Below are 55894 nucleotides of genomic sequence, written 5' to 3'. Positions count from 1 at the left end.
TCCGTCCGCTCGATCGCGATCCGGTACGCGTCCATGTACTGGTCCCAATAGGCGCGGTCGTCGAGATCGGCCTCGCTGAACTTCCAGTGCTTCGTGGGGTCGTCCAGGCGGGCCAGCAGCCGCTCGGCCTGCTCCTCCGGCGAGATCCGCAGCATCACCTTGACGATCCGCGTCCCCGCGGCGCGCACGGCCGCCTCGAACTCGAGGATCGCCCCGTACCGCTCCTCCACCTCGGCCAGCGGGGAGAGCCCGCGCACGCGGTGCACGAGCACGTCCTCGTAGTGCGAGCGGTCGAACACGGAGACCAGGCCGGGCCGCGGCAGGTGCGGTCGGATGCGCCACAGGAAGTCGTGGGCGCGCTCCTCCGGGGTCGGCGCCTTGAACGCGTGCAGGTGGACGCCCTGCGGGTCCATCGCCCCGATCACGTGACGCATGATCCCGCCCTTGCCGGCGGTGTCCATGCCCTGCAGGACCACCAGCAGGGACGGCACCTCCCCCACGGGCGCGTCGCGCACCGACTGGGCGAACAGCAGCTCCTGCAGGTCGGCGAGCGCCCCGCCGCGCGCGGCCAGGTCCTTCTTGCCCTTCGCCTTGTCCCCGCCGTAGCCGGGCGTCGCGGCGGCGTCGACGTCGGCCGGGCCCCGGACCTCGTCCCCGCGGCGGGCGGCGAACAGCTCCCGCGCGGGGGCGTCGAAGACACTGTGGCCGTCGGTGGCGCGGGCGGGTCGGCCCGCCTCGGCGTCCGAGGTGTCACCCATGGCGCTCCCTCCAGTCCTCGAGGAAGTCCTCGAGGCGGTCCAGGGCCACGCTCAGGTCCTCCACGCTGGGCAGCGTGACGAGCCGGAAGTGGTCGGTGTGCGGGTAGTTGAACGCCCCGCCGTGCGAGACGAGGATCTTCTTCGCCCGCAGCAGCTCGATGACGAACGCCTCGTCGTCGTCGATCGCGTAGACCTCCGGGTCCAGCCGCGGGAACAGGTAGAGGGCGCCGTGGGCCGGCTGCACGGACACGCCGGGGATGGCGTTCAGGCGGTCCTGGGCGAGGTTGCGCTGCTCGAGCAGCCGACCGCCGGGCAGGACGAGGTCGTTGATGGACTGGTAGCCGCCCAGTGCCACCTGGATGGCGTGCTGCGCGGGCACGTTGGCGCACATCCGCATGTTGGCCAGCAGGGTCAGGCCCTCGAGGAAGTCGGCGGCCCGGTGCTTCGGCCCGGACACGGCCACCCAGCCGGAGCGGTAGCCCGCCACCCGGTAGGCCTTGGACAGGCCGGAGAACGTCAGGGTGAGCACGTCGTCGGACAGGCCGGCGGCGTTGATGTGGCGGGCGCCGTCGTAGGTGATCTTCTCGTAGATCTCGTCCGCCATGAGGACGAGGTTGTGGCGGCGGGCCACGTCCACGATGCCCTGCAGCACGGCGCGGGAGTAGACCGCGCCGGTGGGGTTGTTCGGGTTGATCAGGACGATGCCCTTGGTGCGCTCCGTGACGAGGGACTCGATGTGCTCGAGGTCGGGCTCCCAGCCCTCCTCCTCGACGCAGCGGTAGTGCACCGCCCGGCCCCCGGCCAGGGTGGTGGCGCCGGTCCACAGCGGGTAGTCGGGCGAGGGGACGAGGATCTCGTCGCCGTCGTCGACCAGGGCCTGCAGGACCATCGTGATCATCTCGGAGACGCCGTTGCCGATGAACACGTCGTCCACGCCGATGTCCCGGATGCCCCGGGACTCGTAGTACTGCGAGACAGCGGTGCGCGCCGAGTAGATGCCCTTGGAGTCCGAGTAGCCCTGCGCGTGCGGCAGGTGCTGGTGAATCGCCGCCAGGACGGCGTCCGGCGCCTCGAAGCCGAACGGGGCCGGGTTGCCGATGTTCAGCTTCATGATCCGGTGGCCCGCGGCCTCCATCCGCTGCGCCTCCTCCAGGATGGGGCCGCGCACGTCGTAGCGGACGTTCAGCAGCTTGGCGGACTGGCGGATCTGGCGGGGATGCGGGGTCGGCATGCCCCCATCATGGCACCCCCCGGGCGGTGTGCGTCACAGTCGCGTTCGTGCGACGCGGGCCGGCACCCCGACCCCGTGCGAGCTCAGAACCAGGGGTCGCGGGGCACGAACCAGTCCTCGGGCGCGTCCTCCAGGCCCTGGTCCACCAGCCAGTACTGCGCGGCCTCGGCGACAGGAAGCGGGTCGGCGCCCGTGGTGAGCCGTTCGAGCTCCCGCAGGCCGTCGCCGTCGAGGGCGGACATCACCTCGGCGATGCGCTGTTCGGCGTCGTCGTCCAGCGTCGCGGCGGAGCCGACGGCGGTCAGGCGCCCCTCCGGGAGCACGCGGCCGTCGTCCTCGAGCGGGACGAGCGTGTTCGCGTCGATCTCCGGATCCGTTCCGGTCAGCAGCGCGACCTGGGCCTCGTCCGCGACGACGGCGGCGGTCGGGTCCTCGGTGTCGGCCAGCCAGGTCTCGGGTCGGCAGCCGGCGAGCCGGTCCAGGCGGGCGCGCAGGGCCGTGGCCGCGTCCGGGTCTGCCGCGGCGGTCAGGGCCGGGGGTGCGACGGCGGTGAGCGACTCGCACCGGCCGTTGAGGTCCGTGATCGACTCGAGCTCGAGCCGGGCCGCGGTGGTCTGGGTGACGGCCGCGGTCAGGCGCAGCACGCCCGCCGACGAGGACAGCGCCGCCGGGGCCTCGGCCTGCGGCGTCCCCGCCGCGGCCGTCTCCTCGGCGAGCAGCGTCTCCAGGACGCGCCCGGCCGCCGGGGCGTCGGCCGCGGGGTCGCCGACGGGCAGCGGGGTGGGGCTCGGGGCGGCGGTCGAGGCGGTGGCCGAGGGGGTGGGCACGGCGTCCGCGGACGTGTCGGCCTCCGTCTCGGCCGGCGTCGACGACGGGGTCGACGTCGGCGTCGGCGGGGACGGCAGCGCCGCTGCGGGGTCGGCGGCGGCGGCCAGGGCCAGGGTGTCCACGACAGCGACCGTGTCCCCGCCGGCGGCGGACCACGCGGGCTGCTCCACGGCGACGCCGTCCTCGTCCGCCACGGCGTGGCCGTGCAGGCGCAGGTGACGGGCCAGGACCGCCGCGACGGCGGCCTCCAGGCCCTCGCCGTCGTACACGACCGTGATCGGGGTGCCTGACGCCGAGGGCGTCGGCGGGGCGTCCGCCTGCGGCGCGCACGCCCCCAGGGCCAGCGACAGCACGAGGGCGGAGGCGGCGAGGGCCGCGGGGCGGCGGTGGGCGGGGCGGCTCACGCGGCCACCCCGGCACGGGCGAGCGCCTCGGTGACCCAGGAGGCGGTGCGCAGCCCGCTGAGCTCCGCGAGGTCGAACCAGCGCGCGTCCGTCGAGGATCCGCCGACCTCGGGGCGCAGGACGCCGCCCGTGATGCGGGCGGTGTAGAGGACCTGCACGGTGAGCAGGGGCAGCGGCTCGCCCCGCAGGCGCTTCTCCACCGGGATCGTCCCGGTCGTGACGCCCAGCAGGCCCGTGAGCTCGGCGGTGTGGCCGGTCTCCTCCCACACCTCGCGCAGGCACGCCTCCTCCGGGCTCTCGCCGAGCTCGATGCCGCCGCCGGGCAGCGTCCACTGCAGGAACTCGGGCCCCTGCCACGAGCTGAGCAGGACGCGGCCGCCGTCCACGATCAGGGCGTAGGCGCCGGCGCGCGTCTGGAACGGGCCGGCGGGGTGTGCTCCGGCGGCGTCCGGGGCGGCGGGGGTGGTGCTCATGGCTGCGGACTCCTGGCGGCAGTGGGACGGCCCGCGGCGGGCGACGCCGGGGCCCGGCCAGTCTACGAGCACCGCCCACCGCGAACAGCGGCACGGTCCACCGACCCGCGCCCTAGGCTGGAGGACCACCCGTCCCACCCCCGGAAGGAGCAGCGCCCGTGGACACCCCGCAGGACCCGCCCCGCCGGGACGACCCCTCCGGCGGCCCCGTGGAGCCGGCCGTCGACGCCGCCCTGGACCGGGTGCACGCCCTGCTCCGGCAGGCCCGCGTCACCGCGGCGCCCGACGCCCCGACGGCCCTGGACGCCCGCGGCTGGTGGGAGCTCTCCCTCGAGGCCGCGCTGCGCGACGAGCCCCGGGAGTCCGCCCGCCTCGCCGACTCCGGCCTGGCCGCGCTCGTGCCCGGCCAGGACGACGTCCGCCTCGCCCTGCTGCGGGCGCTCGCCGTCGCCGCGGGCCAGGTCGGGGACGAGGCCGCCCTGACCCGCTGGGTGGAGGCCCGGGCGGCGCTGCTGCGCCACCTCGGCCGGCCCCGGCAGGCCGGGCTCGAGTCCCAGCTCGGCGCCGCCCTCGTGCGCGATCCGGACACGGTCGAGGCGGCGGTGCTGGCCGGCGTCGTGGAGGACGAGCCGGGCGCTCCCGGCGAGGACCCCGGGGACACCGTCCTGCCCGAGGCCGCCCTGGCGCTGGCCGTGCACCGCGTGCACACCGGGGACCTGGACGCCGCGCTCGAGCTGGCCCGCCGCGTCATCGCCGTCCTGGGCGGGCTGCGCGCGGCCGGTGCCCTGCTGCCCACCGGCTCGTGGTCCAGCGCGCACCTGCTGCTCGCCCGCCTGCACCTGTGGCGGGGCGAGCACGCCGAGGCGGACGCGGCGGCCGCCGTCGTCACCGCGCTGCCCGCCGCCCGCGCCGTCCTGGCCTCCGCCACCACGGTGCGGGCGATCGCCGCCCACGAGCTGGACCGTCCGACGGCGGCCCTCGACCTGGCGCTCGAGGCGGCGGAGCGGATGGCCTCGGTCGGGCTGCGGCGCGGCGCCGCCTCCGCGGCGGCCCTGGCCGGGCGCGTGGCCGGCGACCTCGGCGGGTACGAGGAGGTCGCCGTGGCCGCGTGGGAGCTGGCCTCCGTGCACGCGGAGAAGGCCGAGGCGCCGGAGGCCTCGAGCCTGAGCTACTGGTGGGCGCACCAGCTCGTGCTCGCCGGCCGCGCCGACGAGGCCGAGCCCCTGCTCGCCCGGCTGGTGCGCCGCGAGGCCACCCACGGCCGGGACGTCGAGCAGGCCCGTGCCCTCGTGGACCTCGGCCACGCCCACCACGACCAGGACCGCGCCGAGAACGCGCTGCCCCTGTGGCGGGAGGCGGCCGGCCTGTTCGAGGCCCACGGCCAGTGGGAGGACGCCGCGCGCACGCTCCTGGCCGCCGGCGCCCTCGTGAACCGCGAGCGCGACGAACGCACCCGTCCCGCCGCCCTCGACCTGTTCGAGCGGGCGGTCGCGGCCGCGCGCCAGGCGGTGGACGAGGACCCGGCGGTGCTGCCGGCCGCGCTGCACGCGCACGGGTACCTGCTGTGCGAGTCCGGCCAGGCGGAGGGCCTCGACCTCCTCGAGGAGGCGCTCGCCCTCGTGCGGGGCGCCGGCGCCGACTGGCAGGTGGCCGACTACACGGACACCCGCGCCCGGGCCCTGTGGTCGCTCGAGCGGGGGCCGGAGGCGATCGCCACCGCGCTGCAGGCCGCCGACCTGTTCACGGCCGCCGGGGACCGCGAGGGCGCCGCGCAGGCCGAGCTCTTCGCCGCCTACGTGGTGGCCGAGGACGGCAGCCCCGAGCAGGCCGCGACGCTCTTCCGCCTGGTGTGCGACTCCACCGACTCCACGCTCGTGCGCCTCGGCGCGCTCACGGGCCTGCACCAGTGCCTGTCCGCCCTCGGGGACCACGACGGCGCCGCGCGCGTCCGGGACGAGCTCGACGCGCTCCGGGAGGGGCTCGGCGCGGACTGACCGCCGCTCGAGGCGGCGGCCCGGCGGCCCGGCCCGACGGTGGCGGCAGCCGTCGCGGGTCAGAGGCCGACGCGGGCCAGGGCGGCGTCGGCGGCGGCACGGCGGGCGGCCCGCACGGCGCGGGGTGCGGTCGGCTGCGCCGCGAGGGCGGCGAGGACGATCGCGACGCGGGCCGCCAGCGCCACCTCGTCGACCTCGGTGCGGGCGTGGCGCCGGAACCGTGCGGCCACGGCGTGCAGCGCGGCGCCGCCGGCACCGAGGTCCACGGCGCCCGCCTCGAGATGGGCGATCAGGACGGCCCAGTCGTCCACGCGGTGTCCCATGCCCAGGTCGTCGGCGTCCAGCACGCCGGTGATCCGCTCCCCCGCCGCGTCCACGTGCAGGTTCCCCGGGTGCAGGTCGCCGTGCACGGGCACGCGCGGGCCGGGGTCCCCGGCCGCGAGCGCCGCGCGGATCCGGTCCGCCCGGGCGGCGGCCTCGTCCTGGGCCTCGGGGTCCAGCACGACGGCGGCCCACGTGGCGTGCTCGAGCAGGACGGCGGGTCCGCCGTCGTCCGCGGCCGCCCCGGCCGTGGGGCCCGCCGGGCCGGGGGGCTCCTCGGGCACCGGCGGCAGCCGGTCCAGCAGCGCGGCGACCCGCGCGGGGTCGAGCGCGGCGGCCTCGGGCCCGGCCAGCAGCGCCCGCCAGGGCAGGCCCGGCACGCTGGCGAGCGGGAGCACCCCGTGCTCCGGCGCCGCGCGGACGGCGGGCACCGGCACCCCGGCCGCCCCCGCCGCGGCCATGCGCCGGGCGACCCGTGCGGCCCGCGCGGGCGGGAGCACCTTCAGGAACGTGCGGGCCACGACGCCGTCGTCGCCGGTCGCCTCGACGGCCAGGACCGCGCGGTCCCGCGGCCGGTAGCCGCGCCACGTGAGGCGGGCCCGGCCCGGCGCCGTGCCGATCAGGGCCGCGAGCGCGTCCGGATCGGCGGTCAGCGTGAGGCCCGGCAGGACGGGGTCGGCGGGGGCCCACCACCACAGGGTGCCGTCCTCCAGGATCCCGCGCTCGCCCGGGACGGGCGGGCACGCCGCGCCGGGGGCGGCGGGGTGTCGGGGGTCGCGGGCGAGGACGAGGGTGCGGGAGCGGACGCGGGCGTCGCCCGCGCGTCCGGTCATCACGTCCAGGTCCAGGACGCGCGCGAGCCGACGTCCCCGCTGCAGGTGCAGGGCGTCGGCTCGGGTGCGCAGCCAGCGCTCGCCCGACGCGCGGACGGCCTGGCGCGCGGCGGCTCGGTCGATGCTCACGGGCGCGCCCGCCCGGCGGGGCTCAGCAGGCCCGGCGCCGCGCCAGGACGTTGTCCAGGTCCAGGGCGGCGATGTCCTGCTCGGCGGCGGCGCTGATCTGATCGTCCGCCGTGCGCGCGGCGTCCTGGGGCCGGGTGTCCGCGCCGGTGGGGGCGGGGGTCTCGAGCGGCGCCGGCAGGGGGCGGGCCATCTCCGGGGCGTCCAGGTAGGTGGGGCGCGGCACCGCGGGGATGGTCACCGCACGGTCCGCTGCGGGGGCGGCGGCGGAGGCGGTCACCACCACGGGCTCGGCCCGGGACGCGGCGGGCGCGGCGGCCGGACGCGGCGCCTCGGTCTCGAAGGCCAGCACGGTCTCCAGCACGCGGCGGTCCCGCTCGGGGTCCGCGGGCGGGGCCTGCCGCTCCTCGGCCGCCGGGGCGGTGGGGCGCTCCGGGACGACGACGGCGGCGGGCCGGGCGCGACGGGTGCGGTCGCGGACCGCGAGGGCCCGCAGGCCGGCCAGCCCGGCCACGGCGAACAGGAGCGACCAGCCTGCCAGGGCGAGCGTGCCCGCGCCGAACGCCGCGGCGAGCCCGGCCACGAGGAACACGAGCAGGGCCACGAGGACGGCGAGGAACAGCGCCGTGCGCCCCCACCGGATGTGCAGGCCGGTCCGGCCGCGGGCGGCGCGCGCCGCGTCGGCGGCGGCGCTCAGGCGGCCCGAGAACCGGGCGGTCAGGGCACGGACGGCGGGCGAGCTCTGCAGGCGGTGCATGAAGGACCTCGGCATCGACGGGCGGGCGGGGGCGGACGCGAGACGATGGCGGCGCAGCACGAGCCGCCAGGCCAGGAAGGCCACGAGGGCCACGATGACCAGCGACGCGCTCACCCGGGCGTCGGCCAGCGCGTCGAGCGCGGCCTGCACGGCCCTCGTCGGCGCGGTGGTCTCGTCCATGCCGTCAGCCTAGCGCCGGAGGCGGACCGGCCCGGCCATCGCGGCGTGTCCGCACGCGGCGTGTCCCGCCGGACCGCTCAGGGGCGCGGCCGGGTGGCCAGCCACCGGGCCAGCAGGCCGTCGGGGACCTCCTCGGCGGTCACCGCGAACGTCCGGTGGTCCCGCCAGGCGCCGTCCACGTGCAGGTACGCGCGCCGCAGGCCCTCGTCGCGCAGGCCGAGCTTCGCCACGACCCGCAGGCTGGCCGCGTTCTCCGGGCGGATGTTGACCTCGACCCGGTGCAGACCGGCGCTGCGGAACGCCCAGTCCGTCGCCATGGCCACGGCCGTCGGCGTCAGCCCCCGGCCGGCCTCGCGACGGTCGATCCAGTAGCCGATCGAGCCGGAGAGCACCGAGCCGTACTGGATCCCGCCCAGGGACAGCAGCCCCACCAGACGGTCCCGGTCCGGGCGGTCGTCGTCGAGGACCATGCCCCACGTGTAGGCGCTGCCGTCCCGGCCCTGGCGGCCGTGCCAGCGGACCATCTGCCCGAACGACGCCGGGCCCGCGCCCGGCACGGGGCTCGTGGCATCCCACGGCGTCAGCCACTCCCGGTTGTGCGCCCGCTGCTCCTCCCACGCCTCCCGGTCCCGCCGCCGCAGCGGCCGCAGGGCGAGGGTGCTGTGCCGCAGGGTCACGGGCCAGGGGGAACGCTGCCAGGACATGGCGTCGATCCTATGCGCGGCCGGGCGCGGCACCGGTGCGGCGGGCATCATGGGGACATGCGCACTCCCCCTCCCGTGCCCGAGCCCGCCGCCACGGGCCCCGTCGCCGGCGTCGACGACGTCGTGGACGCCAAGGCCGCCCTGCGTGCGCGCCTGCGCACCGCCCGCCGCGACCGCTCCCCCGCGCGCCGCGCCGCCGAGTCCGCGGCCGCCGTCGAGCACCTGTGGGCGTGGCTGGGTCCGCGCGTGGCCGCGGCGACCGCGGACGGGACCGCCCCGGTGGTGGCCACCGTGCTGCCGATGGCCACCGAGCCGGACACCGGTGGGCTGCGCACCCGCCTGCTGGCCGCGGGGGCGCGGGTGCTCGTCCCCGTGATCGAGCCGGAACGCCGCCTGAGCTGGGCTCCGTGGCACCCGGAGGCCGCGACGGCGCGCGCGGCGAACGCCCCCGTGGACGAGCCCGTGGGCGAACGGCTCGGGTCCGACGCGCTGGCGGCGGCGACCGCGGTGGTCATGCCGGCGCTCGCGGTGGCCGAGGACGGGATGCGCCTGGGCCAGGGCGGGGGCTACTACGACCGCTTCCTCGCCGAGCTGCCGCGGAGCGTGCCGACCGTGGCCCTCGTGTTCGAGGACGAGCTGCTGCCGGCGGGCGCCATCCCTGCCGAGCCCACGGACCGGCCCGTGGACGGCGTCGTCACCGCGGCCGGGCTGCGCTGGGTCTGAGCCCGGCCCGCGGCGCGGAGTAGCATCGGGGGTCGGATCCCCCCAGAACCGCGCGCCCCGGCGCGCCCCGAGCGAGCTGGAGCTGAGCATGCCCACCTACGCCTACCGCTGCAAGGACTGCGGCCACGCCTTCGACGTCGTCCAGGCCTTCACCGACGACGCCCTCACCGAGTGCCCCGCGTGCGGCGGCGTCCTGCGCAAGCAGTACGGCTCGGTCGGCGTGAGCTTCAAGGGCTCCGGGTTCTACCGGACCGACTCGCGCTCCGGCACCGGGGGCACCGGCTCGGCCGGCGGATCGACCTCGGACTCGGCCGCCGGGTCCTCGACGTCCTCGACGTCGTCCTCGTCCTCCGCCGCCGCGGACTGACCCGGCCGGATCGGGCCGGCTCAGCCCCAGTGGGGCGGGCGCTGCTCGCGCAGCCAGCGGTCGCGCTCGGCCTCGGCCGGGCCGGACTCGACCCCGGCCCCGGTCGGCGCGGTCGCCGGCGACGTCCCGGCCTGCCCGATCAGCCGGGGCACCCCGGGCAGGCGCGGCTCGCGACCGTCGGCGGTGGCCGGGCCGGTGCCCGGGGCGTCCGCCCGGCGCGGGCCGCGGCGGCGCGGCGCGCCGTCAGCGGGCATCGTCGTCGGTCTCGTCCGTCTCGTCCGCCGGCTCCACGCCCAGCCGGTCGGCCAGCTCGCGGGCCACGGACTCCGGGTCCGCGAACACGTCGATCGACCACAGGGTCCGGGGCTCCCAGCCGCGGGCCTCGAGCCCCTCGGGCAGGATCCGCGAGCGCTGCCGCACCGTGAGGGCGCGGTACACCTCGCCACCGTCGCCGGCCAGGGCCAGCGGACGGGGCGCCTCGTCCTGGTCCGCGCGCGGATCGAGCACGGCCAGGTCCATGACGCCGGCGTAGCGGGGCAGGACCCGGGCGCCGTGCTCCTCGAGCCGGTCGCGCAGATCGGCCAGCAGCGGATCGCCCACCATGCACACGGGGTCCGCGGCGTCCTCGCCGAGGTAGGCCTCGAGCAGCCGCAGGAACCAGAGGGCGCCGCCGTCGAGCCGGTCCTCGTCCAGGTCCGCGGCGCGCAGCGCGGAGACGAGGTGCAGGCGCCGGCGGGCGCGGGTGAGCGCGACCGTGACCATGCGCTCGCCGTCCGGGTCGGAGAAGGCGCCGAAGTGGTGCACCACGCGGCCGTGCGGGGTGCGGCCGTAGCCGGGGGTGAGGATCACGGCGTCGCGCACCACGGAGGCGGCGCGCACGACCGGCACGATCACGAACGGCTCGGCCTCGGCGGCGTCCTCGCCGCGGCCGCGGGCGAGGAACTCGTGGGCCCACGGCGCCTGCGCGGCCGTGGCCTGCACGGCGGCGGCCACGCGGCGGGCGTGCTGCTCGGACACCGTGACCACGGCCAGGGACTGCTCGGGCCGGTCGCGGATGTGCTCGAACACGCGCTCCACGGTGCGGGCGACCTCGGCGTTCGTGGACTCGACCACGTCGCCGCCGGTCATCGGGATGCCGGTGCCCTCGGGCAGGTACTCGGCCGTGACGGCACGATCCCGGCCGGTGGCCTCGCCCGCGGTGGGCAGCGCGTCCAGGGCGCCGTCATAGGCGAGCGCGGAGAGCAGGCGCACGAGGCGCCGCTCGAGGGGGCGGTGCACGGTGCGCAGCGGCAGGGTGGGCAGCACCTCGTCCAGCGCGTCGTGGGCCGAGCGCAGCGGGCGCAGGGGCCCGGCGGTCGCCGTCGGGTCCACGGACACCTGGAACGACTGCGGGCGCCCGATGACCGGGTCGCCGAGGGCCACCACCTGGGGGGCGCGGGTGAGCGCGCCCATCGCGGTGGCCAGGGCGGTCGCGTCGGCCTCCAGCAGCACGACGACGTCGGCGCGCCACTCCGGGGGGAACTCGGACAGGGCCATGGGCGAGGTGGTGACCACCGGCACGAGCGGCTGCAGGAGCTCGGGGGTGATCGTGGCCAGGGACTCGACCGTGGGGCTGCCCTGCTTGAGCAGGGTGCGCAGCACGGCCGCGTCCGCGCGATAGGTGCGCAGCGCCTCCCGCCAGCGCGCGGCCAGCGCGGCGGAGAGCCGGGCGCCGCCGCGCTCGAGATGGGCGCGGTCCAGGTCGCGGAACCCGCGCTCGACCTCCGCCAGGTCCGTGCCGCTCATCATGGCCAGGAAGTCGTCCCCGGAGATCATCGCCTCGAGCGCGGACTGCCACCACGCCAACTCGAGCTCGGCGGTCAGGGCCTCGGTGGGCACCTCGCGGTCGCGCAGGTCCTCGAGCAGCTCCGCCAGGCCGTGGCCGCGCAGGCTGTCCAGCACGAGGGTGCGCTCGGGCAGCGTGGCCAGGGTGTCGCGGTCCGCCACGAGCCCGTCGACGGCGGCCACGAGGTCGTCCACGTCCCGCTCCTCCAAGGGCGCCTCGGCCACGGCCTCCGGGGCGAGGACGCCCTCGAGCCGGCGCAGGCGCTCGCGCACCTGGCCGACCTGGCCCATCACGTGCTCGCCCTGGTCCGGCACCTGCGGGGGCGTGCCCGGCTCGGCGGCGTGGCGGTTCCAGTCCTCCAGGACGGCGGCGGCGTCCACGAGGGCGCCGTGCAGGTCCGTGGGCTGCACGCCCGGGCGGACCGCGTCCTTCGCCGCGCGGCGCAGGCGGGACCGGGTCACCGAGGACATCTCGACCAGGTGGAGGCGCCGCCACGAGCTGGTGGCGGTCGCCGCGACCAGCTGGGGCACGTCGAGGGAGAACACCTCGGGGGTGAACTCGGTGAGGGTGCGGGCCACACGGCGGTAGAGGTCCGCCTGCTCCGCCCAGCCGGCCACCGTGCGCTCAGGGCGCAGGCCGGCCTGGGCGGCGGCGGTGTCCACGGCACGCCGGGTGGTGTGCAGGGCGGCCGCCAGCTCGTCGGCCAGCTCCGAGGCGGCCTCGGTCTCCTGCACGTTGCGCACGCGGGCGCCGAACCAGCGGCTCTCGGTGGCGGCGGCCGAGAACGCGCCGAGCTCCCCGGCGCGCACGAGCTGCTCGCCCACGGCCTGCCGGTTCACGGTGGAGTCCAGCACGGAGCGCTTGAGGCGCACGGTGGTGGCCGGCGGCGTCTCGAGCCCGGTCAGGGCGGCCAGGGCCTGCATCGCCTGGAACGGCGAGCAGCCCCAGCGGGGGCGGACGTGGTGCAGTGAGCCGACGTGCTCCTGCAGCCGGCGCCGTCGTTCGGTCAGGGCGGCCTCGTCCCGGGCGGTGTCGGGGTCCACGGCCCGCTCGGAGCGCAGGACGGCCTGCACGAGCTGGCGGCGGAGCAGCTCGGGGTCCGCGTTGGCGGGCACATCCAGCGCGATCGAGCGCAGGTCCGCCTCCTCGAGGCGGTCGAGCACGTCGGCCAGGGCGGCGGAGCGCTCGGCCACGACCAGCACGCGCCGACCCTCCCAGGCCAGGCGCGCGGCCAGGGCGGCGGCGGTCTGGGTCTGCCCGGTGCCGGGGGCGGCCGCCACCACGAGGGACTCCCCCGCCGCGGCGTGCTCGAGCACGCGTGCCTGGGCGGCGTCGACGTCCAGGACGAGGCGCTCGTCGGCCGGGGCGACGTCGTCCTCCGCGGGCGCGCCCGTGGGCTGCAGCGCCGCCGGGCGCGGCACCATGCCGGTGCCGGCGTCGTACAGGGCCTGCACGACCGGCAGATCCTCGAGGGAGGCGGGCAGCGAGGCGGTCTCGCCGAGGTCAGCGAACGTGGAGACGAGCAGGCAGTCCTCGACGTGCAGGTCCGCGATCGCGGCGGCCTCCTCGCGCAGGCGGGCGAACGCGGGGGCGGGCTCGAGGCGCGCCGTAGCGTAGGCGGCCTGCCGGTACGCCTCGGGGTCCAGGGCGATGCCGTGGTGCCGACGCAGGTTCCGCACGAGCGCCGGGTTCAGGCGGGCCGGCTCGGTGATCTGGACCTCCAGCTCGTCCCGGCCCCGGGCGCCGCGGCGCACCGTCAGGGCCACGCGGGCCAGCAACACGGGCGCGGAGCGGCGCTCCCGCCGGCCGTCCTCCTCGGCCGTCCACGTGGCCACGCCCACGGCGAGCGCACCGACGTCGATGCCGCGTTCCTCCGCCAGCTCGCGGACCTTGGCGCGCAGGCCGAGGGAGACCTCGTGCGCCGCGTCCAGCACCGGGCCGGCCGGCAGCAGGGTGGACAGGCGGGTGCGCCGCCCCAGCAGCAGCTGCGAGACACCGGAGGAGTTCGCCTCCGTGAGGTCGATGCTGTTGGCCGCCGAGGGCGCGAACCGCAGCATCGTGTCGTTCTCGGCGCCCGAGCCCAGGGAGGACACCCAGGCGGCCGGGTCGGGGCGGGTCTGCCCCTCGTCGGGGCGTGCGGCGGCGCGGGCGCGGGCCAGGCGCGGGAACTCCTGCTCGGTCACGTGCGTGCGGTCCTTCCTCCGTCGCCTGGGTCCAGGCGGTCTTCGTGCGGACGGCCGCCCCGTTCAGGGGCGGCCGGATGCGGCGCCGGACGCGCCGCTCACTCCCACTCGATGGTGCCCGGCGGCTTGCTGGTCACGTCGAGCACGACGCGGTTGACGCCGTCGACCTCGTTGGTGATGCGGTTCGAGATGCGGGACAGGACGTCGTCCGGGATCCGCGCCCAGTCCGCCGTCATGGCGTCCTCGCTGGTGACGGGGCGCAGGACGACCGGGTGGCCGTAGGTGCGGCCGTCACCCTGCACGCCCACGGAGCGCACGTCCGCGAGCAGCACCACCGGGCACTGCCAGATCTGGCGGTCCAGCCCGGCCGCGGTGAGCTCGGCGCGCACGATCGCGTCCGCGCGGCGCAGCAGGTCCAGGCGCTCCTGGGTGACCTCGCCGATGATGCGGATGCCCAGACCCGGGCCCGGGAACGGCTGGCGGTGCACGATGCCCTCGGGCAGGCCGAGCTCGGCGCCCACGGCGCGGACCTCGTCCTTGAACAGCTCGCGCAGCGGCTCGCACAGCTCGAACTCGATGTCGTCCGGCAGGCCGCCCACGTTGTGGTGGGACTTGATGTTGGCCGCCCCGTCCCCGCCGCCGGACTCGACGACGTCCGGGTAGAGCGTGCCCTGCACGAGGAAGCGGACCTCGGTAGCGTCCGGGTCGTGCTCGGACTCGAGGACGATGTCCGCCTGCGCCTTCTCGAAGGTGCGGATGAACCGCTCGCCGATGATCTTGCGCTTGGCCTCGGGGTCGGTGACGCCGGCCAGCGCGGACAGGAAGTCCTCGCGCGCGTCCACCATCACGAGGCGGGCGCCGCCGTGGGCCTCGCCGAAGGCCTGCTCGATCTCGGCGGACTCGCCCTCGCGCATGAGGCCGTGGTCCACGTAGACGCAGGTGAGGCGGTCGCCGATGGCGCGCTGCACGAGGGCCGCTGCCACGGCGGAGTCCACGCCGCCGGACAGGCCGCAGATGGCCCGCTTGTCCCCGATCTGCTCGCGGATGCGCTCGACCTGCCCCTCGATCACGCCGCTGGCCGTCCAGTCCGCACCCAGGCCCGCACCCACGTGCAGGAACTGCTCGAGCACCCGCTGGCCGCGGGAGGAGTGGCCCACCTCGGGATGCCACTGCACGCCGTAGATGCGGCGCTCGCGGTCCTCGAACGCGGCGACGGGGGCACCCGCGGTGGAGGCCGTCACGGCGAAGCCCTCGGGCGCCTGCGTCACGGCGTCCCCGTGGGACATCCACACGACCTGCTCGAGGTCCTGGTCCGCGAACAGCACGGAGTCGGCGTCCACCGAGTCCAGGCGGGTGGAGCCGTACTCCCGGGTGCCGGTCTTGGCCACGGTGCCGCCGAGGGCGTGCGCGATCGACTGGAAGCCGTAGCACAGGCCCAGCACGGGCACCCCGGCCTCGAGCAGCGCCGGATCCAGCTGCGGGGCGCCGGGCTCGTACACCGACGACGGCCCGCCCGAGAGGATCAGCGCCGCGGGCTTGCGCTCCAGGATCTGCGCCGCCGGGGTGGAGGCGGGCACGACCTCGGAGTAGACGTTGGCCTCGCGCACACGACGCGCGATGAGCTGCGCGTACTGGGCGCCGAAGTCCAGCACCAGCACCGTGGGCATCACGTCGCTGAGCGGGGCGGGGGTGTCGGGGTGGGGGGCGTTCTGCGTCACCCGTCCAGGATAGTCGAGGCGCTCAGTAGCGCCGCGCGGCGTCCGGGAAGCGGTGCAGCTCGTCCCGGACCACGCGGGTCATGCGCTTCTCCACCACGAAGGACAGGAACGGCACGACGCCGCCGCCGGCCATCGCCAGCAGGCGCAGCGGCTCCCAGCGCATCAGGGACCACAGGCGGAACGAGGCGAGCAGGTACACCACGTACATCCAGCCGTGGGCGATGAGGATGAACAGGGACAGGTTCACTCCCCCGGTCACGCTGTCCGTGGGGTGCAGCCCCAGGCCGTTGGCGTCCCCGTCCAGGGTGGTGCCCCCCGCGTAGAGCTCCACGTGCATGCCGTACTTCAGCACCATCTCCGCCACGAGCAGCAGGAGCATGATGCCGGTGATCCACGCGCACACCACGTAGAGGCGGGTGGCGGAGCGGATCTGCTGCTGGGTGCCGGCGAAACGGCGCTGCTCCCGGCCCGGCCGCGGGGGCGGCTCGGGCAGGTCGGCCTCCGTGATGTCCTCGGGATCCGGCAGGCTGGCCGGGTCCACCGGCTGGGGGCCGGGGTGCTGGGTGCTCATCGGCTCTGCTCCTCTCGGGGCCCACGGGGGCCCGGGTCGCGGGGGTCGGGGCGCGCGGCCCCGTCGTCGTCGTGGTCCTGGCGTGGGTGCGCCGCGGCCTGCGCCGCGAAGGCCCGCTCCTTGGCCTCGCGCGCGGCCGCCCGACGCCGCTCGAGCTCCTCGGCGCGCCACTGTGCGGCCCACTCCTCGTCGAGCCGGCGCTCGTGCTCGTCCCGGACGTGGTCGTCGCGGACGAACCGCCACCACAGGAACAGGGCGAAGCCGGCGAAGAGCATCCACTCCACGGCGTAGAAGACGTTGAGCCAGATGATCTGGGTCTCCTCCGGCTGCGGGGCCACCCACACCGGCTCGAGCCCGCCGGGGCCGGCCGCGCCCGTCTCGGCGCCCGCGGCGTCGACCATCTCGAACGCCGCCACGAACGCCGCGTAGGACGGCTCGTCCCACACGTTCACCAGCTGGGCCGGGGCCAGGCTGCGGTACAGGAGCCGGTCGGCGGTGTCCTCGGCCGCGGCCTCACGCGGCAGCGGCCCGTCCGGGGGCAGCAGGCGCCCGGTGACGGTGACCTGCCCGGCGGGCGCGGGGTCCACGACGTCGGCGTCGGCCGACCAGCCGCGGACCACCGGGACGACCTCGCCGTCCGGGGCGCCGGCCACCCGCAGGGCCGTGACCGTCCAGTAGCCGTCGCGGCCGTTCAGCAGGCGCGGGCCGACCAGGACGTCCGTGCCGGGCACGAACTCCCCCTCGACCGTGACCACCTGGTCGGCCTGCGAGCCCAGCAGGGCCTCGTAGGGACGCACGTGCTCCAGGAACGGCACGGCGTTCTCGGTCTGGGTGCGCGGCGGCGGCGCGTTCGTCTCCGCGGACTCGAACTGCCACTTGGACAGCGCCACGAAGACCGCGGCCGCCACGAGGGCCAGCACCAGGGTGGCCAGCCAGACGGGCTTGAGGGCGGTGCGCAGCACGCCGTATCAACTCTTCCGGTCGGGGTGCCGCCTCGGGGCGGCGGGGATCAGACGGTCTGGGTGGGGGTCACGAGGACCTCCACCTTCTGGAAGTCCTTGAGCTCGGTGTAGCCGCAGGTGGCCATGGCGCGCTTCAGGCCGCCCATCAGGTTGGACGTGCCGTCCGCGTGGCGGCCGGGCCCCCACAGGACCTCCTCGAGCGGAGCCACCTGGCCCACGTGGGTGCGGTGCCCGCGCGGCAGCTCCGGGTGGGCGGCCTCGAGGCCCCAGTGCCAGCCGCCGCCGGGGGCGTCGGTGGCGCGGGCCAGGGCGGCGCCCAGGACGACGGCGTCCGCACCCATGGCGATCGCCTTGACGATCTCCCCCGAGGTGGAGACGCCGCCGTCGGCGATCACGTGCACGTAGCGGCCGCCGGACTCGTCCATGTAGTCGCGGCGCGCCTCGGCGATGTCCGAGATGGCCGTGGCCATCGGCACGCGGATGCCCATGGCGCGGCGCGTGGTGGTGGACGCGCCGCCGCCGAAACCGACGAGCACACCGGCCGCGCCGGTGCGCATCAGGTGCAGGGCCGGCGTGTAGCCGGCCGCCCCGCCCACGATCACGGGCACGTCCAGCTCGTAGATGAACTGCTTGAGGTCCAGCGGCTCCTGGGTGGAGGAGACGTGCTCGGCCGAGACGGTGGTGCCGCGGATGACGAACAGGTCCACGCCCGCCGCCACGACGGTGCGGTAGAACTCCTGCGTGTTCTGCGGGGTCAGCGAGCCCGCGACGACGACGCCGGCCTCGCGGATCTGCTCGAGGCGCTCGGTGATCAGATCGGGGCGGATGGGGGCCGCGTAGGCCTCCTGCAGCTTGCGGGTGGCCTCGGTCCCGGCCGGGCCGGCCTCCAGGGCGGCGATCTCCTCGAGCAGCGGGCGCGGATCCTCGTGGCGGGTCCACAGGCCCTCGAGGTTGAGGACGCCGAGACCGCCCAGCCGCCCCATCGCGATGGCGGTCTCCGGACTCATCACGGAGTCCATGGGCGCACCGATCACGGGCATGTCGAACGTGTAGGCGTCGATGCGCCACGTGAGGCTGACGTCCTGGGGATCCCGGGTGCGCCGCGCGGGCACCACGGACACGTCGTCGAGGGAGAAGGCCCGGCGGCCGCGCTTGCCGCGGCCGATCTCAATCTGGTTCGTCACCGGGCCAGCCTAGCCCAGGCGCCACGGGGCGGCGCCGACCGTGTCGTCGGCACCGCCCCGTCCGGGGGCTCCCCCGGACCCGACGTGCGGGTCAGCGCGAACGGTAGTTCGGGGCCTCGACGGTCATCATGATGTCGTGCGGGTGGGACTCCTTCAGGCCCGCCGCGGTGATGCGCACGAAGCGGCCGTTCTCCTTGAGATCGGCCACCGTGGACGCGCCCGTGTAGAACATCGTCTGGCGCAGGCCGCCCACGAGCTGGTGGACCACCGAGGCGACCGGGCCGCGGAAGGGCACCTGGCCCTCGATGCCCTCGGGGATCAGCTTGTCCTCGTCCGGCACGTCCGCCTGGAAGTAGCGGTCCTTGGAGAAGGAGCGCGTGCCGTTGCGGGTCTGCATGGCGCCCAGGGAGCCCATGCCGCGGTAGGTCTTGAACTGCTTGCCCTGGTAGAACACGAGGTCGCCCGGGGACTCGGCCGTGCCGGCCAGCAGGGAGCCGAGCATCACCGAGTCGGCGCCCGCCACGAGGGCCTTGCCGATGTCACCGGAGTGCTGCAGGCCGCCGTCGGCGATCAGCGGGACGCCCGCGGGGCGCGTGGCCTTGGCCGCCTCGTAGATGGCGGTGATCTGCGGGACGCCGACGCCGGCCACCACACGGGTCGTGCAGATCGAGCCCGGGCCCACGCCCACCTTCACGGCGTCCGCGCCGGCGTCGACGATCGCCTTGGCGCCCGCGTAGGTCGCGGCCTGACCGCCGATGACGTCGACGTGCGCGGCCGCCTTCTCCTTCTTCAGGCGCGCGATCATGTCCAGCACGCCGTGCGTGTGACCGTTCGCGGTGTCCACCACGAGGGCGTCCACACCCGCCTCGACGAGCGCCATGGCGCGCTCCCAGCCGTCGCCGAAGAAGCCGACGGCGCCGCCGACGCGCAGGCGGCCCTCGTCGTCCTTCGCGGCGTCCGGGTACTGCTCCGCCTTGTCGAAGTCCTTGATGGTGATCAGGCCGGTCAGGCGGCCCGCATCGTCCACGAGCGGCAGCTTCTCCACGCGGTTCTGGGAGAACAGGCGGATGGTCTCGGCGCGCGAGATGCCCTCCTGCGCGGTGACCAGCGGCATGCGGGTCATGGCGGTGTCCACCGTGCGGGTGGCCCACTCCTCACGCGGGATGAAGCGGGTGTCGCGGTTGGTGATGATGCCCAGCAGCGTCATGTCCTCGGCCACCACCGGCAGGCCCGAGACGCGGTACTGGGCGCACAGCTCGTCCAGGTCGGCGAGCGTGGCGTCGGGGCCGATGGTCACGGGGTCCTTGATCATCCCCGACTCGGAGCGCTTCACGGTGTCCACGTGGCGGACCTGGTCCTCGATGGACAGATTGCGGTGGATGATGCCCATGCCGCCCTGGCGGGCCATGGCGATGGCCAGCGGGGCCTCGGTCACGGTGTCCATCGCCGCGGAGACGATGGGGATGTTCAAGCGGATGTTGCGGGTCAGCCGGGTGCCCGGGTCCGCGTCCGCGGGGATCACGTCCGTGGCGTTGGGCAGCAGCAGGACGTCGTCATAGGTGAGGCCGAAGAAGCCGAAGGGATCCGAGGAGGAGTGGACGGGCTCGGGGCTGGGACCGGTGCTGGTGTTGGTCACGAAGGCGCCTTTCGGGACGGGTGTTTCCGCGATTCTATGCCCGGGGGTCAAACCGGCGACCCGGGTGAGGGCCACATCACAGGACCCCCGCGCTGGGCCACGCGGGGGCGAGACGGACGTCACCACGACGTCACATGGAGCAATCCGTTTCGGCGTCATGGTATTGGACCGCCTAACCTCCCCGGATGAGCACCGCACAGTCCTCCCCCGCACCGGCGCCCCGACGCCGGCTCCCCGCCTGGACGTCGAACTTCGGCTGGCAGATCGCCGCCGCCCTCGTCCTCGGCCTCGTCCTGGGCCTGATCGCCCGCGCGACGGGGCACACCTCCGAGCACCCGACCTGGCTCGGCGAGACGCTGGCCACCGTCGGCAGCATCTACATCAGCCTGCTGAAGGCCACGGTCGTCCCGCTGGTCTTCTTCGCCGTCGTCGCCTCCATCGCCAACCTGGCCCAGGTGACCAACGCGGCCCGCCTGGCCGCCAAGACCCTGCTGTGGTTCGCCATCACGAGCCTCATCGCGGTGCTCATCGGCCTCGCCGTCGGCGTCGTGCTGCAGCCGGGCGTGGGCACCGGCCAGACCGCGCCGGCGTCGTACCAGGCCAAGGACGTCGGCTGGCTCGACTTCCTGACCTCCCTGGTGCCGGCGAACTTCCTCGGCCTGACCGTCAAGACCACGGCGGGCGAGGACGGCGCGCTCGCCTCCTCCCCCACGTTCAACGTGCTGCAGATCCTCGTGATCGCGATCGTCGTGGGCGTGGCCGCGCTCAAGGTCGGCGAGAAGGCCGCCCCGTTCCTCACGTTCTCCCGCTCGGTGCTCGCCATCATCCAGAAGCTGCTGTGGTGGATCATCCGCCTGGCCCCGATCGGCACCATCGGCCTGCTGGGCAACGCCGTGGCCTCCTACGGCTGGTCCACGATGGGCACGCTGGCCAAGTTCGTGGTGGCGATCTACGTGGGCCTGGCCCTCGTGATGCTCGTGGTGTACCCGGTGCTGGCGCGCCTGCACGGGCTCTCCGCCAAGCAGTTCTTCACCGGCGTGTGGCCGGCGTTCCAGCTCGGCTTCGTCTCCCGCTCCTCCCTCGGCACGCTGCCCGTCACCCAGCGGGTGGCCGAGCGCAACTTCGGCGTCCCCACCGGCTACGCCTCCTTCGCCGTCCCGCTGGGCGCCACCACCAAGATGGACGGCTGCGCCGCGATCTACCCGGCCGTGGCCGCCGTGTTCATCGCCCAGTTCTACGGGATCGACATGAGCCTGAGCCAGTACGCCCTCGTGGCACTCGTGTCCGTGCTGGGCTCCGCCGCGACCGCCGGCACCACCGGCGCCACCGTGATGCTCACGCTCACGCTGTCCACCGCCGGGCTGCCCCTCGAGGGCATGGCCCTGCTCCTGGCCGTCGACCCGATCGTGGACATGGGCCGCACCGCCCTCAACGTGTCCGGCCAGGCCCTCATCCCCGCGCTCGTGGCCTCCCAGGAGGGCATCCTCGACCGGGACCGCTACGACGCCCCACGCGGCGACATCTTCGGCGAGGACGAGGAGGAGATCGTCGAAGCCCGCGCCCACGCGACCGCCGACTCCCGCGCCCAGCTCGTCGGCACCCCGGAGCCGCGCGCCTGAGTCAGCGGCCGGACGGGCCTGCTCCGGCGGGCCCGTCCGCGCCGTCCCCGTCCCCCTCGTCCAGGTACTCGCCCAGCACGTAGTCGTAGTCCACGGGGTTCCCGTCCTCGTCCGTGCGGCGGTACCAGTCGGTGATCTCCGCGGCGGTGGAGTCGAACCCCTCGCCGGCCGCGTACCAGCTGCCCGGCGGGGTGCGCTCCACCGTGAACGCGAAGTCGTCCCCGTACTCCACCAGGCCCCGCACCGTCGCCTTCTCGACGGCGGCCCGCTGGTACCGGTCACGGATCGCGAAGGGGTCGTTGGCCAGTTCGCGCTGGAGCGCGACCGCCATGAGGACGAGCACCACGGTGAACGGCAGCGCCGTGATGGTGATGAGGTTCTGCAGGCCGGTGAGCGCGGTGTCGCCGCCGGTCAGCAGCATCACGACCGCGATGCCCGCCATGCACAGCGCCCAGAACACCGTGATCGTGCGGCGCGGGGCCGGGGCGCCGCGCTGCGAGAGCTGCGAGTTCACGATCGAGGCGGAGTCCGCCGTCGTGATGAAGAAGACCGCCAGCATGACGATCACGACCGGGGCCACCAGCCCGCCGCCGGGCAGCTGGTCCAGGACCACCCAGAAGATCTCCGCCGGCGCGGGCAGCGAGGCGGCCGTGCCGTCCAGCGCCACGGAGCCCTGCGTCCGCTGCAGCCAGATGGTGGTGCCGCCGATGATCGTGAACGCGCCGACGATCACCGCGGCCGGGATGAACAGGGCGCCGAGGACGTACTGGCGGATGGTCCGGCCCTTCGAGATCTTCGCCATGAACACGCCCACGAACGGGGCCCAGCTGACCCACCACGCCCAGTAGAAGATCGTCCAGCTGGAGAGGAACTCCTGCATGTCCTCCCCCTCGGCCATCGAGGCGCCGAGGGCGTCCGGGGCGGAGGAGACGTAGTCCATCAGGACGCCGGGCACGATGTTCAGCAGGAACGCCGTCGGGCCGACGACGAAGAAGAACAGCGCCAGCCCGAGGGCGAGCAGCATGTTGATGTTGGACAGCCACCGGATGCCGCGGGCCACACCGGACACCGCCGAGAAGATGGTGCCGATCGTGAGCACCACGATGATCCCCAGCGCCACCGTGTTCCCCGGCGCCGACCACCCCGAGACGATCTCCACGCCGCGGCCGATCTGCAGGGCGCCGATGCCCAGCGAGGCCGCCGTGCCGAACAATGTGGCGATGATCGCGAGCCCGTCGATCAGGCGCGCGCCGACCGAGTCGCTGCGCTGGGAGTCGCCGAACAGCGGCGCGATGATCGAGCTCATCAGCGGCACCCGGCCCCGGCGGTAGGACACGTAGCCGACCGACAGGCCGACGATCGCGTAGATCGCCCACGCGTTCACGCCCCAGTGCAGCGCGGCCTGGGCCAGCGCGCCCGTCACCGCCTCCTCGCTCCCCGCCTCGTACGCCCCCGGGCGCGGGGCCAGGTAGTAGGTCAGCGGCTCGTACGGGCCGAAGAAGATGATGCCGATGCCGATGCCGGCCGCGAAGAGCATGGCCGACCAGCTCGCCGTGGAGTACTCGGGCTTCTCCCCGTCCAGGCCCAGCGGGATCTCGCCGTACCGGGAGAACGCCAGGACCAGCAGGAACACCACCATCCCGATGGCCAGCAGGACGAACAGCCAGCCGGCGTGGACCATCACCCAGTCGAGGGCCGCGCTCGAGACGGCCAGCACGGCGTCCGGCTGCAGCACACCCCACACCACGAAGCCGACCACCAGCAGGCCGACGACGGCGAGGATCACCCGGTCCACGCCGTAGCGCACCCGGCGGTCCTCCACGGACACGCCCGGCACGAGGGCCGGGTGGATGCCGTGCGGATAGGAGAACTCGCGGACGAAGCGGCGCAGCCGGGGCCGGGCCGGGGTCCGGGTCGTGTGGGACCCGGTGGGACGGGGCGGCGTGGGTGTGTCCATGGGCACACCCTAGAGGGCACCCCGGACGGCCGGCGTCTCCCGCCCGGACGACGACGGCCCCTCACCCGGGCGGGTGAGGGGCCGTCGTCGACAGCCGGCCGCGTCAGGGCCGACTCAGGGGTCAGTGCTGGTGGTCGGCCTCGTCCTCCTCGGCGGGCTTGTCCGCCACGAGGGTCTCGGTGGTCAGCACGAGGGCCGCGATGGAGGCGGCGTTGGCCAGCGCGGAGCGCGTCACCTTGACCGGGTCGATCACGCCGTCGGCGATCAGGTCGCCGTAGACGCCGGTCTTCGCGTTGAAGCCGTGGTTCGGCTCCAGCTCGGCGACCTTGGAGACCACCACGTAGCCGTCCTCGCCCGCGTTCTGGGCGATCCAGCGCAGCGGCTGCTTCAGGGCCTTGCGGACGATGTCCACGCCCACGGCGGCGTCGCCGGTCAGGGCCTGGACGTCGGCGTCGGTGTCGAGCGCGGTCAGCGCGTTGATGAGCGCGGTGCCGCCGCCGGCCACGATGCCCTCCTCGAGGGCGGCGCGGGTCGAGGACACGGCGTCCTCGATGCGGTGCTTGCGCTCCTTAAGCTCCACCTCGGTGGCGGCGCCCACGCGGATCACGCCGATGCCGCCGGAGAGCTTGGCGAGGCGCTCCTGGAGCTTCTCGCGGTCCCAGTCGGAGTCGGTCGCGGCGGACTCGGCCTTGATCTGGGCGACCCGGGCCTCGACGTCCTCGGCCGCACCGCCGCCGTCGACGATGGTGGTCTCGTCCTTGGTGACGGTGATGCGGCGGGCGGAGCCGAGCACGTCCAGGTCGGCCTGCTCGAGCTTCATGCCGAGGTCCGGGGAGACGACCTGGGCGCCGGTGAGGATCGCGATGTCCTGCATCATGGCCTTGCGGCGGTCGCCGAAGCCCGGGGCCTTGACGGCCACGACGTTCAGGGTGCCGCGGATCTTGTTCACCACGAGGGTGGACAGGGCCTCGCCCTCGACGTCCTCGGCGATCACGAACAGCGGCTTGTTGGCCTGCAGGACCTTCTCCAGCAGGGGCAGCAGCTCCTGCACGTTGGAGATCTTGCCCGAGTTGATCAGGACGTAGGCGTCCTCGAGCACGGCCTCCTGACGCTCGGCGTCGGTGACCATGTACGGGGACAGGAAGCCCTTGTCGAACTGCATGCCCTCGGTGACGTCCAGCTCGGTGGAGGTCGTGGAGGACTCCTCGATGGTGATGACGCCGTCGGTGCCGACCGTGTCGAACGCGCGGGCCAGCAGCTCGCCGACCTCGTCGTTCTGGGCCGAGATGGCGGCCACGTGGGCCACCTCCTGGCCCTCGACCGGGCGGGCGTTCTCCTGCAGGCGCTGCTCGACGGCGGCCACGGCCACCTCGATGCCCTTCTTGACCTCGCCCGGCGCGGCGCCGGCGGCGACCTGGCGCATGCCCTCGTTCACGAGCGCCTGGGCCAGCACGGTGGCGGTGGTGGTGCCGTCGCCCGCGATGTCGTTGGTCTTGGTGGCGACCTCCTTGGCGAGCTGGGCGCCCATGTTCTCGTACGGGTCCTCCAGCTCCACCTCACGGGCGATCGTGACGCCGTCGTTGGTGATGGTGGGGGCGCCCCACGCCTTGTCGAGCACCACGTTGCGGCCCTTGGGGCCGAGGGTGACCTTGACGGTGTCGGCGAGCTTGTCGATGCCGGCCTGGAGGGCGCGGCGTGCGTCGTCGTTGAAAGCCAGCTGCTTGGCCATGACGGACGCTCCTTTCGTTCAGGGAGTCAGGGGGTGCGGGGACGCGAGGGGCCCGGGGCGCGCGCACCGGTGCGGTGCGCGCCGCTCACCGGGCCCGTCGCGGCGGGGTCACTTGGCGACGACGGCCAGCACGTCGCGGGCGGAGAGCACCAGGTACTCCTCGCCGCCGACCTTGACCTCGGTGCCGCCGTACTTGGAGTACAGCACCACGTCACCCTCGGCGACGTCGACGGGCACGCGGTTGCCGTTCTCGGCGACCCGGCCCGGGCCCACGGCCACGACCTGGCCCTCCTGCGGCTTCTCCTTGGCGGTGTCCGGGATCACGAGGCCCGACGCGGTGGTCTGCTCGGCCTCCAGGGGGCGGACAACGATGCGATCCTCGAGGGGCTTGATGGAGACAGACATGCTGCACACTCCTTCTTCGTCGACGTGCGGCTCCGGCGGGCTCGCCGGTCCGCTGATGCTGTGGTCTGCGGGTGCGCCACGGGCGTCAGACCCTCCGTCGTCGCGGTGCCGGACGGTCCACCTCGGGCATTGGCACCCGGTACCCCCGAGTGCCAGCCCTGACTCTACTCCGGGTTCTGGCACTCCTTCAACATGAGTGCCAGCCGTGTCCCCGCCGTCCGCCGTGGGCGGAGGCGTGGGGCGCGGTGCGGTGGGATGCCGTGGGGCGGCGGGCGGGGCGGGTTCCGAGCCCAAGAGCACGCGGAGTGGTCACGACGGCGGCCCGCAACCTGTCCCTCCCCCACTCCCCACCCTCCCCCCTCCCCCCTCCCCCCTCCGTGGGCAGAAACCGCACCCCCGCCCATCGCGTGGGCAGCATCCGCAGGTTTTCGGTCTCCGTGGGCAGAAGCGCCCTCTCTTCTGCCCACGGATGTTGCGTGGGCGGAACTCCTCGCAGTTCTGCCCACCGAGCCATGACGACGTCGTCCCGGCGGGACAACCGGCCGCCGCCGAGTCCTGCACAGCCGGCCCACCCCGCGCCGGTGTGCACAGACACGCGGCCCGCCCGGCCGTCGTCAGGCCGACCGCGTCAAGGTCGACCCATGTCCTTCGCCCCCGATCTCCCCCTCGTCCCCGTCTTCACCACCCGCGACGTGCTCGAACGCGGTCTGCCGCCCAGCCGGGTGCGGCGGTCCGACGTCCTCCGCCTCGCCCGCGGCATCCACCGTCGCCGTGACATGCCGCTGCGCACCTGGGAGTCGGCCGGGCTCCCGCCGCCGCACCACGGGGTCGGCCTCGACCTGCTGACCGCCCTCCTGCGGTCCCGTCCCGACGCCGTTCTCTCCCACGAGACGGCGGCGCACCTCCACGGCCTCCCGCTTCCCCCGGGCGGGGCCACGCGACGCGCCGCCGTCGAGATCACGTTGCACCGCGGCACCGCACGGGCGCGGATCCCCGGCATCATGGAGCACCGCAGACCCCTGCCCGCCGGCCACGTCACCTCCGTGCTCGGGCTACGGGTGACGACGCCGGAACGGACCTGGCTCGATCTGTGCTCGATCGGCCACCCCTGGGACGAGGCATCCCTCGTGTCGGCGGGTGACCACCTGGTCCGTCACCCCTGGTCCCCGCGCGGCCGGCGGCCTCCCATCACCACGGTCACCGCGCTGCACGAGGCGATGCGGCCGCTCGGGCGGTTCGTCGGAAGACCGCGGGCGACGGCGGCGCTCGAGCGCGTACGGGTGGGTGCCGACTCACCGCAGGAGACCCGGTTGAGGCTGGCGCTCGTCGAGGCGGGGCTGGGCGAGCCGACGCTGCAGCACGTGTTCGACCCCGGGCGGCGGGACGCCCCCGAGGCCGATCTGTGGTTCGAGGACTGCCGGCTCGTCCTCCAGTACGACGGCGAGGTGCACCGGAGTGCCGAGCAACACGCCCGGGACGCCCGGCGAGACCAGTACTACGCGGAGCGTGGGCAGATGACCCTGCACGTCACGGGCCGGGACGTCGGCGAGGGATATGCGCGGGTGATCGAGGCCGTCCTCAGACGACGGGCACAGGTCTCGAACGGCTGGGATGCCTGACGTCGTCGTCGCGTATGGCCCTGCCGTCCATGCGCAGGGGTTCCGTGGGCAGAAGCGAGGGTGCTTCTGCCCACGGAACCTGGAAACACGCGGGTCCTGCCCCCGGAAGGCGAGACCCGGCGGGTTCTGCCCACGGAACGCTCGCGTCGGCCGGGCACCCGACCCCCGCCCGGACCGACCCGGGCCGGCCTCACCGTCGCCCGGCTCAGTAGTACACGGCCAGCGGCCCGTGCGGTCCGTCCACCACGCTGCAGGGGGTCTTGAAGATCCGCTCCAGCACCTCAGGGCGCAGGATCTCGGCCGGGGTGCCGGTCTCCACCACCTGGCCGTCGCCCATCGCCACGATCCGGTCGGCGTAGTGGGCGGCGAAGTTGATGTCGTGCAGCACGATCACCACGGTCCGGCCCAGCTCGTCGGCGGCCCGGCGCAGCTGCTGCATCATCTGCACCGAGTGCTGCATGTCCAGGTTGTTCAGCGGCTCGTCCAGCAGCACGTACTCGGTGTTCTGCGCCAGCACCATCGCCACGTACGCCCGCTGCCGCTGGCCGCCCGAGAGCTGGTCGAGGTACCGGTTCTCGAACGGGCCGAGGTTGAGGAAGTCGATCGCGTCGGACACGTGCCGCTCGTCCTCCAGGGTCAGCCGGCCGCGCGTGTACGGGTAGCGCCCGAACCCCACGAGCTGCCGCACGGTCAGCCGCGTCACGAAGTGGTTCTCCTGCCGCAGGATGGACAGGGTCTGCGCGATCTTCCGGGACGGCGTCGTGGTGATGTCGTGCCCGCCCACGGCGATCGTCCCGGCGTCGGCGTCCTGCAGCCGGCCGATCATCGTCAGCAGCGTGGACTTGCCCGCCCCGTTGGGCCCCACGAGCGCGGTCACTCCCCCGGCCTGGATGTCCAGGTCCACAGGTCCGATGCACACCTCGTCGCTGTGGCGCTTCACCACGCCGCGCAGCTCGATCACAGACGTCCCTTTCTCATCACGACGACCAGGAAGGTGATGCCGCCGATCAGCTCGATGACCACCGTGACCGCACCCCCCGCGTAGAACACGTGCCGCAGCACGAAGTAGGCGCTCGTGAGCACCGCGTACCCGGCCAGCGCGGCCACCGGGAGGATGAACCGGTGGTCGTGGGTGTCGACGAGGCTGTACGCCAGCGTCGCCACGAGGAAGCCGAGGAACGTCATCGGGCCCACGAGCGCGGTGGTCATGGCCATCAGCACGGAGACCAGCAGCAGCGTCACCATGAGCTCGCGCCGGTGGTGCAGGCCCAGGTTGGTCGCGGCGTCGGCGCCGAGCGCCACCGTGTTCAGGCGGCGGGAGCGCAGCCACAGCAGCGCGCACACGACGACGGCGATGGGCGCGGCGATCGCCACGTACTCGGTCCGGGCGTTGGAGATGTTGCCGAAGAGCCGCGCGCTCAGCAGGTCGAACGAGTTCGGGTCCAGCAGTCGGTGCATGAACGTGCTCAGCGCGGCCAGCCCGCCGCCCAGCACCACGCCCACGAGCAGCATCAGATGGACGCTGCCGTAGGGCCGGGAGAGCAGCCACGAGTACAGGGCCGTCGCCAGCGCCACCATGAGCGCGGCCTGGGCGAGGAACGGCCCCACCCCGGTCAGCACCGCGACGCCGGCGGCTCCCAGCACGTACACGGCGACGGTCGACACGGCGGTGTAGAGCGCCTCGAACCCCATGATCGAGGGCGTGATGATGCGGTTGCCCGTCACCGTGTGGAAGGTGACGGTCGCGAAGGAGTGGCACAGCGCCACGATGCCGATCACGCCCAGGGATTCCACGCGCATCCGCGCGATCATCCAGAACGCGCGCGAACCGGGTTCGGCCTCGTTGCCCCACAGCAGGATCCCGGCGGTGGAGAGCACGGCGACGGCGGCCAGCACGGCGACGACGACCGCATACCTCCGGCGGTCGGCGGCGGTGACGAACGCGCCGGACCGGCGCGGGGCGTCGGCGTCGACGGGCCCGGCCGCGGTGGCGCCACCGGGCGGGGCGGGGAGGCGACCCGGGGCGGTCGCGAGCGGCTCAGCCATGCTTGGCCTGCCTCAGCAGCAGGGCGAGGAACACGATCGCGCCCACGAGGCCCAGGATCAGCGAGATGGGCACCTCGAACGGGGCGATCACGGTGCGCCCGATCAGGTCGCAGACGATCACGATCCACACGCCGACCATGACCACCCAGGGCAGGTTCGTCCGCAGGTTGTCGCCGCGCACCATGGACACGAGGTTGGGGACCACGAGCCCCAGGAACGGGAGGGCCCCGATCACCACGGTGACCACGCCGGTGGCCACGGCCACCATGGCCACGCCGGTGAGGATCACGGCGTCGTAGTTGAGGCCGACGTTCGTGGCGACGTCCTTGCCGAGGCCGGCCACGGTGAAGCGGTCCGCGATGACGAAGACCGCCACGCACACGATCAGCACGAGGAAGAGCAGCTCATACCGGCCGCGGACCACGGAGGTGAACGAGCCCGCGAACCACGCGCCCACCTGCTGCAGCATGTCCGTCTGGAGGGCGAGGAACGTCGACGCGGCGCCCACGACGGCGCCGAGCATGATGCCCACGATCGGCACGATGAGGGAGGACTGCAGGCGCACCCGCCGCAGGAAGAGGAAGAAGACGAGGGTGCCGACGAAGGCGAAGAGGATGGCCCCGACCATCCGGGTCACCAGGCCCGCACCCGGCACGAGCACCATGGTCACCAGCAGGCCGAGGCCGGCCCACTCGGTGGTGCCCGTGGTGCTGGGCTCCACGAAGCGGTTCTGCGTCATGAGCTGCATGATCAGCCCGCACACCGCCATCGAGGCGCCGGCCAGCACGAGGGCGACCGTGCGCGGCACGCGCGTGATGGCGAACATCTCGCGTCCGCCCTCCGCGCCGACGTCGTACACGCCCACGAACAGCGAGACCACGATGAGGGCCGCGGTCACCACGACGCCGACCAGCAGCGGCCAGGTGCGCTGCCAGCGGGTGCGCTCGGGCCGCAGGACGGCGGGCGGGACCCAGCACACGCGGTCGCCCCGCCCCGGCTCCTCGAGCCGGGGCGGGGCGTCGGCGACGTGGTGACGCACGTCGAGAGTCACTGCGCGCCTTCGAAGGCCTTCGCGAGGTCCTCCATGACGGTGGTGTGGTTCTGGATGTCCTCGGCGACGTAGAAGTCGGCGGGCAGGTAGACGATGTTGCCCTCCTTCACCGCGGTCACGTCCTGGAGGGCCTCGGAGCGCTCGATCAGCTCGGCGGCGGTGGCGTTCTCCTCGCCGATGGCGGCGTCGCGGTCCATGACGATCAGCCAGTCCGGGTTCGACTTCGCGATGGCCTCGACGGAGATGTCGTCGCCCTGGTGGTTGTCGGTGCCCGACTGCTCGAGGGCCGGGGTCAGCTCCAGCATGTCGAAGAACGGGCCGATGGCGCGACCGGTGCTGGGCGCGACGTACGACAGTTCGCCGCCCGAGGCGATGAGGCCCATGACGGTCTGCTCGGGGTCGTAGGCGTCCTTGGCGCGCTGGGTGGCGGCGTCGAAGTCGGCGATGAGCTTCTCGGCATCGGCCTCGTGGCCGGTGGCCTCGCCCAGCAGGGTGGTCAGCTCCTTCAGGCCCTCGTCCATGGGGGTCTGCGTGACGTCGAAGTCCGTGTCCACGACGGCGGCGTCGCCGGTCAGCTCGTCGATCTCGGCCTTGCGCTCGTTGAACCGCTGGCCGTTGAACACGACGTCCGGCTCGGCGGTGACGAACAGCTCCATGTCCGGCTCCCGGTGGTTGCCGATGTCGGCGACCGAGTCGTCCTGGAGGTAGGAGGGCCCGCCCTCGCCCTTGTACATGATCTGCTTCGGCGCGGCCGACAGCTCGACGCCCCAGTCGTCCAGCGTGCGGAAGGTGCGGTTGTCCGTGGCGATGACGGAGTCGACCTCCTCCGGCAGGGTGACCTCGGCGCCGGACATGTCGGTGACGGTGACCCCGGCCGCGATGCCGCCCGAGGCGGCCGAGGAGCCGCCGGCGGCGCTCGCGGAGGCCGAGGACTCGCCGGAGGCGCTCGCGGAGGACGAGCCCGTGGCCGCGCCGCCGGCGGAGCAGCCGACGAGGGCGAGGGCCGCCACCGAGGTCAGGGCGAGACGGGCGAGGCGGGGGGCGCTGACGGAACGCGGCATGGTTCTCCTTCTGGGCGGCGGGGCTGCCCCGGGATGAGCAGTCGGGGTGGTGGGCGCGCTCCCGTGGAGGTGAGCCTTGCCTCAGTCGAATACCGTACACGAGGGTGCCGTAATCCCCCAACGGGGGTTCGACGGCTCCCGCCGCCCGGGGCCCGCGGCCTCGAGCCCCGTCAGTCCAACGGCGTCACCTCGAGGGCGAACCGCGACCGACCCACGCGCGCCAGCACGAGGGTGGCGTGCCGTCCGGCCCCGCCACGCCGGCCCGGCTTCGTCCCGCCGAGGACGGCGCGACGGACCTCCTCGGGCGTCTCGCGGATGCCCCGCTTCTTCACGTCCAGCCGGCCCACCCCGGTCTCCTTCGCCCAGCGCCGCAGGGAGGCCAGGTGGAAGCCGTGCACCGCCTCGATCCGATGGGCGCGGGCCAGGCCGTCGTGCACGGGCTCGGGCGCGACGAGGTAGGCCAGGTGGGGGTCCAGCTGCCGCGTCGGCACGGGCCAGGACACGGCCAGGTCCGTCACGAGTCCGGCCCGGATGACCGCGCCGTCCGGCTCGTGCAGGACCGCGCCGACGAGCCCCGCCATGCCCTCCTCCCCCACGGCCTCGACCTCGGGCGAGTCGCCGAAGTCCGCGCCGGAGACGAGCTGCGCCGTCGTCGTCTCCCCACCCCGGACGGTCATGACGCGCGCCGCCCGCCGCACCCCGGGGCGGGCCGCCGCGTTGAACCACAGGGCGGCCTCCACGACGTCGCCGTCGACGCTCACCCACTCGGCCTCGGCGCCCGCCGGCACGGCCTCGTGCGGAAGCCCCGGGCCGAGCTTGACACCCACCGGCACGCCCGTCGCGGCGATGTCCGTCACGACGCTCAGGGGCGGGGAGAACGCCTCGGGGTCGAACACGCGCGCGGACCCGCCCCCGCCGACCTGACGGCGGGCGGGGTCCAGCCACACCGCGTCCGCCTCGGCGGGCACGTGGGCGCGGGCCCAGGCCACGGCGTCGCCGTGCACCACACGCGCACCGCGGTGGCCGGCGAGGTTCACCTCGGCGGCCGCGGCGACGACGGCGTCCCGCTCCACCGCCACGACGTCCAGGCCCCGGTCGGCGAAGGCGCGCGCGTCCAGGCCGAGACCGCAGCCGAGGTCGGCGACGCGCCGGGCCCCCGCGGCCGCCAGCCGGTCCGCGTGCAGGCCCGCGACCAGCGGGCGGGTGGCCTGCTCCAGGCCGTCGCGGGTGAACAGCATCCGGCGCGCCTGCCGCCCGAGGCGGGCCTCCGCCCGGGACCGCAGCGCGGCCTGGGTCAGCGCGGCGGCCACGCGCTCGGGCGGATGCCCGGCCGCACGCAGGCGGGAGGAGACCGCGAGCGCGTCGGCCTCCCGGTACCCGGCGAGGGAGTCGAGGAGGGCCCGGCCCTCCGCCTCGAGGACGGGGGCCAGGGCGGTGGCGTCCGCCTCCGAGGCGGCGGCCGTGGGGCGCGGCGAGCGGGAGGCGGGGCGGGGACGGGCCATGCGCCCCACCCTAGGTCCGAAGCGTGGACACCGGGCGCAGAGCCGGCAGGGGCTTCTAGGATGGGCGGCATGACTCTGCCCTTCGCCGACTCCGCGCAGTCCACTCTCGGAATCGAGTGGGAGCTCGCGCTCGTGGACGCCGTGTCCGGCGAGCTGCGCTCCGAGGCCCCAGACCTGCTGCGCGCCCTGCATGTGACCGAGGGCCTCGCCGAGGACGACGTGAACCCGCACATGACCAGCGAGCTCCTGCAGAACACGGTGGAGCTCGTCACGGGTGTGCACGAGCGCGTCGACGCCGCGACGGCGGACCTCGGCCGGATCGCCGCGCGCGTGGCCGACGCCGCGGCGGCGCGGGGCATCTCCCTGTTCTGCCAGGGCACGCACCCGTTCGCGGACGCGATCGCGCAGCCCTCGACGCCCAGCGAGCGCTACGACCGCATGCTGGATCTCACCCAGTACTGGGGTCGGCAGATGCTGATCTTCGGCGTGCACGTGCACGTGGGCCTGGACGACGTCTCCAAGGCCATGCCGGTGGTGAACGGCCTGGTCAACCGCGTGCCGCACCTGCTCGCACTCTCGGCCTCCTCCCCCTTCTGGGCGGGCACGGACACGGGCTACCAGTCCCAGCGCACCCTCCTGTTCCAGCAGCTGCCCACGGCCGGCCTGCCGTTCCAGTTCCAGGAGTGGGAGGACTTCGAGCGCTGCGTGGCCCAGATGGAGCAGGTGGGCATGATCGCGGACGTCACCGAGTGCCGCTGGGACGTGCGGGCCGTGCCCCGCCTGGGCACGGTGGAGATGCGCGCGTGCGACGGCCTGGCCACGCTCGAGGAGATCGCCGCCGTGACCGCCTACACGCAGTGCCTCGTGGACGACCTGTCCGCGAGCCTGGAGCGCGGCGAGACGGTCGAGGTCCTGCCGCCGTGGCACGTGCAGGAGAACAAGTGGCGCGCCGCCCGGTACGGCATGGACGCCACCGTGATCGTGGACGCCCGGGGCACCCAGGTCCCGCTGGCGGAGCACCTGCCGGCGGAGATCGAGCGACTGACCCCGGTCGCGGAGCGGCTGGGCTGCGCGGCGGAGCTCGCCGGCGTCCAGGCGATGATCGACGACGGCGGCGCCGCGCGTCAGCGTCGCGTGGAGGCACAGGCCCTGGCCGGCCCGCCGGCCGCGGGTGAGGACACGGATGACGCGGTGGCCCCGCTGCGCGCGGTCGTGCTGGACGCCGCCGCCCGCACCCGCGCGTCGCTGGACGGCCGCACCGGCTGAGCGGCCGCTCCCCCGGCGAGGTTGCCGCCCCGCCGCGCCTCCAGGCTTCCGCCGGCCCGCCCGGCGCGGCTACGGTCCCACCATGCGAGCACTCACATGGCAGGGAAAGCGCAACGTCACCGTCGAGGACGTCCCGGATCCTCGGATCCAGGAGCCGACGGACGCGATCATCGAGGTCACCTCGACCGGCATCTGCGGGTCGGACCTGCATCTGTACGAGGTCCTGGGGCCGTTCATGGACGCGGGGGACGTGATCGGCCACGAGCCGATGGGCATCGTCCGCGAGGTCGGGTCCGAGGTCACCCACATCCGGCCCGGTGACCGGGTGGTCGTGCCCTTCACCATCTCCTGCGGGCGGTGCTGGATGTGTCAGCGCGGGCTGCAGTCCCAGTGCGAGACCACCCAGGTGCGGGAGCAGGGCTCCGGCGCCGCACTCTTCGGCTACTCCCGGCTCTACGGCTCCGTCCCCGGCGGACAGGCCGAGCTGCTGCGCGTGCCCCACGCGGACTACGGCCCCGTGAAGGTGCCGCACACCGGCCCGGATGAGCAGTGGCTGTTCCTCTCGGACGTCGTCCCCACCGCCTGGCAGGGGGTCCAGTACGCGAACGTCCCCGACGGCGGCACGCTCGCGGTGCTCGGCCTCGGCCCCATCGGCCAGCTGGCGGCACGCATCGGCGTGCACCTGGGGTACCGGGTGATCGGCGTCGACCCGGTCCCCGAGCGCCGCGCGATGGCGGCCCGGCACGGCATCGAGGTCCTGGACGCCGACGGCGGCGAGGCCGAGGCGCTCCGCGAGCGCACCGGCGGCCGCGGCCCCGACGGGGTCGTGGACGCGGTCGGCATGGAGGCGCACGCCTCCCCGGCGGGGCATGCGGCCCACACCGCCGTGGGCCTGCTGCCCGACGCGCTCGGCCGGGCGGCCATGAAGACCGCCGGCGTCGACCGCCTGAGCGCCCTCCACACCGCGATCGACGCGGTCCGGCGCGGCGGCACGGTGTCGCTCTCCGGGGTCTACGGCGGCATGAAGGACCCGATGCCGATGCTCACCCTGTTCGACAAGCAGGTCACCCTGACGATGGGCCAGTGCAACGTCCGTCGCTGGGTGGACGACCTGCTGCCCCTGCTCGACGACCCGTCCGACCCCCTCGGCGTGCTCGACCTGACCACGCACACCGCCTCGCTCGAGGGCGCGCCCGCCCTCTATGAGACGTTCCAGAAGAAGGAGGACGGCTGCGTCAAGGTGGTACTGAAGCCGTGAGGATCGTCGTCCTGGGCGCGACGGGCAACGTCGGCACCGCTGTCCTGCACCGCCTCCAGGCCGCGGACGAGGTGAGCTCGATCGCGGGCGTGAGCCGGCGCGGCCCGGACCGGGCCGGAGCGCCCTACGACGGCGTCGAGTGGCACCGCCTGGACGTGGCGGAGCCCACGGCGGCGGGGCGGCTGCGCGAGATCGTGGCCGGCGCCGACGCCGTCGTCGACCTGGTGTGGGTGATCCGCCCCAACCGCGACCGCGACCACCTGCGCGCCGTCAACGTGGCCGGCAACGAGCGGGTGTTCCGGGCCGTGGCCGAGGCGGGCGTGCCCCACCTGGTCTACGCGTCCTCGGTGGGCGCGTACGGGCCCGGGCCGAAGGGCCGCGCCGTGCCCGAGTCCCATCCCACCACCGGGGTCCCCACCTCGCACTACGCCGCGCAGAAGGCCGAGGTCGAGTCGATCCTCGACCGCGTGCAGGCCGAGCACCCCGAGCTGCTCGTGACCCGGCTGCGCCCCGGGCTGATCTTCCAGTCCGCCGCCGGGCCCGAGATCAAGGACTACTTCCTGGGCGACCTCGTCCCCGCCCGGCTGGTCGCCCGCCTGCGCACTCCGGTGCTTCCGTTCCCGCGGGGCCTGCGATTCCAGGCGCTCACGGCCCAGGACGTGGCGGACGCGTACTGGCGCGTGATCGTCCACCGGGCGGGCGGCGCCTTCAATGTGGCCGCCGACCCCGTGCTGGACGCGCACACCATGGGCACCGTCCTCGGGGCGCGCCGCATCCTGGAGCTGCCCGTGGGCCTGTTCCGCGCGGCCGCGGCGCTGAGCTACCGGGCACGGCTGCAGCCCACCGACCCGGGGTGGGTGGACATGGCCGCAGCGGTGCCCATCATGGACACCACGGCCCTGCGCGCCGCGACCGGCTGGTCCGAGACCACCGACGCCCGGGAGGCGGTCCGCCTCGTGCTCGACCATCTCGACGGCGCCGAAGGCCTCGGCAACGCCGGGCACCGCTCGCACTCGCCCACGGAATGAGGACGATGACCATCACCCGTCGGGCCGCCCTGACGGGCCTGCTCGGGGGCGTCGCCCTCGGGTTCACCGCCTGCACCTCCTCCGGCTACCCCGCCGACCCGGACGGCACCCTGGACCGCGTCACGGGCGGGGTGCTGCGCGCCGGCGTCGTGCACCACCCGCCCCACGTGGACGCCTCGGGCGCCGAGCCCGTCGGCCCCGAGCCCGACCTGATCCGCGGCTTCGCGGCGGCGCACGACGCACGCGTCGAGTGGACCGTGGCCGGGGAGGAGGCGCTCATGACCGCGCTGGAGAAGGGCGACATGGACCTGGTGGCCGGCGGCCTGACCTCGGCGTCCCCGTGGACGTCGCACGCGAGCATCACCCGCGACTACGCCGAGGCGGAGGGCCCGGACGGCGAGCCGGTGAAGCTCGTGATGGCCGTGCCCCTGGGTGAGAATCAGATGCTCACGGCCCTCGAGGCGTACTTCGACCAGCGCGCAGCGGAGGAGGCCCGATGACGCGGCGGGACACCCGGGAGACGGGGCCGAGCGGGCGCCGGTTCGGCGCCACGGAGCTGCCCCCGGAGATCGAGCGCGTGGTCCAGCAGGCCAAGCGGCTCGAATGGGCGACGCTGGGGGTGATCGTGGTCACGATCGTCCTCGTGGCGTTCGTGATGGGCTCCTCGCAGGCCATGCGGGCCGCGTGGATCGAGGACCTGCTCTCCCTGATCCCGCCGATCGCGTTCCTCGTCGCCCTGCGCGTGGCCCGCATGGCCCCGACGCGGGCCCGGCCCTACGGCTCTCACCGGTCCGTCGGGGTGGGGCACCTCGTGGCCGCCGTCGCCCTGTCCGTGATGGGCGTGGTCCTCGTCGGCGACTCCCTCCTGGGCCTGGTGACGGCGGAGCACCCGCCCATCGGCACGTTCGACCTGTTCGGGCACACCGTGTGGCAGGGCTGGTTCATGATGGCCGTGATGGCCCTGTCCGTGCCCGGGCCCATGATCCTCGGCCACAAGAAGCTCAAGCTGGCCGAGCAGCTCCACGACCGCGTGCTGTACGCGGACGCGGACATGAACAAGGCGGACTGGCAGACGGGCGTGGCGACCATCGTCGGCGTGGCCGGCATCGGCCTGGGCTGGTGGTGGGCGGACTCCGCTGCGGCGATCTTCGTGGGCGTGAGCATCGTGCTGGACGGCTGGAAGAACCTGAAGGAGGCCGTCACGAACCTGGCGGATCGCCGCGCCGCCACGATCGACGGCGCCCGGCCGCACCCGCTCATCGACCGTGCCGAGCGGGTCGCCTGGGCGGAGCCGTGGGTGCGCCATGCGGGCGCCCGCGTCCGAGACGAGGGCCACGTGTTCCACGTGGAGATGTTCGTGGTGCCGCACGAGGGGGCGGACGTGACGGTGGCCCGCTGCTGCGCGCTGCGGGACGCGATCGCCGCGCTGGACTGGAAGCTGCAGGACGTCGTCGTCGCGCCGGTGGACGAGCTGCCCGCCGAGGTGCACGGCGGCCGGTCCGGGGAGCATCAGACGGGCGAGGAGTAGCCCGGGCCTCAGCCGGCCAGGAACCGTCCCTCGAGGGTGGCGGAGGTGATGCGCTGGACCTCGCGCTGCTGGTCGGCGGTCCTCTGGCGCAGGGCCTGCATCTCGGCGGCGTCGACCGCCGGCAGGTGCGGCGCGAGCTGTTCGAGGACGTCCCACATCGCGGACTTGGCCTGGAGCATGCCCTGCAGCAGGTCCAGTTCGATCTGCGTCCAGCCGGACCCGCGCGTGCGCAGCGCGTTCACGGGGTTGAGACGTCCACCGACCTCGGCCGCCGCGCCGGCGGCCCGGTCCACCAGCGGGGTGCGGAGGCCCAGCTCGCCGATGAGCGCCTCGAGGCGGTCCTGGTCGTCCTGGACGGCGTCGCCGAGGCGGCGCAGCGCGGCCTCCTGCGGGGTGCCGGCCCAGGTCTGCTCGGCGGCGCGGAACGCCTTCACACCGGAGCGGGAGCCGAGCAGGTGCTGGTTGAGGAAGTCCGCCAGCATCTGCTCGTCCACGGCGGCGGAGATGGACTCGGGGCGGGGGTGATCATGACCGGTCATGGGCCTTGCCTACGGAACGCGTGGGCGTGGCGGCAAGAGGCCGGGCGCGCTCAGACGCTGACGACCTCGACCGGCTGTCCCGGGTCCGCGCCGAACCACGCGTCGGAGGGGGCGACGCCGTCGCGCACCAGGCGTGCGCCGAGTGCGGCGACCATCGCCCCGTTGTCGGTGCACAGGTTCACGGGCGGGACGGTCAGCTCGATGCCGGCGGAGCGGCACCGGTCGGCGAGCAGGGCGCGCAGGCGCGAGTTCGCCGCGACGCCGCCGCCGAGCATCAGGTGGGTGAGCCCGTGCTCGCGGCAGGCGCGGACGGCCTTGGCGGTGATCACGTCCGCGACGGCCTCCTGGAAGGAGGCCGCGATGTCCGCGCGCGGCACCTCGAGCCCGCGGGCCTCGAACTGCTCCACGGCGCGGGAGACGGCGGTCTTCAGCCCGGAGAAGGACCAGTCGTGCCGGTGCGGGCCGGGCTCCTCGGCGCTGCCGACGAACTTGCCCGCGGTGAGCCCGCGCGGGAAGCGGAAGGCCGTCGGGTCACCCTGGGCGGCGAGCCGGTCGATCACGGGGCCCCCGGGGTAGCCCGCCCCGATGAGCCGGGCGACCTTGTCGTACGCCTCGCCGGCCGCGTCGTCGATGGTCGAGCCCAGCAGCTCGACCTCGGAGCTGATCCGGCCCACGCGCAGGATCTCGGTGTGCCCGCCGGAGACGAGCAGCGCGCCCAGGTCCGCGGGCAGGTCGTCCCACTGCGCGGGCCGCACGCCGTCCAGCATGCCGACGCCCACGTGCGCCACGAGGTGGTTGATGCCGTAGAGGGGCGTGCCGAGGGCCGTGGCGAGCGCTTTCGCCCCCGCGACCCCCACCATGAGCGCGCCCGCCAGACCCGGGCCGGAGGTGACGGCGATCGCGTCGAGGTCCGCGAGGGTGACGTCGGCGGTGTCCAGCGCGCGGCGGATCGTGGGCACGAGGGCCTCGAGGTGGGCGCGGGCGGCGATCTCCGGGATCACGCCGCCGAAGCGCACGTGCTCCTCCACGGAGGAGGCGACCTCGTGGGCCAGCAGGGCGGTGCCGCGGACGACGCCGACGCCGGTCTCGTCGCAGGAGGACTCGATGCCGAGCACGAGGGGGGCTGCGGTGGCGGTGGGCATGGGCTCCAGTCTAGTGAGCGGCCCGGTCACAGGGGCTTGCGCATGATCACGGCGTCCTCGCCGCCCGGGTAGTAGCGGCGACGCACGTGCAGCTCCTCGAATCCGTGGCGCACGTAGAGCCGCCGGGCGACGGCGTTGGAGGCCCGGACCTCGAGCATGAGGGCGCTCGCGCCGCGCGCCGTGGCCTCCGCGGCCATCCAGCGCAGCTGGGCCGCCCCGATCCCCCGCCCCTGCGCCGCGGCGACCGTGCCCACGGTCTGCACGTCGGCGACGTCGCCGACCACCATGATCCCGCCGTAGCCGACGATCTCACCGGGGGCGGGGCCGTCGTCGTCCGCGGAGCCGGGCGCGGCCACGTCGCGGACGACCACGCGGTAGTCCCGGGTGGGCGGGCGGCCGTGCGCGTCCCGCCCGCCGGCGGGGCCGGTCTGGGCGAGCTCCTCCTCGTAGAAGTGCGCGGGCCAGGCGTCGAGCGGGAAGAGCGTGGCCTCGTGGGCGAGCACCTCGGGGATGTCCCACACGGTCATGGGGCGCAGCAGGTACCCGGGCGGCAGCCCGTGCTCGTCCTCGGCGGGGCGCCCGTCGCCGGTCGGGGCCGGCTCGGCCGGGCTCACGCGCCCGCCCGCTTGCGGGGGCCGGGGACCGTGGCGTCGGACTCGCGCAGGTAGAGCGGCTCGGCGGGCACGAGGCCTCGGCCGCGCCGCAGGGCGAGCTCGGCCACCTGCCCCACCCCGACGGCGGACGGCGTGGCCGACTCCCAGTCCGGCACCGCGCGCAGCGCCTCGGGGTAGAGCCCGGCCCCCGCGCCGTAGACGGGCAGCGGGGTGACCTCGTCCGCCGGCGAGACGAAGGGGCCGTGCAGCAGCGTCGGCTGCCCGCCGACCTGCGCGTAGTGGGCCCAGTAGACCTCGCGGCGGCGGGCGTCCGTGGCGACCACGAACTCCTCGATCCCGTGGCGGAAGGCGTCGACGCCGGCCGCGTGGGCGAGCGCGTCGAGGCTGCGGACCCCGTGCACGGGCACGTCCCACGCCAGGCCGAGGGCGGCCGCCGTCGCCAGGCCCGCGCGCAGCCCCGTGAAGGGTCCGGGGCCGACACCGACCGCGAGCGCGTCCAGCGCGGTGCCGGTGACGCCGGCCTCGCCGAGCACGGTCTGCACCGCGGGGGCGAGCACCTCGGCGTGGGCGTGGGTGTCGTCCGTGGCCCAGCGCGCGAGCTCCTCACCGTCCCGCAGGACGGCGACGGAGGCGGCGGCGGAGGAGTCGATCGCGAGGAGCAGGGCCATGGCCGCCAGTCTACGGAAGCACGACGCCGGCCCAGCGCGGGCCGCGGCCGGTCACGACGGCAGTACGCAGCTCCTCGGCCTGGCCCCCGTCCTCGTCGGAGAAGTCGGTGACGATGCCGTCCTCGCCCTCCCCCGCCGAGGCCGCGGGGGCGTCCTCACCCCCGCGGGCCCGGACGATCTCGATGTCCAGCCACGAGGCGTCCGGGTCCTCGGGGAACCCGGCGAGGGACTCGGCCATGCCCCGGCCCCACTCGACGACGGTCACGGAGCGGTCCACGCTCGCGTCCAGGTCGAGGTCCGTGAGCTCCCCCGCCGAGCGCAGCCGGTACGCGTCCACGTGCACGAGGTCCGGGGTGCCCGCCGGGGCGTCGGCCGGGGCGGGGTGGACGCGGGAGAGGACGAACGTCGGCGAGACCACACCGGAGGCCACGCCGAATCCGCTGGCCAGCCCCTGGGTGAAGGTCGTCTTGCCCGCGCCGAGGTCGCCCGTGAGGATCAGCACGTCGCCGGTGCGGAGCACCCCGGCGAGGGCGCGGCCGAACGCCCGGGTGCCGTCGGCGCCCTCGAGCGGGACCGTCGCCGTCAGCACGGGCTCCGGCAGGGTCGGGCCGGGGGCGGGGATCTCGTGGTCGCTCATGGGCGGGCCTCCTGGGTCGGCGTGGGGTCCACGTGCTGCCGGTCCACGCGGCCTCCGATGCGGGTCACCAGCTCGTAGTTGATCGTCCCGGCGGCCGCGGCCCACTCCTCCACCGGAATGCCAGAGGCCGGTCCGAACAGCTCGACGGCGTCGCCGGGCGCGTCCGCGGCGTCCGGGCCGAGGTCCACCACGAACTGGTCCATCGCGACGCGGCCCACCACGGGGACGTTCCGGCCGCCGACGTGGACGCGCGTGCCCTCGACGACGCGCGGGACGCCGTCGGCGTAGCCGACGGGCACGAGCCCGAGGGTGGTGGGCTCCGCCGTGACGTGGCGGAACCCGTAGGACACGCCCTGCCCGGCGGGGACGGCCTTGACGTTGGCCAGGACGGTGACGAGGGACATGGCCGGGCGCAGCCCGAGCTCGGCGGCGGTGACGTCCGCGAACGGGGAGAGCCCGTACAGGCCCAGGCCGACGCGCACCATGTCCAGGTGCGTGTCCGGCCGGGCGAGGGTGGCGGGCGTGTTGGCCAGGTGCCGCAGCAGTGGGTGGCCGAGCGTCTCGGCGGCCTCGGCGGCCATCCGCTCGAACCGCAGCAGCTGCGCCGTGGTCTCGGCGGCCCGGTCCGGCTCGTCCGCCACGCCGAGGTGGGAGAACACGCCCTCCACCCGCACGAGGCCCGCGGCCTCGAGCTCGGCGGCACGCGCGACGAACGCGGGCCACCGCTCGGGCGTGCAGCCGTGGCGGCCCAGGCCGGTGTCCGCCTTCAGGTGCAGGACGGCGCGGGCCTCGGGTCCGGCCCCGCCGCGGGACCGCAGCCCGCGGACGGCGTCGGCGACGGCGTCGAGGTCCCAGCCCGAGACACCGAGGGTCACCTCCGCCTCCACCGCGGCGGCGAAGTCCGTGGCCCCGGTGTGCAGCCACGCGAGCACGGGCAGGCGCACCCCCGCCGCGCGCAGGGCCAGGGCCTCGCGCACGTGGGCCACCCCGAGCCGGTCCGCGCCGGCGGCCGCGGCGGCGCGCGCGACGGCCACCGCGCCGTGGCCGTAGGCGTCGGCCTTGACGACGGCGGTCAGCAGCGGCCGGCTGCCGTCGGGGCGGCGGATCCGCTCCTGCAGCACGCCCACGTTGTGCCGGACGGCCGCCAGGTCGATGCGTACGGCGCGCTCGGTGTCCGCCGGGCTGACGTCGGCGCGGCTCATCGGACGGCCTCCGGCTCGGCGTCGTCCGGCCACCACAGGTGCGCGACGCGCGCGCCCAGCGCGGCCGGCAGCGTGGCCGTGGTGATCCGCCCGGCGCGGGCCTGGTCGGCCCCGGCCTGGGCGTGCAGCCAGGCGGCGGCGGCCGCGAGCCGGGCCGTGGGCGCCGGGCCGGGGTCCTCCCCGGCCCGGCGCGCCCGCGAGCGCCGCGCCACGTCCGCGGCCAGGACGGCGCCGATCGCCCCGGAGAGCACGTCGCCGGTCCCGCCCATCGCGAGCTCGGGGCCGCCGCCGGTCACGGCCCATGCCTCGCCGTCCGGGGCGACCACGAGGGTGCGCGGGCCCTTGAGCAGGACCGTGGCGCCGTGTTCGGCCGTCCACGCGCGGAGGGCGGCGAGCGGGTCGGCGGCGTCGGCGCCGTCCGCGGGGACGCGCTCGCGCAGGCGGGACCACTCCCCGGCGTGCGGCGTCAGGACCACGGGCGTGCCGGCCGCGCGCAGCGACCGCAGCTCGGCGGCGGTGACCAGGTCCAGGGCCGAGGCGTCGGCGAGCAGGGCCGCCTCCGGCCGGTCCTCAAGCGCGGCGAGGACGCCGGCCCAGCGCCGCCGCGCGTCGTGCTCGGTGTCCAAGCCGGGGCCGGCCACCCAGGCGTCCGCGCGCGACGGCTCGGGCCCCTCCGCCGAGACCAGCGCCTCGGGGTGGGCGGCGAGCACCAGGTCCCGGGTGGTCTGCGGGCCGGAATGGTGCACCATGCCCGCGCCCGTGTGCAGCGCACCCGCGCTCGCGAGCACGGCGGCCCCCGGGTAGCGCTCCGATCCGGCGACGACGGCCACCACGCCGCGCGTGTACTTGTGGGCCTCGGCCGCGGGGGCCGGGTGGGCGGTCCGTGCGGCGGCCTCGTCCATCACGCCCAGCCGCGCGGCCGGCGACGTCGGCAGGTGCGGTCCCAGCCCGATGTCCACCACGTGCACGGTGCCCGCGCGCGCCGCCCCCTCCCCGAGGACGAGACCGGACTTGAGGGCGCCGAACGTCACGGTCGCGTCCGCGCGGAGGGCCTCCCCCCGCACCTCGCCGGTGTCCGCGTCCACGCCGGAGGGCACGTCGCACGCCAGCACGAGCGCCTCCGCCGGCAGCGCGCGCGCCGCGGCGGGCAGCTCATACTCGCCGGTGAAGCCCGTGCCGAGCACGCCGTCCACCACGAGCGCGGCCTCGGGCGGCACCGCGTCCGCGCGGCGTCCCCCGGCCGCCTGCAGCGCAGCCCAGCCCTCGGCGTGCCAGCGCGGGGCGCCGTCGTCGTCCCGGCGGACGGGCACGGCGACCGCGGCCACGCCCCGGCGGCGCAGGAAGGCGAGGGCGAACAGCGCGTCCCCGCCGTTGTTGCCGGGGCCGACGAGGGCGGCCACGGTCGCCCCGGCCACGGGGCCGCGCTCACGCAGCAGGGCGGCGGCGTGCTCGGCCAGGGCCCAGGCGGCGGCGCGCATCAGCTCCGGGCCCCGGCCGGCCGCGAGCAGGGGCTCCTCGGCCGTGCGCACGGCCGAGCCGGTCACGGCGATGCGGGTCAGGTCATCGGCGGTCATGCGGACTCCTCCTCGGCCGCGCGGCGTTCGGCGACCACGTAGGCGGTGGCGACGTCCCCGTCATGACTGAGGGAGAGGTGCCAGTGGGTGATGCCCAGGGCCTCGGCCTGGGCCTGGACGGTGCCGGTCAGGTGCACGGTGGGGCGGCCGTCGCCGTGGTCCGGGCGCGGGATCCAGCAGTGGTGCCACATCATCCCGGGCGGGGCGCCCATGGCCTTGGCGACCGCCTCCTTGGCGGCGAAGCGCGCGGCCAGCGAGCGCAGCGGCAGGTCCCGCTCGTCCTCGGTGAACAGGCGTGCGCGCAGCGCCGGCGTGCGCTCGAGCTGCGCCCGGAACCGCGGGACGTCCACCACGTCCACCCCCACGCCGACGATCACACCGCCCCCGCCCGCCGGGCGCCCACGACGACGGCGCCGGCCTCGTCCCCGACGGGCTGCCCGCGCAGTCGCTTGGCCAGGTCGAGCGGCCACTGCAGCACGCCGGGCAGCTGCTGGTCGCAGCCCGGCGTGAGCATCGCCTTCCCGTAGGCCAGCACGCCGTAGACGCCGTGCTGCAGGCGGCCGAGCCGGTCAAAACCGGCATCGAACGCGTACAGGGACACACGGCCCGCCTCGGGGGTGAAGCACCGCTCCGCCAGCAGCCGCGCACGCTCCACGTGCTGGTGGAAGGTGAGCACGCCCAGGTGGTGCAGGCCGAGTTCGCGCATGCGGTCGGCCGCGTGGATGACCTCGCCCTGGGTGGTCACCGGATCGGGCGCGAAGCACTCGACGCTGACGCCGGCCAGCCGCGGGTCGCGTTCCCCCGGGCCGCCGCACAGCTTCTCGTGCCCGTCCGGCCCCAGGTACGCGGAGACGAAGAGCCGGTCGGCGACGCCGGACGCGGCGAGCTCGATCGCGGCGTCGTAGACGCGGGGCTGGCTGTAGAGGACGAGGAGGGCGTCCACGCGCGGTGCGTCGTCCGGGTGCGGATCCGTCACGGCGTGCGTGGCCCACCCCGCGCCGAAGGCCAGTGCCAGCGCCGCCAGGGTGGCCACGGTGGCGCAGAGGGCCCGCGCCCACCGCGGCAGGCCACGGCGGACGCGCCCCCGGTCGACCCGCTCGTTCATGCGCCCTCGGGCACCTGCCGCAGCACGACGGTGGAGCGGGCCGGGAGCTCAAGCACGTCCCCGGCACGCACGCGGGGGCGGGTGCCGTCCGGGGCGACGTGGGACGAGGTGTCCACGACGACCTCCCACTCCGCCGGGAACGTGGGCCCGGGCAGGGTGTACGGCACGGGCTCCCACCACGCGTTCATGAGGACGTAGAAGTCCCGGTAGGGCTCCTCCCCTTCCTCGTCCCCGCGGGTGAGCATGTGCCCGTTGAGGTAGAAGCCGATCGACCGGGCCTCGGCGCCCCAGTCGTCCTCCGTCTTGGCGGTCGCGTCCGGCTCGAGCCACACGATGTCCGGCAGGGGCGCCTCGACGTCGCGGGCCGCGGGGCGACCGTCGAAGTGGTGGCGACGGCGGAACACCGCGTGGTCACGGCGCAGCGCGATCAGGTCGCGGGTGAACGCCACGAGCGAGTCGTCCATGGCGGACCAGTCGATCCACGAGATCTCGTTGTCCTGGCAGTAGACGTTGTTGTTGCCGCCCTGGGTGCGGCCCAGCTCGTCGCCGTGGCTGATCATGGGCACGCCCTGGCTGATCAGCAGGGTGGCCAGGAAGTTGCGGCGCTGGCGGGCGCGGAGCGTCACGACCTCGGGGTCGTCGGTCTCCCCCTCCACGCCGCAGTTCCACGAGCGGTTGTGCGCCTCGCCGTCGTTGTTGTCCTCGCCGTTGGCCTCGTTGTGCTTCTCGTTGTAGGAGACGAGGTCGCGCAGCGTGAAGCCGTCGTGGGCCGTGACGAAGTTCACGGACGCACCGGGGCCGCGCCCGTCCCCCTCATAGAGGTCGGCCGAGCCGGTCAGGCGGGTGGCGAACTCGCCGAGGGTGCCGGGCTCGCCGCGCCAGAAGTCGCGTACCGCGTCCCGGTACATGCCGTTCCACTCGGACCAGAGGCCGGGGAAGTTGCCCACCTGGTAGCCGCCCCAGCCCACGTCCCACGGCTCGGCGATGAGCTTGACGGTGCGCAGCACCGGGTCCTGGCGGACCACGTCGAAGAACCCGGAGAACATGTCCGGGCCCTGCTCCCCCTCCACCCGGGTGAGGGTGGTGGCCAGGTCGAACCGGAAGCCGTCCACGTGCATCTCGGTGACCCAGTAGCGCAGGGAGTCCATGACCAGCTGGAGGGCCTTGGGGCTGGAGAGGTCCACCGAGTTCCCGGTGCCCGTGTAGTCCATGTAGTGCCGCTCGTCGCCCTCGACGAGGTGGTAGTAGCCGGCGTTGTCCAGCCCGCGCAGGCTGAGCATGGGGCCCTTGTCGTTGCCCTCGGCCGTGTGGTTGTAGACCACGTCGAGGATCACCTCGAGACCAGCGGCGTGCAGGTCCTTCACCATCTGCTTGAACTCGCGGACCTGGCCGCCCACCTCCGAGGAGGAGGCGTAGGCGGCGTGCGGGGCGAAGAAGCCGAGCGTGTTGTAGCCCCAGTAGTTGCTCAGCCCCTTCTCCTGCAGGGTGGCGTCGTTGACGAACTGGTGCACGGGCATCAGCTCGACGGCGGTCACCCCGAGCTCGGTCAGGTGGCGGACCACCTCCGGGTGGGCCATGCCCGCGTAGGTGCCGCGCAGCTCCTCGGGGACGGCGGGGTGCAGCTTGGTCATGCCCTTGACGTGGGTCTCGTAGATCACCGTGTCCGTGAGCTCGACGGCGGGTGGGGCGTCATCGCCCCAGTCGAAGTCCTCGGCGACGACGACGCCGAGCATGCTCGTGCCCAGGTTGTCCGAGGTGTCGATGCGGTCCGGCTCGTCCAAGTCGTACGAGTGGTGCTGCTGGCCCCACTCGTAGTCGCCGGTGAACGCCCGCGCGTACGGGTCCACGAGGATCTTGGCCGGGTTGTGCCACAGGCCGCGGGCGGGGTCCCAGGGGCCGTGCACGCGGTAGCCGTAGCGCTGCCCGTGGCCGATGCCCGCCACGTGGGCGTGCCATGTGGTGCCGTGCCGCTCCTCGAGAGGGATGCGCGTCTCCGTGCCGTCGTCGGCGACGAGGCACAGCTCGACCGCCTCCACCTCGCGGGAGACCGCGAGGGCGAAGTTGGTGCCGGTCTCGTCCACGGTGGCCCCGAGGGGGTACGGCTGGCCGATCTCCACTGTGTGCATGACTCTCCGGGGTCTCGTCGTGCGGCCCGCCGGGTGCGGCGGGCCTCCTCGGGGAGTCTACTGGGGCGGGAGGACACCGTCCCGGACGCGTCGCGGGCCCGGCCGCTGTGTGGCGGCCGGGCCCGGCAGGAGAGGTCTCGGTGGCCTCAGCGGCGGATCACTCCACCGTGACGGACTTGGCGAGGTTGCGCGGCTGGTCCACGTCGTAGCCCTTCGCCGTGGCGAGCTCGAGGGCGAAGATCTGCAGCGGGACCGTGGTCAGCAGCGGCATGAGCATCGGCTGGGTCTCGGGGACCTCGAAGACGACCTCGGCCTGGCCGCGCACGGCCGCGTCGCCGCGCTCGGCGACGGCGAAGGTGCGGGCGCCGCGGGCGCGGACCTCCTGGATGTTCGAGACCACCTTGGCGTGCAGCGAGTGACGGTCCAGGGGCGAGGGCATGACCACGAAGACCGGCTGGCCGTCGTCGATCAGGGCGATCGGGCCGTGCTTGAGCTCGCCCGCGGCGAAGCCCTCGGCGTGGATGTAGGCGAGCTCCTTGAGCTTGAGCGCGCCCTCCATGGCCACCGGGTAGCCGACGTTGCGGCCGAGGAACAGGACGGAGGTGGCGTCGGCCATGGAGCGGGCGAGCTCCTTGACCTGGTCCTTGGCGGCGAGGATCTCCTCGATCTTGCCGGGGATCGCCCCGAGGTCCGCCAGGATGTCCTTGATCTGGCCGCTGAACAGCTTCTTGTTCAGCTGGGCCAGGTACAGGCCCAGCAGGTAGGCGGCGGTGATCTGCGCCAGGAACGCCTTGGTGGAGGCGACGGCGATCTCCGGGCCGGCGTGCGTGTAGAGCACGGCGTCCGACTCGCGCGGGATCGTGGAGCCGTTGGTGTTGCAGATGGACACGGTGCGGGCGCCCTGCTCCTTGGCGTAGCGGACCGCCATGAGGGTGTCCATGGTCTCGCCGGACTGGGAGATGGACACCACGAGGGTGTGCGGGTCGATGATCGGGTCGCGGTAGCGGAACTCGTGGGAGAGCTCCACCTCCACGGGGATCCGGCACCAGTGCTCGATGGCGTACTTGGCCACCGTGCCCGCATAGGCGGACGTGCCGCACGCCAGGACGATGATCTTGTCGACGGCCTTGAGCTCCTCGGGGTCGATCCGCAGCTCGTCCAGCATCAGGGCGCCGGCGGCGTCCGTGCGGCCCAGCAGGGTGTCCTGCACGGCCTGGGGCTGGTCGTGGATCTCCTTCTCCATGAAGGTCTCGAAGCCGCCCTTCTCCGCGGCCGAGGCGTCCCAGTCCACGGTGAAGCGCTTGCCGTCGGCGGGGCCGCCCCGGAAGTCCGAGATCTCGACGGCGTCGGCCGTGATCGTCACGACCTGGTCCTGCTCGAGCTCGATGGCCTCGCGGGTGAAGTCGATGAAGCCGGAGACGTCCGAGCCGAGGAAGTTCTCCCCCTCGCCCAGGCCGACGACGAGCGGCGAGTTGCGGCGCGAGGCCACCACGCGGTCCGGGTGGTCCACGTGCACGGCCAGCAGGGTGAAGGCACCCTCGAGGCGCTGGGAGGCCAGCTGCATGGCGCGGGTCAGGTCCTGGCCGGCCGCGTTCCGGTAGACGTCGGCGAGGAGGCGGGCGGCCACCTCGGTGTCCGTCTCGGAGAGGAACTCGACGCCCTTGGCGAGCAGCTCCTCGCGCAGCTCGGCGTAGTTCTCGATGATGCCGTTGTGGATGAGCGCCAGGCGGCCCTCGTCCGCCACATGCGGGTGGGCGTTGCGGTCGGTGGGGCCGCCGTGGGTGGCCCACCGGGTGTGGCCGATGCCGACGAGACCGGTGGGGATGGGGTGCTCGGCGAGCTCCTCGGCGAGGTTGGCGAGCTTGCCCGCCTTCTTCCGGTGGTACAGCTGACCGCCGTCCACCACGGCCACACCGGCGGAGTCGTATCCGCGGTATTCAAGACGACGCAGGCCCTCCATCAGGACGTCGAGAGCGCCGTGCTCACGATCCGACTGGGGCTGGCCGATGTATCCGACGATTCCGCACATGCGCACGAGAATACCGGGCCGGACCCGACTTCGGCGCACGGCGGGCCGGGTCACTCCGTCCGGGACGAGAACCCCGCGGGGTTGGCCTGCTGCCAGGCCCAGAGGTCCCGCACCATCGCGGTCACATCGCGTCGGGCGTGCCAGCCCACCTCGGCGCCGATCGCGTCCACGGCGGCGCACGACTCGGCGATGTCCCCGGGCCGGCGCTCGACCACGCGGTAGGGGATGCGGCCGCCCGTGACCGCCTCGAAGGCGCGCACCATCTCGAACACGGTGACGCCCTCGCCCCGGCCGATGTTCCAGACCCGGGTCGTCGTACCGCCCCCGGCCGCCACCCGGGCCGCGAGCCATTCGAGCCCGGCCACGTGCGCCTCCGCGAGGTCCATCACGTGGATGAAGTCGCGCACGGCGCTGCCGTCGCGCGTGTCGAAGTCCGCGCCGAACACCCGCAGCTCGGGGTACGCGCCGGAGGCCACCCGCGCCACGAAGGGCATGAGGTTCGCCGGCACCCCGCTCGGGTCCTCGCCCAGCCGCCCGGAGGGATGCGCGCCGACCGGGTTGAAGTAGCGCAGCATCGCCAGCCCGCCGCCGTCGACCGTGGCGCAGACGTCGCGCAGCACCTGCTCCGCCATGAGCTTGGAGTGCCCGTAGGGCGAGACCGGGTCCGTGGCGGCGTCCTCGGCGACCGGCACCGGCGCGCGGTCGCCGTACACGGTCGCGGAGGAGGAGAACAGGACCGTGCGGGCGCCGGCCGCGAGCGCGGCCTCGGCGACGGCGGCCGTGCCGCCCACGTTCACGTCGTAGTAGGCGGCGGGGCGGGTCATCGACTCGGTGGGCGACTTCAGCCCGGCGAAGTGCACGAGTGCGGCCGGGCCGAAGTCCGCGAGCGCCCCGCGGTAGTCCTCGGGGCGGCGGATGTCGGCCACGTGCAGGCGCAGCCGCGACCCGCCCAGACGCGTCCCGGCGAGCTCGGCGACGCGCTCGAGCGCCGTCGTCGTCGCCGTGACCAGGCTGTCCAGGACGAGGACGTCGTGGCCCGCCTCGAGCAGCGTGAGCACGGTGTGGGATCCGAGGTATCCGGCACCGCCGGTCACGAGAACGCGCATGGGCCGATCCTATCCGGGCCCTGTGACGTCACGCGGGGGCCCGCTCCGGGCGGGCCGCGGCCATAATGGATCGGGTGACCTACACCCCCCCGACCTCCGAGCTGCCCCTCGTGGGCCCCGAGGAGCCCGCGGACGCCGTGCCCGACGGCCACCAGCGCTCCCCCTTCGTGGAGCTGGACCGCCAGACCTGGGCCCGTCTCGCCTCGGAGATGGCGCAGCCCTTCGACCAGGCGGACGTGGAGCGTCTGCGCGGCCTCGGCGAGCATCTGTCCCTGCGCGAGGTTGCCGAGGTCTACCTTCCGCTCTCGCGCCTGCTGAGCATCAACGTGGAGGCCTCCGCGGCCCTGCGCAGCGCGACCAACGCGTTCCTCGGCGAGCGGACGGGGCGCACCCCGTACGTGATCGGGGTGGCCGGGTCGGTCGCCGTCGGCAAGTCGACGACGGCGCGTGTGCTCCAGGAGATGCTGCGCCGCTGGCCGACGACGCCGCGCGTCGAGCTGGTCACCACGGACGGCTTCCTGCACCCCAACGCGGTGCTGCACGAGCGCGGCATCATGTCCCGCAAGGGCTTCCCCGAGTCCTACGACCGCCGCGCGCTGCTGCGCTTCATGGCGGACGTCAAGTCCGGGGCGCAGGAGGTGCGCGCGCCCGTGTACTCGCACATCACCTACGACATCGTGCCGGGCGAGGAACAGGTGGTGCACCGTCCCGACGTGCTGATCGTGGAGGGGCTCAACGTGCTGGCCCCGCCGCGCACGCGGGCCGACGGCACCGCCGGGCTCTCCGTCTCCGACTTCTTCGACTTCTCGGTGTACGTGGACGCGCGCGCGTCCTGGATCCGTTCCTGGTACATCGACCGGTTCATGGGTCTGCGCTCGGGGGCCTTCGCCGACCCGCGCAGCTACTTCCACCGGTACTCCTCCCTGTCGGACGCCGAGGCTCAGGCGACGGCCGAGTCCATCTGGGACTCCATCAACGGCCCGAACCTCGAGCAGAACGTGCGCCCGACCCGCGGGCGCGCCCGGCTGGTGCTCACGAAGAACGCGCAACACGAGGTGACCCGCGTGCTGCTGAGGAAGGTCTGATCCATGCGTCGCACCCTCCCTCTCGCCGCGCTGGCCGCGCTCGCGCTGCTCGTGGCCGGTTGCGGCACGCCCGCCGCGGGCCCGTCCTCGACGCCGACGACGCCGACGTCCGGCTCCGCGAGCGCGGCCGCGTCGTCCGGCGCCGCCTCGAGCACGGCGCCGTCGTCGGGCACGCACGCCGACCCGGCCACCCTCGACGTCGTCGTGAACAAGACCCGCCCCGTGGCCCCGCCCGACTGGGCGCCCTCGGATCTGGTGGCCGTGCCCGGCAGCGAGCTGTCCCTGCGGGCGGCGGCCGCGACGGCGGCCGGTGACCTGCTGGATGCCGCCGCGGCGGCGGGCCACCGCCTCACCACCCTGAGCGCCTACCGCTCGTACGACTACCAGGTCCGGACGTACGGCCACTGGGTCGACGAGCTGGGCCGCGCCGAGGCCGACCGCGTCTCGGCGCGTCCGGGGTACTCCGAGCACCAGACCGGCCTGGCCTGGGACGTGGGCGACGCCGCGACCCCCGCGTGTGACCTGGAAGCGTGCTTCGGCGACACCGCCGCGGGCCGCTGGGTGGCCGCGCACGCCGCCGAGTACGGGTTCGTCATCCGCTATCCCGTCGGGGCCGAGGACGTGACGGGCTTCGCCCACGAGCCCTGGCACCTGCGCTACGTCGGGTCCGCGGAGGCGGCCCGGGTCGAGGCGGCCGGCGGCGTCCTCGAGACCGCGTGGGGTCTGCCTCCGGCACCCGACTACGCGGACTGAGACGCACGACTCGCTCGACCCTGTACCGCGCCGCCTTCGTGACACGTAGGATTCTCCCCATGCTCCAGGGATTCAAAGACTTCATCATGAAGGGCAACGTCCTCGACCTTGCCGTCGCCGTCATCATCGGCGCCGCCTTCGGCAAGATCGTGAACGCGCTCGTCGAGGCGGTCCTCATGCCGCTCATCGCCGCCGCCGTGGGCTCGCCGAACTTCGACTCGTTCGCCGTGCTGACGGTCAACGGCAACGACGTGAAGTTCGGCGTGCTGCTCACCGCCCTCGTCAACTTCCTGCTCATCGCCGCGGCCGTGTACTTCGCCATCGTGATGCCGATGAACAAGATGATCGAGGCCCGCAACCGCCGCCTCGGCATCGACCCCGCCGAGGAGGAGGTGCCCGCCGACGTCGCCGTGCTCACCGAGATCCGCGACCTGCTCGCCGAGCGCCGCGGCGGCCCCACCTCCGGGACCACCACCCTCTGATCTCCCCCTGTCCGACGCCGAAGGGCCCGGGACGACTCACGCGAGTCGCCCCGCGCCCTTCCTTCATGCCCTCGGCGGCACCGGGGCCGTGCCCTCAGGGCCGCGACGTCGTCCGGTCCGCGCTGGACCCGGCGTCCGGGGCGACCTCCGAGTCCTGCCGGTCCGGATCCAGGCACGGCAACCACTCCACGGGGGCGCTCTGCCGCGCACACACGGGCGCGTCCACGGCGAGGAACGCGGCCGACCACAGGACCGCCAGCCCCGCGAGCAGCCCCGCGAACAGGGTCCAGCGGCGGGGCCGGGGGGCCGCGTCCGACGTCATCGGTCCGGTCAGTCGTGCAGGCGCAGCTCGCGCTGCACGACGTCGGCCAGCACCTGGGCCTCCCGGCCGGCGGTCTCCTCGTCCGGGGCCTCGACCATGACGCGCACGACCGGCTCCGTGCCCGACGGGCGCAGCAGCACGCGGCCGGTCTCGCCGAGGCGGGCCTCCGCCTCGGCCACCGCCGCCTGGACGGCCTCGTCCTCGGCGGCGCGGGACTTGTCCACGCCGCGCACGTTCACGAGGACCTGGGGCAGCCGGTCCATCACCGCGGCCAGCTCGGAGAGCGGGGTGCCGGTCTCGGCGACGCGCGAGGCGAGCTGCAGGCCGGTGAGGACCCCGTCGCCGGTGGTGGCGTGGTCCGAGAAGATCACGTGGCCGGACTGCTCGCCGCCGAGCGAGTAGTCGCCGAGCTTCATGCCGGCCAGGACGTAGCGGTCGCCCACCTGGGTCTCGACGAGCTGGACGCCCTCCCGGCCCATGGCCAGCTTCAGGCCCAGGTTGGACATGACGGTCACGACCAGGGTGTCGTCCCGCAGGACGCCGCGGTCCTTGAGGGCCACGGCCATGACGCCCATGATCTGGTCGCCGTCGACGACCTCGCCGCGCTCGTCCACGGCGAGGCACCGGTCGGCGTCGCCGTCGTGCGCGATGCCGAGGTCCGCGCCGTGCTCGCGCACGGCCGCCTGGAGCTTCTCGAGGTGGGTGGAGCCGTAGCCGTCGTTGATGTTGAGCCCGTCCGGGGACGCGCCGATCACGACGACCTCCGCGCCGGCGGCGCGGAACGCCTCGGGCGAGCAGCCGGCGGCCGCACCGTGTGCGCAGTCCAAGACGACCTTGAGCCCGTCCAGCCCGTGCGGGAGGGTCTGCAGGAGGTGGAGGACGTAGCGGTCCTCGGCGTCCGCGAAGACGCGCACGCGGCCCACGTCCGCGCCCTGGGGCCGCCGCGGCGTCACGCCCTCGAGGTGACGGATGATCTCGTCCTCCTGCGCGTCGGTCAGCTTCTCGCCGCCGCGCGCGAGGAACTTGATGCCGTTGTCCGGGGCCGGGTTGTGGGAGGCGGAGATCATCACGCCGAAGTCGGCGTCCAGGTCCCCCACGAGATAGGCGGCGGCGGGGGTCGGCAGCACGCCCGCATCCCACACGTCCACGCCCGAGGACGCCAGGCCCGCCTGCACGGCGGCCGCGATGAACTCACCGCTGATGCGCGGGTCCCGGGCCACGACGGCGACCGGGCGTCGGCCGGCGTCGAAGGCCTCCGCGCCGAGGACGGGCGAGGCGGCCTGGGCCAGCTGGACGGACAACTCCACGGTGAGGGTCTCGTTGGCCAGGCCACGGACGCCATCGGTTCCGAACAATCTCGACATGATCAGTCAGTGTAGGGGCCGCCCCTGCGGCCTGCATCACGGGAGGGTCACGAAACGGGCCGGGGGGCGGTAGCATCGGACCGGTCGAGCCCCCGCGGCCGCGCGCCCGTCCGCTCACATCCGCCCGGGAGGCCCCGCCCCGAACCCGAAGGACCTCGATCCATGCCCGACGTGACCCCGCCCCCGCCCTCCCGTTCCTGGACGCGCCGCAGCGTGCTGGGCGGCACGGGCCTGGCGATCGCCGCCGGCGTGGCCGGCTGCGGGCGTGATGAGCAGGCCGAGCAGAGCTCGGAGGGCGACGAGCAGGCCACCCGCCTGCCCGCCCCGGACATCATCACCACGGCGCAGTGGGGCGCCATGCAGCCCAACTACTACCTGCAGACCCTGAACGAGCGCCCCTCCTACCTGGTGATCCACCACACCACCACGCCGAACGTCACGGACGGCTCCCGGGAGGCGGCGGAAAGCATCGCACAGGTGGTCCAGAACGCGCACATGAGCCCCGCGAACGACTGGGGCGATACCGGGCAGCACTTCACCGTCTCCCGCGGCGGCTTTGCGATGGAGGGCCGCCACGGCTCCCGGCACGCGCTCGAGGGCGGACAGACGTTCATGCTCGGCGTCCACGCGCTCGGGTTCAACGCGTATGCGCTCGGCATCGAGTGCGAGGGGCTGTACATGCTGAACCCGCCGCCGCAGAGCCTCTACGCCGGCCTGGTGCCGCTCGTCGCCTACATCTGCCAGCAGTACGAGCTGCCGCCGTCCCGCATCATCGGCCACCGCGACGTCACCGCCACCAGCTGCTGCGGCGACGCGTTCTACGCCAAGCTGCCGATCCTGCGCGAGGACGTCCGCCTCTCCCTGGCCTCGGGCGAGTACCACGTCTCGGAGGGCTTCGGGGCGGACAACCTCTTCGACGACGCCCACGTCACCCCGGAGTACGTGGAGGAGGAGCGCGGCTGAATCCGCCCCCGCACACGACGGCGCCCCTCCCCGGACGGTGAGGGGCGGCGTCGTGTGCGGCCCGGTCAGCGCACGCGCGGGAACGAGCCGCCGGAGACCTCGCCGTACTCGGCCAGCTCGTTGGCCGGGCCGCAGATCTGCGGGTCGGGGCGGTGGACGATGCGCTCGTCCTTGTCCGGGTAGGGCAGCGTGTGCAGCACGTGGCGGATGGCCTCGAGGCGGGCGCGCTTCTTGTCGTTCGACTTCACGACGGTCCACGGGGCGTCGGCCGTGTGCGTGTATGTAAGCGGCCATGAAAAGCTGCCCATAGGTGGCCAGGGAATGACCCGCTGACGG

Annotated in this window: 51 protein-coding genes (1 of these 51 cut by a window edge); 14 read left to right on the top strand and 37 right to left on the bottom strand. The window is 74.6% G+C overall.

Features of this window, described 5'->3' with window-relative positions; translation table 11 throughout:
* From NR072_RS09380 to NR072_RS09365, 4 genes are all read right to left on the bottom strand, one after another.
* On the bottom strand, positions 1–758 hold the 5' portion of the coding sequence (locus tag NR072_RS09380) for a PPK2 family polyphosphate kinase (RefSeq protein ID WP_230259668.1). Its footprint begins 163 nt before the window's first position; the window shows 758 of its 921 coding nt (coding positions 1–758); it begins with the start codon at positions 756–758; the stop codon falls past the left edge of the window.
* Entirely contained in the window at positions 751–1989 is a 1239-nt protein-coding gene (locus NR072_RS09375; protein WP_256836984.1) for a pyridoxal phosphate-dependent aminotransferase, read from the bottom strand. The genes NR072_RS09380 and NR072_RS09375 overlap by 8 nt, the downstream gene beginning before the upstream one ends.
* Positions 1990–2072: 83 nt before the next feature.
* Complete coding sequence (locus NR072_RS09370) at positions 2073–3221, bottom strand: glycine betaine ABC transporter substrate-binding protein (RefSeq protein WP_256836982.1); 1149 nt, start codon at positions 3219–3221, stop codon at positions 2073–2075.
* Positions 3218–3694 carry an NUDIX hydrolase gene (locus NR072_RS09365; protein ID WP_036381048.1) on the bottom strand — a complete coding sequence of 159 codons (477 nt, stop codon included), beginning with the start codon at positions 3692–3694 and terminating at the stop codon, positions 3218–3220. The genes NR072_RS09370 and NR072_RS09365 overlap by 4 nt, the downstream gene beginning before the upstream one ends.
* A gap of 158 nt (positions 3695–3852) precedes the next feature.
* On the opposite strand from NR072_RS09365, the gene NR072_RS09360 reads away from it, so the two are divergent.
* On the top strand, positions 3853–5688 hold the full coding sequence (locus NR072_RS09360) for a hypothetical protein (protein WP_256836980.1): 1836 nt from the start codon (positions 3853–3855) through the stop codon (positions 5686–5688).
* Positions 5689–5747: 59 nt separating this feature from the next.
* On the opposite strand, the gene NR072_RS09355 is transcribed toward NR072_RS09360, so the two are convergent.
* The 3 genes from NR072_RS09355 to NR072_RS09345 all read right to left on the bottom strand — a co-directional run bounded on the left by NR072_RS09355 (position 5748) and on the right by NR072_RS09345 (position 8609).
* Positions 5748–6971 (bottom strand): phosphotransferase, encoded by a 1224-nt coding sequence (locus NR072_RS09355; protein WP_256836979.1) that lies wholly within the window; start codon positions 6969–6971, stop codon positions 5748–5750.
* Between the two features lie 22 nt (positions 6972–6993).
* Complete coding sequence (locus NR072_RS09350; RefSeq protein ID WP_144825267.1) at positions 6994–7905, bottom strand: hypothetical protein; 912 nt, start codon at positions 7903–7905, stop codon at positions 6994–6996.
* Positions 7906–7982: 77 nt separating this feature from the next.
* A complete protein-coding gene (locus NR072_RS09345) occupies positions 7983–8609 on the bottom strand; it encodes a GNAT family N-acetyltransferase (RefSeq protein ID WP_044659461.1) in 627 nt (208 codons plus the stop codon).
* Between the two features lie 57 nt (positions 8610–8666).
* On the opposite strand from NR072_RS09345, the gene NR072_RS09340 reads away from it, so the two are divergent.
* Together NR072_RS09340 and NR072_RS09335 are read left to right on the top strand one after the other, a co-directional pair.
* Entirely contained in the window at positions 8667–9332 is a 666-nt protein-coding gene (locus NR072_RS09340; protein WP_256836978.1) for a 5-formyltetrahydrofolate cyclo-ligase, read from the top strand.
* Between the two features lie 88 nt (positions 9333–9420).
* Complete coding sequence (locus NR072_RS09335; protein ID WP_049147734.1) at positions 9421–9699, top strand: FmdB family zinc ribbon protein; 279 nt, start codon at positions 9421–9423, stop codon at positions 9697–9699.
* A gap of 20 nt (positions 9700–9719) precedes the next feature.
* Here the strand turns inward: NR072_RS09335 and NR072_RS09330 are convergent, their stop codons facing one another.
* The 7 genes from NR072_RS09330 to guaB form a co-directional block, all read right to left on the bottom strand.
* Positions 9720–9953, bottom strand: coding sequence for a hypothetical protein (locus NR072_RS09330; RefSeq protein WP_155932677.1), 234 nt, complete (start codon positions 9951–9953; stop codon positions 9720–9722).
* Complete coding sequence (locus NR072_RS09325) at positions 9943–13707, bottom strand: DUF4011 domain-containing protein (protein WP_256836977.1); 3765 nt, start codon at positions 13705–13707, stop codon at positions 9943–9945. The genes NR072_RS09330 and NR072_RS09325 overlap by 11 nt, the downstream gene beginning before the upstream one ends.
* A gap of 98 nt (positions 13708–13805) precedes the next feature.
* Positions 13806–15425, bottom strand: a complete 1620-nt coding sequence (guaA, locus tag NR072_RS09320; RefSeq protein WP_373021574.1) for a glutamine-hydrolyzing GMP synthase — start codon at positions 15423–15425, stop codon at positions 13806–13808.
* A 22-nt stretch (positions 15426–15447) separates the two neighbouring features.
* On the bottom strand, positions 15448–15996 hold the full coding sequence (locus tag NR072_RS09315; RefSeq protein WP_010080440.1) for a DUF3817 domain-containing protein: 549 nt from the start codon (positions 15994–15996) through the stop codon (positions 15448–15450).
* The gene (locus NR072_RS09310; protein ID WP_036384661.1) at positions 15993–16958 is read right to left on the bottom strand and encodes an SURF1 family protein; all 966 of its coding nucleotides are present in this window, start codon (positions 16956–16958) and stop codon (positions 15993–15995) included. Before NR072_RS09310 ends, NR072_RS09315 begins: the two co-directional genes overlap by 4 nt.
* A gap of 47 nt (positions 16959–17005) precedes the next feature.
* Positions 17006–18142: a GuaB3 family IMP dehydrogenase-related protein gene (locus tag NR072_RS09305; RefSeq protein WP_210078926.1), complete on the bottom strand. Its 1137-nt coding sequence runs from the start codon at positions 18140–18142 to the stop codon at positions 17006–17008.
* A 91-nt stretch (positions 18143–18233) separates the two neighbouring features.
* Entirely contained in the window at positions 18234–19778 is a 1545-nt protein-coding gene (gene guaB / locus NR072_RS09300) for an IMP dehydrogenase (protein WP_256836975.1), read from the bottom strand.
* Positions 19779–19963: 185 nt separating this feature from the next.
* On the opposite strand from guaB, the gene NR072_RS09295 reads away from it, so the two are divergent.
* Entirely contained in the window at positions 19964–21397 is a 1434-nt protein-coding gene (locus NR072_RS09295; protein ID WP_256836972.1) for a dicarboxylate/amino acid:cation symporter, read from the top strand.
* Between the two features lies 1 nt (position 21398).
* Here the strand turns inward: NR072_RS09295 and NR072_RS09290 are convergent, their stop codons facing one another.
* From NR072_RS09290 to groES, 3 genes are all read right to left on the bottom strand, one after another.
* Positions 21399–23354 carry a BCCT family transporter gene (locus tag NR072_RS09290; RefSeq protein ID WP_256836970.1) on the bottom strand — a complete coding sequence of 652 codons (1956 nt, stop codon included), beginning with the start codon at positions 23352–23354 and terminating at the stop codon, positions 21399–21401.
* Positions 23355–23475: 121 nt separating this feature from the next.
* Positions 23476–25083: a chaperonin GroEL gene (gene groL, locus NR072_RS09285; RefSeq protein ID WP_060973980.1), complete on the bottom strand. Its 1608-nt coding sequence runs from the start codon at positions 25081–25083 to the stop codon at positions 23476–23478.
* Between the two features lie 108 nt (positions 25084–25191).
* On the bottom strand, positions 25192–25488 hold the full coding sequence (gene groES, locus NR072_RS09280; RefSeq protein WP_044659448.1) for a co-chaperone GroES: 297 nt from the start codon (positions 25486–25488) through the stop codon (positions 25192–25194).
* A gap of 641 nt (positions 25489–26129) precedes the next feature.
* Between groES and NR072_RS09275 the strand changes: the two genes are divergently transcribed.
* Positions 26130–27107 carry a hypothetical protein gene (locus tag NR072_RS09275; RefSeq protein ID WP_126860060.1) on the top strand — a complete coding sequence of 326 codons (978 nt, stop codon included), beginning with the start codon at positions 26130–26132 and terminating at the stop codon, positions 27105–27107.
* Between the two features lie 205 nt (positions 27108–27312).
* Here NR072_RS09275 and NR072_RS09270 read toward each other — a convergent pair whose 3' ends face one another.
* From NR072_RS09270 to NR072_RS09250, 5 genes are all read right to left on the bottom strand, one after another.
* The gene (locus NR072_RS09270; protein WP_002857584.1) at positions 27313–28068 is read right to left on the bottom strand and encodes an ABC transporter ATP-binding protein; all 756 of its coding nucleotides are present in this window, start codon (positions 28066–28068) and stop codon (positions 27313–27315) included.
* Complete coding sequence (locus tag NR072_RS09265) at positions 28065–29153, bottom strand: iron chelate uptake ABC transporter family permease subunit (protein WP_095694839.1); 1089 nt, start codon at positions 29151–29153, stop codon at positions 28065–28067. The genes NR072_RS09270 and NR072_RS09265 overlap by 4 nt, the downstream gene beginning before the upstream one ends.
* Complete coding sequence (locus NR072_RS09260; RefSeq protein ID WP_225348596.1) at positions 29146–30204, bottom strand: ABC transporter permease; 1059 nt, start codon at positions 30202–30204, stop codon at positions 29146–29148. Before NR072_RS09260 ends, NR072_RS09265 begins: the two co-directional genes overlap by 8 nt.
* Complete coding sequence (locus NR072_RS09255; protein ID WP_102708506.1) at positions 30201–31265, bottom strand: siderophore ABC transporter substrate-binding protein; 1065 nt, start codon at positions 31263–31265, stop codon at positions 30201–30203. The genes NR072_RS09260 and NR072_RS09255 overlap by 4 nt, the downstream gene beginning before the upstream one ends.
* Positions 31266–31435: 170 nt before the next feature.
* Complete coding sequence (locus NR072_RS09250) at positions 31436–32767, bottom strand: methyltransferase (RefSeq protein WP_225348597.1); 1332 nt, start codon at positions 32765–32767, stop codon at positions 31436–31438.
* Between the two features lie 69 nt (positions 32768–32836).
* Here NR072_RS09250 and NR072_RS09245 point away from each other — a divergent pair, with 69 nt between their 5' ends.
* The 5 genes from NR072_RS09245 to NR072_RS09225 all read left to right on the top strand — a co-directional run bounded on the left by NR072_RS09245 (position 32837) and on the right by NR072_RS09225 (position 37847).
* Positions 32837–34033: a glutamate--cysteine ligase gene (locus NR072_RS09245; protein ID WP_144825584.1), complete on the top strand. Its 1197-nt coding sequence runs from the start codon at positions 32837–32839 to the stop codon at positions 34031–34033.
* Positions 34034–34115: 82 nt separating this feature from the next.
* Complete coding sequence (locus NR072_RS09240) at positions 34116–35291, top strand: alcohol dehydrogenase catalytic domain-containing protein (RefSeq protein ID WP_225348598.1); 1176 nt, start codon at positions 34116–34118, stop codon at positions 35289–35291.
* On the top strand, positions 35288–36319 hold the full coding sequence (locus tag NR072_RS09235) for an NAD-dependent epimerase/dehydratase family protein (protein ID WP_225348599.1): 1032 nt from the start codon (positions 35288–35290) through the stop codon (positions 36317–36319). The genes NR072_RS09240 and NR072_RS09235 overlap by 4 nt, the downstream gene beginning before the upstream one ends.
* 5 nt (positions 36320–36324) lie before the next feature.
* Positions 36325–36819 carry an ABC transporter substrate-binding protein gene (locus NR072_RS09230; RefSeq protein ID WP_145951026.1) on the top strand — a complete coding sequence of 165 codons (495 nt, stop codon included), beginning with the start codon at positions 36325–36327 and terminating at the stop codon, positions 36817–36819.
* The gene (locus NR072_RS09225; RefSeq protein WP_095353609.1) at positions 36816–37847 is read left to right on the top strand and encodes a cation diffusion facilitator family transporter; all 1032 of its coding nucleotides are present in this window, start codon (positions 36816–36818) and stop codon (positions 37845–37847) included. Before NR072_RS09230 ends, NR072_RS09225 begins: the two co-directional genes overlap by 4 nt.
* A gap of 8 nt (positions 37848–37855) precedes the next feature.
* Here NR072_RS09225 and NR072_RS09220 read toward each other — a convergent pair whose 3' ends face one another.
* The 12 genes from NR072_RS09220 to galE all read right to left on the bottom strand — a co-directional run bounded on the left by NR072_RS09220 (position 37856) and on the right by galE (position 50589).
* Entirely contained in the window at positions 37856–38386 is a 531-nt protein-coding gene (locus NR072_RS09220) for a hypothetical protein (RefSeq protein ID WP_078025911.1), read from the bottom strand.
* A gap of 50 nt (positions 38387–38436) precedes the next feature.
* Positions 38437–39528, bottom strand: a complete 1092-nt coding sequence (gene tsaD / locus NR072_RS09215; RefSeq protein WP_049160281.1) for a tRNA (adenosine(37)-N6)-threonylcarbamoyltransferase complex transferase subunit TsaD — start codon at positions 39526–39528, stop codon at positions 38437–38439.
* Between the two features lie 26 nt (positions 39529–39554).
* Complete coding sequence (locus NR072_RS09210; RefSeq protein ID WP_225348600.1) at positions 39555–40142, bottom strand: GNAT family N-acetyltransferase; 588 nt, start codon at positions 40140–40142, stop codon at positions 39555–39557.
* On the bottom strand, positions 40139–40810 hold the full coding sequence (gene tsaB / locus NR072_RS09205) for a tRNA (adenosine(37)-N6)-threonylcarbamoyltransferase complex dimerization subunit type 1 TsaB (RefSeq protein ID WP_225348601.1): 672 nt from the start codon (positions 40808–40810) through the stop codon (positions 40139–40141). Before tsaB ends, NR072_RS09210 begins: the two co-directional genes overlap by 4 nt.
* A 10-nt stretch (positions 40811–40820) precedes the next feature.
* On the bottom strand, positions 40821–41447 hold the full coding sequence (tsaE, locus tag NR072_RS09200; RefSeq protein WP_049146659.1) for a tRNA (adenosine(37)-N6)-threonylcarbamoyltransferase complex ATPase subunit type 1 TsaE: 627 nt from the start codon (positions 41445–41447) through the stop codon (positions 40821–40823).
* Entirely contained in the window at positions 41444–42649 is a 1206-nt protein-coding gene (gene alr / locus NR072_RS09195) for an alanine racemase (RefSeq protein ID WP_113913794.1), read from the bottom strand. Before alr ends, tsaE begins: the two co-directional genes overlap by 4 nt.
* Positions 42646–44223 (bottom strand): NAD(P)H-hydrate dehydratase, encoded by a 1578-nt coding sequence (locus NR072_RS09190; RefSeq protein WP_256836955.1) that lies wholly within the window; start codon positions 44221–44223, stop codon positions 42646–42648. The genes alr and NR072_RS09190 overlap by 4 nt, the downstream gene beginning before the upstream one ends.
* Positions 44220–44600 (bottom strand): holo-ACP synthase, encoded by a 381-nt coding sequence (locus NR072_RS09185; protein WP_036338002.1) that lies wholly within the window; start codon positions 44598–44600, stop codon positions 44220–44222. Before NR072_RS09185 ends, NR072_RS09190 begins: the two co-directional genes overlap by 4 nt.
* On the bottom strand, positions 44597–45328 hold the full coding sequence (locus NR072_RS09180; RefSeq protein WP_049146072.1) for a hypothetical protein: 732 nt from the start codon (positions 45326–45328) through the stop codon (positions 44597–44599). Before NR072_RS09180 ends, NR072_RS09185 begins: the two co-directional genes overlap by 4 nt.
* Complete coding sequence (glgX, locus tag NR072_RS09175) at positions 45325–47454, bottom strand: glycogen debranching protein GlgX (protein ID WP_256836951.1); 2130 nt, start codon at positions 47452–47454, stop codon at positions 45325–45327. The genes NR072_RS09180 and glgX overlap by 4 nt, the downstream gene beginning before the upstream one ends.
* Before the next feature lie 157 nt (positions 47455–47611).
* Entirely contained in the window at positions 47612–49483 is a 1872-nt protein-coding gene (glmS, locus tag NR072_RS09170; protein WP_256836949.1) for a glutamine--fructose-6-phosphate transaminase (isomerizing), read from the bottom strand.
* A gap of 50 nt (positions 49484–49533) precedes the next feature.
* Positions 49534–50589, bottom strand: a complete 1056-nt coding sequence (gene galE / locus NR072_RS09165) for a UDP-glucose 4-epimerase GalE (RefSeq protein WP_144786700.1) — start codon at positions 50587–50589, stop codon at positions 49534–49536.
* 74 nt (positions 50590–50663) lie between these two features.
* Between galE and coaA the strand changes: the two genes are divergently transcribed.
* Genes coaA through mscL form a run of 3 tightly spaced genes read left to right on the top strand, consistent with a single transcriptional unit; the run spans position 50664 to position 52909 of the window.
* Positions 50664–51674 (top strand): type I pantothenate kinase, encoded by a 1011-nt coding sequence (gene coaA, locus NR072_RS09160; RefSeq protein WP_044659424.1) that lies wholly within the window; start codon positions 50664–50666, stop codon positions 51672–51674.
* Positions 51675–51677: 3 nt separating this feature from the next.
* A complete protein-coding gene (locus NR072_RS09155) occupies positions 51678–52427 on the top strand; it encodes a D-alanyl-D-alanine carboxypeptidase family protein (protein WP_178329100.1) in 750 nt (249 codons plus the stop codon).
* A 59-nt stretch (positions 52428–52486) separates the two neighbouring features.
* The gene (gene mscL / locus NR072_RS09150; protein ID WP_073116799.1) at positions 52487–52909 is read left to right on the top strand and encodes a large conductance mechanosensitive channel protein MscL; all 423 of its coding nucleotides are present in this window, start codon (positions 52487–52489) and stop codon (positions 52907–52909) included.
* A gap of 94 nt (positions 52910–53003) precedes the next feature.
* Here the strand turns inward: mscL and NR072_RS09145 are convergent, their stop codons facing one another.
* Together NR072_RS09145 and glmM are read right to left on the bottom strand one after the other, a co-directional pair.
* Positions 53004–53231: a hypothetical protein gene (locus tag NR072_RS09145; RefSeq protein ID WP_010080407.1), complete on the bottom strand. Its 228-nt coding sequence runs from the start codon at positions 53229–53231 to the stop codon at positions 53004–53006.
* An 8-nt stretch (positions 53232–53239) separates the two neighbouring features.
* The gene (gene glmM / locus NR072_RS09140) at positions 53240–54595 is read right to left on the bottom strand and encodes a phosphoglucosamine mutase (protein WP_256836944.1); all 1356 of its coding nucleotides are present in this window, start codon (positions 54593–54595) and stop codon (positions 53240–53242) included.
* A gap of 162 nt (positions 54596–54757) precedes the next feature.
* Here glmM and NR072_RS09135 point away from each other — a divergent pair, with 162 nt between their 5' ends.
* The gene (locus tag NR072_RS09135) at positions 54758–55558 is read left to right on the top strand and encodes a peptidoglycan recognition family protein (protein WP_041103278.1); all 801 of its coding nucleotides are present in this window, start codon (positions 54758–54760) and stop codon (positions 55556–55558) included.
* 65 nt (positions 55559–55623) lie between these two features.
* Here the strand turns inward: NR072_RS09135 and NR072_RS09130 are convergent, their stop codons facing one another.
* Positions 55624–55866: a hypothetical protein gene (locus NR072_RS09130; RefSeq protein ID WP_373021567.1), complete on the bottom strand. Its 243-nt coding sequence runs from the start codon at positions 55864–55866 to the stop codon at positions 55624–55626.
* Positions 55867–55894 lie beyond the last annotated feature (28 nt).

The sequence above is a fragment of the Micrococcus sp. Mcc89 genome (assembly GCF_024519795.1).
GTDB classification, from domain to species: Bacteria; Actinomycetota; Actinomycetes; order Actinomycetales; family Micrococcaceae; genus Micrococcus; species Micrococcus luteus.
This window is presented reverse-complemented; position numbering and strand designations above follow the sequence as displayed.

Excerpts from the sequence above, each read along its gene's own strand:
- NR072_RS09375 (WP_256836984.1), bottom strand. The coding sequence starts at position 1,989 with ATGCCGACCCCGCATCCCCGCCAGATCCGCCAGTCCGCCAAGCTGCTG.
- NR072_RS09365 (WP_036381048.1), bottom strand. The coding sequence starts at position 3,694 with ATGAGCACCACCCCCGCCGCCCCGGACGCCGCCGGAGCACACCCCGCC.
- NR072_RS09350 (WP_144825267.1), bottom strand. The coding sequence starts at position 7,905 with ATGGACGAGACCACCGCGCCGACGAGGGCCGTGCAGGCCGCGCTCGAC.
- NR072_RS09345 (WP_044659461.1), bottom strand. The coding sequence starts at position 8,609 with ATGTCCTGGCAGCGTTCCCCCTGGCCCGTGACCCTGCGGCACAGCACC.
- NR072_RS09340 (WP_256836978.1), top strand. The coding sequence starts at position 8,667 with ATGCGCACTCCCCCTCCCGTGCCCGAGCCCGCCGCCACGGGCCCCGTC.
- NR072_RS09335 (WP_049147734.1), top strand. The coding sequence starts at position 9,421 with ATGCCCACCTACGCCTACCGCTGCAAGGACTGCGGCCACGCCTTCGAC.
- NR072_RS09330 (WP_155932677.1), bottom strand. The coding sequence starts at position 9,953 with ATGCCCGCTGACGGCGCGCCGCGCCGCCGCGGCCCGCGCCGGGCGGAC.
- NR072_RS09315 (WP_010080440.1), bottom strand. The coding sequence starts at position 15,996 with ATGAGCACCCAGCACCCCGGCCCCCAGCCGGTGGACCCGGCCAGCCTG.
- NR072_RS09295 (WP_256836972.1), top strand. The coding sequence starts at position 19,964 with ATGAGCACCGCACAGTCCTCCCCCGCACCGGCGCCCCGACGCCGGCTC.
- NR072_RS09290 (WP_256836970.1), bottom strand. The coding sequence starts at position 23,354 with ATGGACACACCCACGCCGCCCCGTCCCACCGGGTCCCACACGACCCGG.
- groL (WP_060973980.1), bottom strand. The coding sequence starts at position 25,083 with ATGGCCAAGCAGCTGGCTTTCAACGACGACGCACGCCGCGCCCTCCAG.
- groES (WP_044659448.1), bottom strand. The coding sequence starts at position 25,488 with ATGTCTGTCTCCATCAAGCCCCTCGAGGATCGCATCGTTGTCCGCCCC.
- NR072_RS09275 (WP_126860060.1), top strand. The coding sequence starts at position 26,130 with ATGTCCTTCGCCCCCGATCTCCCCCTCGTCCCCGTCTTCACCACCCGC.
- NR072_RS09265 (WP_095694839.1), bottom strand. The coding sequence starts at position 29,153 with ATGGCTGAGCCGCTCGCGACCGCCCCGGGTCGCCTCCCCGCCCCGCCC.
- NR072_RS09255 (WP_102708506.1), bottom strand. The coding sequence starts at position 31,265 with ATGCCGCGTTCCGTCAGCGCCCCCCGCCTCGCCCGTCTCGCCCTGACC.
- NR072_RS09250 (WP_225348597.1), bottom strand. The coding sequence starts at position 32,767 with ATGGCCCGTCCCCGCCCCGCCTCCCGCTCGCCGCGCCCCACGGCCGCC.
- NR072_RS09245 (WP_144825584.1), top strand. The coding sequence starts at position 32,837 with ATGACTCTGCCCTTCGCCGACTCCGCGCAGTCCACTCTCGGAATCGAG.
- NR072_RS09240 (WP_225348598.1), top strand. The coding sequence starts at position 34,116 with ATGCGAGCACTCACATGGCAGGGAAAGCGCAACGTCACCGTCGAGGAC.
- NR072_RS09230 (WP_145951026.1), top strand. The coding sequence starts at position 36,325 with ATGACCATCACCCGTCGGGCCGCCCTGACGGGCCTGCTCGGGGGCGTC.
- NR072_RS09225 (WP_095353609.1), top strand. The coding sequence starts at position 36,816 with ATGACGCGGCGGGACACCCGGGAGACGGGGCCGAGCGGGCGCCGGTTC.
- NR072_RS09220 (WP_078025911.1), bottom strand. The coding sequence starts at position 38,386 with ATGACCGGTCATGATCACCCCCGCCCCGAGTCCATCTCCGCCGCCGTG.
- tsaD (WP_049160281.1), bottom strand. The coding sequence starts at position 39,528 with ATGCCCACCGCCACCGCAGCCCCCCTCGTGCTCGGCATCGAGTCCTCC.
- tsaB (WP_225348601.1), bottom strand. The coding sequence starts at position 40,810 with ATGGCCCTGCTCCTCGCGATCGACTCCTCCGCCGCCGCCTCCGTCGCC.
- tsaE (WP_049146659.1), bottom strand. The coding sequence starts at position 41,447 with ATGAGCGACCACGAGATCCCCGCCCCCGGCCCGACCCTGCCGGAGCCC.
- alr (WP_113913794.1), bottom strand. The coding sequence starts at position 42,649 with ATGAGCCGCGCCGACGTCAGCCCGGCGGACACCGAGCGCGCCGTACGC.
- NR072_RS09190 (WP_256836955.1), bottom strand. The coding sequence starts at position 44,223 with ATGACCGCCGATGACCTGACCCGCATCGCCGTGACCGGCTCGGCCGTG.
- NR072_RS09180 (WP_049146072.1), bottom strand. The coding sequence starts at position 45,328 with ATGAACGAGCGGGTCGACCGGGGGCGCGTCCGCCGTGGCCTGCCGCGG.
- glgX (WP_256836951.1), bottom strand. The coding sequence starts at position 47,454 with ATGCACACAGTGGAGATCGGCCAGCCGTACCCCCTCGGGGCCACCGTG.
- glmS (WP_256836949.1), bottom strand. The coding sequence starts at position 49,483 with ATGTGCGGAATCGTCGGATACATCGGCCAGCCCCAGTCGGATCGTGAG.
- galE (WP_144786700.1), bottom strand. The coding sequence starts at position 50,589 with ATGCGCGTTCTCGTGACCGGCGGTGCCGGATACCTCGGATCCCACACC.
- NR072_RS09155 (WP_178329100.1), top strand. The coding sequence starts at position 51,678 with ATGCGTCGCACCCTCCCTCTCGCCGCGCTGGCCGCGCTCGCGCTGCTC.
- mscL (WP_073116799.1), top strand. The coding sequence starts at position 52,487 with ATGCTCCAGGGATTCAAAGACTTCATCATGAAGGGCAACGTCCTCGAC.
- NR072_RS09145 (WP_010080407.1), bottom strand. The coding sequence starts at position 53,231 with ATGACGTCGGACGCGGCCCCCCGGCCCCGCCGCTGGACCCTGTTCGCG.
- glmM (WP_256836944.1), bottom strand. The coding sequence starts at position 54,595 with ATGTCGAGATTGTTCGGAACCGATGGCGTCCGTGGCCTGGCCAACGAG.
- NR072_RS09135 (WP_041103278.1), top strand. The coding sequence starts at position 54,758 with ATGCCCGACGTGACCCCGCCCCCGCCCTCCCGTTCCTGGACGCGCCGC.
- NR072_RS09130 (WP_373021567.1), bottom strand. The coding sequence starts at position 55,866 with ATGGGCAGCTTTTCATGGCCGCTTACATACACGCACACGGCCGACGCC.